Origin of the sequence: Vibrio sp. 2304, assembly GCF_033339475.1 — a bacterium.
Classification (GTDB): domain Bacteria; phylum Pseudomonadota; class Gammaproteobacteria; order Enterobacterales; family Vibrionaceae; genus Vibrio; species Vibrio alginolyticus.
The window spans coordinates 1-57,671 of the sequence record NZ_JAWOUQ010000017.1 but is presented as its reverse complement, the minus strand read 5'-3'; the positions used below and the strand labels follow the sequence as shown (position 1 = coordinate 57,671).

Here is a 57,671-nt window from a genome sequence, read left to right as displayed (position 1 = left end):
ACGACTACGCGATCGCATGTTGTGTATCTCCAATGGTTGTTGGTAAGCAAATGCAGTTCTTCGGTGCTCGTGCGAACCTTGCGAAAACAATGCTTTACACCATCAACGGTGGTGTGGATGAGAAGCTAAAAATCCAAGTTGGCCCGCAAATGCCTAAGATCGAAGGCGATGTTCTTAACTACGATGAACTGTGGGAGAAAATGGACCACTTCATGGATTGGCTAGCGAAACAATATGTGACTGCACTAAACGCTATCCACTTCATGCACGATAAGTACAGCTACGAAGCGGCACTAATGGCTCTACACGACCGTGACGTTAAACGTACTATGGCTTGTGGTATTGCTGGTCTATCTGTTGCGGCTGACTCACTATCTGCAATTAAATACGCAAAAGTTAAGCCAATTCGTGACGAAGACGGTCTAGCAATCGACTTCGAAATCGAAGGCGATTACCCTAAATTCGGTAACAACGACCCACGCGTTGATGACATTGCATGTGAACTTGTTTCTGTATTTATGGGCAAAATCCGTAAGCTTAAGACTTACCGTGATGCAATCCCTACTCAGTCAATTCTTACTATCACTTCAAACGTGGTTTACGGTAAGAAAACTGGTAACACGCCTGACGGTCGTCGTGCTGGTGCTCCATTTGCTCCAGGTGCAAACCCAATGCACGGTCGTGACGAGAAAGGTGCTGTAGCATCACTAACTTCAGTTGCTAAACTGCCGTTTGCTGACGCACAAGATGGTATCTCTTACACATTCTCTATCGTACCTAACGCACTAGGTAAAGATGAGGGCTCACAACGCGCTAACCTTGCTGGTCTGATGGATGGTTACTTCCACCACGAAGCGGGTATCGAAGGTGGTCAACACCTAAACGTGAACGTTCTTAACCGTGAAACTCTAGAAGACGCAGTTAAGCACCCAGAGAAATACCCTCAGCTAACAATCCGTGTATCTGGTTACGCTGTTCGCTTCAACTCTCTAACTGCAGAGCAACAAGCTGACGTAATCGCGCGTACATTCACTGAGTCTCTATAAGACTATAGCGAAATAACGTTCTAGTAATACAACAAAGGCTGATGCTAAGTAGCATCAGCCTTTTTTTATTTCTTGAATGAAAGTTGTGATATCGCGAAAGACTTTTGCCCGCATTCTTACGTATGATGCGAAAAAAGTTAGCAAATAAAGTCTATGAGATTTAGTAAATTAATTATTCTTACCCTTCTTTCTCCAGTTGCAATCGCATCCACTAAGTCTACGGTTTCTTTTACCATCGACAACGATGGTATTTTTGGCGTCGATCAAGACTATACGAATGGTGTTTTCCTTTCTTACGCGACAGGCCAACTGATACAAGAAAGCCAATGGAAATGGCTGAGTCTAGCTAACTCAGAGCACGCCAATATCGATAAAATAGAGTTGGTTCTTGGCCACAAAATGTGGACTCCAAGCGACATTGAAGCCGATTATCCACTAATCAATGATCGCCCATATGCCGGTTACCTACACACCGAAATCAACTACCTTTCCCTAACGAGTGACAAAGCTGTACGGTACAATTTCACCATAGGAGCTACGGGTGAAAGTTCGCTATCAGAAAAGGCGCAAGAAATCGTTCACGGCATAACAGGATCGACGGACCCTCAAGGTTGGGATTACCAGATTGAAGATAAAGTTGCGTTCAGCCTTGGTTACCGCGTATTTAACAAATTGATGCGCAGCGAAGAACAAAAAACACAATGGGAGATCACCAACATTAACGACATCAATGCGGGTAACTTCCGTAGTGATGTCTCTCAAGGCGTCATGTTTCGTTGGGGTACAAACCTAGCGAATAGCATCGGAGCCGCCAATATCAGTGTCGAAAGCCCTTTCTCAGCAAGTATGATCGCTCAGAACACGTCGAGTTGGTTCTTGTTCACCGGGTTTGAAGGTCGTTACCGCTTTAATGACATGACTATCGAAGGAGATCGTCCTGGCATTCCTGAACCGTCAGCGCCATACGATGTCACACTGCAAAATTGGCAAGCAAGTGCCGTCGCGGGGGTATCTTGGTACAACCAAAATTACGGTGCAAGCATCACCTTTACGATTAAAACACCGGATTATGAAGAAGCCCAAACCGATGTTTATGGGACAGGCTCGTTCTCCGTGTTCGCCTTTTTCTAAAAACTGGATTATCCCAGCATCGAAGTCAATCTAGATACACGGCAAGTTCTCGGGGTAGGTATTAACCACCTCGTGTTCAAGCGTTTATGTAGATTGGCTCCATCTATTTTCTTTCTTCAAATAACCTTGCCTTTAGTACCGACAAAGCTGTTTTAACCCTGCTTTTTGTAATAAAATAACAGCTAGAATTTACTAGTAATGAGAGCAAAAGATGTCAACAGCTGGTCGTATTCACTCATTTGAGTCATGTGGTACCGTAGACGGACCTGGTATTCGATTTATCGTCTTCTTGCAAGGTTGTTTAATGCGCTGTAAGTATTGCCATAACCGCGATACTTGGGACACGCATGATGGCAAAGAAGTCACGGTTGAAGAAATCATTTCCGAAGCGAAAAGTTACCGCCACTTCATGAATGCATCAGGCGGTGGCGTTACTTGTTCTGGCGGCGAAGCGATGCTTCAACCGGAATTCGTACGTGATTTTTTCCGCGCTGCTAAAGCCGAAGGCATTCATACATGTCTAGATACTAACGGTTATGTTCGTAAGCACACTGATGTTATCGATGAAGTACTGGATGCAACAGACTTAGTCATGCTTGACATCAAACACATGAAAGACGAAGTGCACCAAGATCTCATTGGTGTATCCAACCGACGCACATTGGACTTTGCTCGTTACTTGCAAAAAATCGGAAAGAAAACATGGATTCGCTATGTCGTCGTGCCTGGTTACACAGATGACCCAGAAGCAGCACACATGCTTGGTGAATTTATTAAAGACATGGATAACATCGAAAAGGTCGAGTTACTTCCTTACCACAAATTAGGGGCTCATAAGTGGGAAGCGTTAGGCTTAGAATACCCACTCGAAGGCGTAAACCCGCCACCGAAAGAAACCATGGATGAAATTCAATCCATTCTTGCTCAATACAACGATAACGTAAAATACTAAGTGAACCGCAAGACTAACCTCTTTAAAATACCAGCTTATTGCTGGTATTTTTTTGATTATATCTAAGCCTTATCAGTGAGTTTCTCTGCGGTCATTTAGGTATAAAAAGAACGATAGAAATGATTGCGTCATGTTCGCATAGGAAGGAAGTAACATGGATTTGTTTAACTTAGGCTCTCTTGTTGTCTCAATTTGGATAGTAGTAGTCTACTGCCTACCAGATTGGAAAAAAGTCGTTTGGCCCAAACTGGAAAAAGAAAAAGGATTTCAGCACCTCGTTTTTGCAACGCTCTTCTTTTTCAGTATTTTATGGACAGCTCAAGCAGGTGTAAAAGAAGGATTACAGATTCATTTTCTTGCACTAACAACGCTGACGATGATGTATGGTTGGCGCATGGCATTTCTACTCAGCATTCCCGCTATGTTGGTCAACCACCTACTACATGATGTGTCCTTGCTACTCTTACCCACGTCGTTAGTTCTATCTGCCCTAATTCCGATTTTCATTAGTTACTTAGTGTTTCTTCTGAGTTACCACTACTTGCCACGAAACATTTTTGTTTTCATCTTCGTTGCTGGATTTTTCAATGGCGCGATAACAGGAAGTCTGCACCTCATCATTAACTCTTTTTATCACCTATCAGTTGGTCACTACGATTGGGAAACCATTCAACATAACTACTTTGTTTTTGTGCCGTTGCTCGCCTTTCCAGAAGGTCTATTAAATGGTATGGCACTGGCGGTTTTAACCGTATTCAAGCCAGAGTGGCTGAGAGTATTTTCAGACCGAGACTACATATACAATCATTACCATAAATAAGTGTTTTCAAACTGGTCAAAAGTGACAGTTCTTGCCATTTTTTAGTATTAAATATGTGTTGAGATCATGTTTCACTCATGTCTTAAGCGTTAACCTAAGCACATTAAAAATGTATTAGATATCTAGTGAGGTCACCATGGAAATGTCAAACGCTCAACGTTTGATTCTATCAAACCAATACAACCTTATGTCTCAACTTGATCCAAGTAATGCGGCCAAATACAAATGCTTACAAACGATCGTTGAACGTGGTTATGAACTACAAATGCGAGAGTTGAACAAAGATTTCGGCTGCCTCTCAGAAGCAGAGTGTCGTGAGATCATCGACGTTATGGAGATGTATCATGCGATGCAAGAATCTTACAACATGCTAGACGATGAAGATCGCAGCAACGTAGATCAGCGCCGCTTGAAGTTCTTGGGATTTGATATTGCTTCAGAAGCGCAACAAGTACATTACGTACGTTTTCTCATCGATTCTGAAGGTTTGTACCCTCAGTTTGACAAGGCAGATCATCACTTTAACAGCCAAATGCCGATGCTAGATAAATACCGCCGTATGCTGCAAACTTGGCGTAACTGCCCTCGTCAGTATCATTTATGTGAAAACGAACTAGCGCAAATCTTCAGCGCATAAAATGGTCGTCTAAGAATGAGGAGAGCGCCCGCTCTCCTTGTTATTTACCCTGTCACAAACTTATCTAAGACTTTGCTCTCTTCCTACCTCTTTCACTTACCTTGCTCAATGTAGAACAACGAATCACTGAGACTCTTCTGTCTTTGCCAAATATTTGATTTCTATTGCACCTATTCACGACATAAATTCGTCCTTAATAAAAGAGTGATTCAAATGTCACTTTTACAATAAATTCATAATTGTTAAGCAAAATTGCAAATCCCCGACTAGGCTTAAGTAGAGAAAGGCTGTGATTGAAAAATTCATATCCACCGCTCACCGTTGTAACGAAAAAACCGTCCATAAAGCAAAGTCTTTGGTGTCGCCAATCTTACATTCTGTACGAACCAAATGTGATAACAGGACGTATATTCAAACAACAACGAGCATAACTGTTGGTGGAAAGCCTGAATCAACGTTCGTCGGTAGACTGACTATTAAAGGGGAAAGCGACATGAGTATTTTCGACCACTATCAATCAAGATATGAAGCTGCAAAAGATGAAGAGATGTCGTTACAGGAGTTTTTAGCCCTGTGTAAAGATGACAAAAGCGCTTATGCTAATGCAGCAGAACGCCTACTGATGGCGATTGGTGAACCAGAGATAATCGATACGGCAAAGGATCCGAGACTAAGCCGAATCTTCTCGAATCGTGTTATCTCTCGTTATGAAACCTTTAAAGACTTTTATGGCATGGAAGATGCCATAGAACAAATTGTGTCTTACCTAAAACATGCGGCGCAAGGCTTAGAAGAGCGTAAGCAGATTCTTTACTTACTCGGCCCTGTAGGTGGCGGTAAGTCTTCGCTTGCAGAAAAGCTTAAGGCTCTGATGGAACAGATGCCTATTTATGTTCTTACTGCTAACGGCGAACGCAGCCCAGTGAATGACCATCCGTTCTGCCTATTCAAAGCCACAGAAGATGGCGATATTTTGAAAAAAGAATATGGCATCGAGCACCGTTATCTTCGCTCGATAATGTCTCCTTGGGCCGCTAAACGTCTTCACGAGTTTGGTGGTGATATCACCAAATTTAAAGTAGTGAAAGTACGCCCTTCTATCCTTGACCAAATCGGTATTGCCAAAACTGAACCAGGCGATGAAAACAACCAAGATATCTCATCATTGGTTGGTAAAGTCGATATTCGTAAGCTTGAACACTATTCGCAAGACGATCCAGACGCTTACAGCTACTCCGGTGCGCTGTGTAAAGCAAACCAAGGTTTAATGGAATTCGTTGAGATGTTCAAAGCACCAATCAAAGTGCTTCACCCGCTGTTAACAGCAACGCAAGAAGGCAACTTCAACGGCACAGAAGGCCTTTCTGCGATTCCATTCGACGGTATGATTCTGGCTCACTCAAACGAATCTGAGTGGCAGACCTTCCGTAACAACAAGAACAATGAAGCGTTCTTGGACCGTGTTTATATTGTGAAAGTACCTTACTGTCTACGTGTTTCAGAAGAAGTCAAAATCTACCAAAAACTTCTTGAAAACAGTGAGTTGTCTCAAGCCCCTTGTTCACCAAGCACGCTCGAGACTCTGGCACAATTCAGTATTCTTTCTCGACTTAAAGAGCCTGAGAACTCGTCCATCTTCTCTAAGATGCGCGTATACGACGGTGAAACGCTGAAAGATACGGATCCAAAGGCAAAAAGCTATCAAGAGTATCGTGATTATGCTGGTGTCGATGAAGGCATGAACGGTCTCTCAACACGTTTTGCCTTTAAGATTTTGTCACGCGTATTTAACTTCGACCAAACCGAAGTGGCAGCCAACCCTGTACATCTATTCTATGTGATTGAACAACAGGTTGAGCGCGAACAGTTCCCTGCTGAAACAGCAGAGAAATATCTCGAGTTCTTGAAAGGCTACCTAGTACCTCGATACGTTGAATTTATCGGTAAAGAGATTCAGACCGCTTATCTTGAGTCTTACTCTGAATACGGCCAAAACATCTTCGATCGATATGTCACCTATGCAGACTTCTGGATTCAAGATCAAGAGTACCGAGATCCAGAAACTGGTCAGCTATTTGATCGCTCTTCACTGAATGCTGAGCTAGAGAAGATCGAAAAAACAGCTGGTATTTCTAACCCGAAAGATTTCCGAAACGAAATCGTTAACTTTGTGCTTCGTGCGAAAGCGAATAACAATGGTCAAAACCCGGTTTGGACCAGCTACGAAAAACTGCGCACAGTAATCGAGAAGAAAATGTTCTCCAATACCGAAGAGCTACTTCCGGTTATCTCATTTAATGCGAAAACCTCTTCTGAAGATCAGAAGAAGCACGACGACTTTGTCGCTCGCATGATGGAAAAAGGCTATACCGAGAAACAGGTTCGCCTACTTTCTGAGTGGTACCTACGAGTACGTAAGTCATCCTAACCCAGTATTGAGTTAGGTCGCTTGTGAAACATGAAGAGGGCTATTTCATGGCGCAATTTATAGACCGAAGGCTCAATGGCAAGAACAAGAGCGCTGTTAATCGACAGCGCTTCTTGAAGCGCCACAAAGAGCAAATAAAAGAGTCGGTAGCAGACGCAGTGAATCGACGCTCGATTACGAATACGGAAACGGGCGAAGACGTCTCTATCCCTCACAAAGACATCAATGAGCCTATATTTCATCAAGGCAAAGGTGGTGTTCGCGAACGAGTTCATCCCGGTAACGACCAATTCATTACTGGTGATAAGATTGAGCGTCCCAAAGGTGGCGGTCAAGGTAGCGGCTCTGGAGAAGGGAACGCCAGTCCAGATGGAGAAGGCCAAGACGAATTTGTATTCCAAATATCAAAAGATGAGTACCTCGATATTTTGTTCGAAGATCTCGAGCTGCCTAATCTAGAAAAAAACCAAATTGCCAAAATCACAGAATGGAAAACGCACCGTGCAGGCTTTCAAACTGCCGGTATCCCTTCCAATATCGCCGTAGTACGTTCTCTGCAACAATCTCTTGCGCGCCGTACTGCAATGACTGCTGGTAAGAAACGACTTCTTAAAGAGTTAGAAGACGAACTTGCTCGCATCAAAAATATTGAACCTGCTCAGCAGTTTGAAGAGAACCGCTTGAAGGCTGAAATTGAAGAACTGCGCAAGAAAATCGAAAGCGTGCCGTTCATCGATACCTTCGACTTACGCTTCAAGAACTATGAGAAACGCCCGGTACCATCAAGCCAAGCGGTCATGTTCTGTCTAATGGACGTATCCGGTTCGATGGACCAGGCAACGAAAGACATCGCAAAACGCTTCTATGTTCTTTTGTACTTGTTCTTAACTCGTACCTACGAGAATGTCGAAGTCGTCTTTATCCGCCACCATACCCAAGCGAAGGAAGTGGACGAGCACGAATTTTTCTATTCACAAGAAACCGGGGGTACCATTGTATCTAGCGCGCTCAAGTTAATGGATGAAATAGTAAAAGAGCGATACCCGATTGGTCAGTGGAACATATATGCAGCTCAAGCATCCGACGGTGACAACTGGGCAGATGATTCGCCAAGATGCCGGGATCTGTTAGTGAACAAATTACTTCCAAACTGTCAGTACTACTCTTACATAGAGATCACGCGGCGCTCGCACCAAACTCTATGGCATGAGTACGAAAAACTCACTGAAGAGTTTCCTAATTTCGCAATGAAAAACATTCGCTCTGTGGAGGATATTTTCCCAGTCTTTCGTGAACTATTCCAAAAAGAAACGGCGTAAGGAGGCTAGCGATGAATACCGCAACGAGAAACCTCTCAGGAGAGGCGCCTAAGAAGCGTAACAGTAAAGTGTTGCCAGATGGACCAGATTGGACATTTGAGCTGTTAGAGCGATACCACAAAGAAATTAAGCGTGTCGCGGAGCATTATCGCCTAGACACTTACCCTAACCAAATAGAAGTGATTACTTCAGAGCAGATGATGGATGCCTATTCAAGTATCGGCATGCCAATCAATTACAACCACTGGTCATTTGGTAAAAAATTCATTCAAACAGAGCAGAACTATAAACATGGTCAAATGGGGCTAGCCTACGAGATTGTGATTAACTCCGACCCTTGTATTGCTTATTTGATGGAAGAAAATACGGTAACAATGCAAGCACTCGTCATAGCGCACGCGTGTTACGGCCATAACTCTTTTTTCAAAGGTAATTACCTATTCCAAACGTGGACTGACGCCAGCTCTATTATCGACTATCTGCTGTTTGCCAAAAAGTACTTAGCCGAATGTGAAGAACGATATGGCGTAAAAGAAGTGGAAAAACTGCTCGACTCTTGTCACGCATTAATGAACTTTGGTGTAGACCGCTACAAGCGTCCAGAGAAAATCTCAATTACAGAGGAAAAAGCAAGACAAGAAGAACGCGAAGCATACCTACAGTCTCAAGTTAATGAGCTTTGGCGCACGGTACCAACAGCCAAGACGAAAGAGGAAGACATTAAAGAGCGATTCCCAAGCGAGCCTCAGGAAAATTTGCTCTACTTCTTCGAAAAACATGCGCCGTTGTTAGAGCCATGGCAGCGTGAAGTTGTTCGGATCGTCCGTAAGATCAGTCAGTATTTTTATCCGCAAAAACAAACGCAAGTCATGAATGAAGGCTGGGCAACGTTCTGGCACTACACCATACTCAACCATCTTTATGATGAGGGCTTGGTGTCTGAAAAATTCATTCTAGAGTTCTTACATAGCCACACCAGTGTCGTGGCTCAGCCACCTTATAACAGCCCTTACTTTAATGGCATTAACCCCTACGCGTTAGGCTTTGCCATGTTCCGAGATATTAAGCGTATCTGCGAAGAACCAACTGATGAGGACAAAGAGTGGTTTCCAGACTTGGCAGGAACCGACTGGTTAGATGCAGTGCATTTCGCGATGCATAATTTCAAAGATGAAAGCTTTATTAGCCAATACCTTTCTCCGAAATTAATGCGTGATTTCAAGCTGTTTGCGATAAACGATGATGATCATAAGAACTTTATTGAAGTCGCTGCGATACACGATGAGATGGGTTATAAACGCATTAGAGAAACCTTAGCTGCTCAGTATAACTTATCTAATCTTGAGCCAAACATTCAGGTGTTTAATGTCGATGTCCGTGGTGATCGCTCACTTACGTTGCAGTACGTTCCTCACAACCGCATCCCACTTGATGATAGTTACGAAGAAGTTCTAAAGCACGTGTACCGATTATGGGGCTTTGATGTCATTCTCCAAGAAGTGAAAGACACCGGTCACCGAGAGGTGTTAGCAACCTGCCCTAAACGGAACCAATACGACACTAACATTTAACTAATACCTCGATACAAGTAAAACAAAAAGGCTCCTAATTCAGGAGCCTTGTTTATTCTTAAATCTATCTGAGCATTTGTTACGCTTGCTTTGCAACAATCGCGCGCACGGCTTCTAGATCTTCGGGCGTATCAACGCCTGCTGCTGGTGCTTCTTTCGCTACCGCCACATGAATTTTTTCACCGTACCAAAGCACTCGCAGTTGCTCAAGACACTCAATCTGCTCTAATGCACTTGGTGCCCAGTTGACATACGTATTAATGAAACCAGCTCGATAAGCATAAATACCAATATGACGCATTAATGGGTTGGCAATGGTTTTGTCTTGTTTAGCAAAGTTATCGCGATCCCAAGGGATGGTTGCTCGACTAAAGTACATCGCATAGCCTTGCTCATCTGCGACAACTTTAACAGCGTTCGGGTTGAACACTTCCTCTTCCGAGTCTATTTCTACAGCTAACGTCGCCATCGGGGCTTCACACCCAGATAAGTTATCAGCAACCTGACGAATGATGGACGGCGGAATCAAAGGCTCATCCCCTTGCACATTAACAATAATGTGGTCTGACGGAATAGCCATTTTTTCAACAACTTCGGCAAGACGCTCCGTACCTGATTCGTGGTGGGGAGAGGTCATACAAACTTTACCACCAAATGACGAAACCGCTTTCGCAACACGCTCGTCATCAGTTGCAACGATGACATCTTCCGCACCCGCTTGTAGCGCTTGTTCATAAACCCACTGAACCATAGGCTTACCACCAATATCCGCTAGCGGTTTACCAGGCAAACGGCTCGATGCGTAGCGCGAAGGGATGACAACCGTAAAAGACATTAGCGTCCCTCATCCATGCTCATAGTGCGAGCTTCAGGCTCTAGCAGAACTGGAATACCCTCTTTGATCGGGTAAGCAAGGCGATCCAATTTGCAGATCAACTCTTGATTATCTTTATCGTACGTCAGCTTACCTTTGCAAACAGGGCAAGCTACAATCTCAAGTAGACGGTGATCCATAAGCCGCTTTAACCTCTTTTATTCTATTTAAAATTTGCTCTGCATCGTTTGATTCAAACTGGGCAGATACAGGCAGATACCACCAATTATCTTGCGCATAATGGCTGCACTTGACGGCATCTTTCTCGGTCATAATCACATTGGTCCCTTGTTGAGCCAATGCTTCTAATTCTTGTTGATCAAAGTCTTGATGGTCAGCAAAACCTTTTGTGACTTTAACATCTGCGTTCATCGAGTTTAGTGTATGAAAAAAACGCGGAGGATGCCCAATGCCCGCAAATGCGACGAGATCTTTCAACTCCGAAACATCCACATGTTGCTTAGTCTTAAGATTAATAGCTTTAGAGGGTGCTAAAGCCATTGCGATTTCGCCCGTATGCGCTTGACCGCCATTGGTGATGATAAAGTCGACTTCTTTAAGTCGCTCAATACCTTCACGTAAAGGACCTAATGGAATCAGGCTTTCATTCCCAAACCGGCGATTCCCATCCACAATCACTAACTCAATATCACGGCCTAACGCATAATGTTGTAATCCATCATCCGTAATTATGATATCCACATCCAAATCTAGCAGTGCTTTCACTGCATTTGAACGCACAGGATCTACCGCAACAGGTGCTCCTGTACGGCGATGAATCAATTTAGGTTCATCGCCACAATGCTTCGCTGGCGTATCTTCTTTTAGCACTAACGGATAGGCAGGAGCCTTTGCCCCATAACCACGAGAAACAACCCCCGGCTTAAAGCCCATTTTCTGTAGTTGCTCAACAAGCCACACAACAACTGGTGTTTTACCATTGCCACCAGCAGTGATATTGCCAACCACAACAACAGGTATTGGCGCATTATAGGCTTGCTTGCGGCCAGTTTGGTATTGCTTTCGCTTTGACTTGCTTATCGTTCCAAATAATAAACTCAGTGGCCACAAAAGCGGCCACAAGAGGTATTTTATTGGATGGTTTTCAAACCAGATTTTTTCAATCACCGCGCTTATTCACCAAACTGAATACGGTGCAATTGTGCATACGCACCATTTTTCTTAATAAGCTCAGCGTGGTTGCCACGTTCAATGATGGCACCATCATCAACCACAAGAATTTCATCGGCTTTCTCGATTGTGGATAAGCGGTGCGCTATTACAAGTACCGTTTTATCTTTTTGCAGCTCATCAAGTGCAGCTTGAATAGCTCGCTCGGATTCGGTATCCAAAGCCGAAGTTGCCTCATCAAGAATCAGCACTGGAGCATCACGCAATAGAGCTCGCGCAATCGCAACACGTTGGCGTTGACCACCAGACAAGCTAGCACCATTTTCACCAATCATAGTATCAAGTCCATCATCCATTTTGCCGATGAACTCCATCGCATGCGCGAGTGTTGCCGCTTTCTCGATATCACTGCGCTCGTATTGGCCATCCGTTGCGTACGCAATATTGTTTGCTATCGTGTCATTAAACAAATGAACATTTTGCGATACTAGTGCAAATTGCTGACGTAAATTCTTTAGCTCGTAATCACGAATATCATGCCCATCTAATGTGATAGATCCACTGTCAACATCATAGAAGCGGTTGAACAAGTTCGCGATGGTACTTTTACCTGAGCCAGAACGGCCAACTAGCGCCACCGTTTTTCCTCTTGGAATATCGAAGCTGACATTTTCCAATGCTGGTTTTTCTGCACCAGTGTAAGTAAAGCTTACGTTTTTAACTGAAACATCGCCATTTGCGCGTTTAACTGTCAACTTACCTTCGTTTTTCTCAGGCTCGAGGTCAATTAACGCGAAGAGCGTTTGGCTCGCGGCCATACCACGTTGGAACTGAGAAGTAACGTTAGTCAGCGCTTTAAGTGGGCGCATCAGACCAAACATTGCAGAGAAGACAACAGTAAATGTACCAGGAGTCAGTTGCTCTTTAATCGAATCAATACTTGCTAAATAAAGAACGGCAACAATTGCAAGTGATGCAATCATTTGGATGATAGGGTTAGCCGCCGCTTGAGCCGTCACCAACTTCATGCTTTGTTGACGCATTTGGTTGCTGACTTTTTCAAATCGTTGACGTTCGATGTCTTGGCCGCCATAGCTCAACACAACTTTATGGCCTTTCAGCATCTGCTCTGCTGATGCAGTTACGTTACCCATCATGGTCTGCATATTTTTGGATATTTTTCTAAAACGTTTAGAAACAACACCAATACCCCATGCCACAACGGGAGCAACAGCAAACAGCACTAGCGACAATTGCCAGCTGTTGTAAAACATCAAGACTAACAGACCAATGATACTTGCGCCTTCACGCACAATGCTCACCAACGCTTGGCTAGTTGCCGCTGATACTTGCTCTGAGTCGTAGGTTATACGCGACAATAAGTTGCCCGTCTTTTCCTTATCAAAGTATGACACTGGCATATGCATAAAGTGATTGAACACCATGCGACGGACTTGCATAACTACGTTGCCAGATACCCAGCTCAAACAGTAGGTGGAGACAAATCCACTTATGCCACGGATGAACATCATGGCAAAAATAATCAATGGAAGCGTGCGTAAAAAATCAGATTCAGCGTTCCCAAAACCTTCATCGAGTAGTGGTTTTAGCAGGGAAATCATATAGGTATCTGATATTGCATTAATAACTAATGCAATGACTGCAACGACAAGACCTGACTTATAAAGGCGAATAAATTGCCATAGACGCTTAAACGTCTGCCAAGTCGTTTCATCAGTATTTATCGACATAGAAGTGCTTTATTTTCTTACATTAAGACTCTCATTCTACTCCCTTACGCAGCATCTGCCTATACCAAGGCTCAAATGTATCGCTACGTTTGGTTTCTGAGCGCCAATTATCACGGTGAATAAAGAAGCTTACCTGACCACCCTCACCAGTATCAAGCCAAGTAATGCCAAGCTTTCGGTATGAAGCAACGACATTTTCCGCTGGCATTCCCCATCGATTGTTTTTTGCTAAAGAAGCAACTGCCACACTCGGGCTCACCGCCTCGATAAATCGAGGATTCGATGAACTTTTACTCCCGTGGTGAGGGACTAGCATCACATCGCTTTGTAACTTTCCGGGCTCTCTAAGCAATATCCACTCGCTAATGGCCTCAATATCACCAGTAAAAAGCATACTAAAGTTAGAAATAGGGTCAGTAAGTCGTAATACACAGGAGTGCGGATTATACGCACGTTGAACAAGTGCAGGAGGCCAGAGCACTTCCATGTTTAATCCTTGCCATTTCCATTGGTCGCCTCTAGTGCAAGGTTCATATCCGATAAAGAATTGACTACTAAATTTACGCTGTGGAGAAAAGGCATCTTCAATGAAAAAGCGGCCGCCTGCGTGATCATTATCGAAATGGCTTAGAATCAGTGTATCTATGCTTTCATAACCTCGTTGATGCAAAACCGGAGTGACGACCTGCTCTGCGATACTGCCGCTTTGCCATGCTTTACCAGTGTCATACAGCAACACCTTGTCGTCTTTTTCTACAACCACTGCAAGGCCATGACCTACATCTAATACATCGATACGCCAACGCGGTTCATACTTCGATGCAAGCTTGATACTAATAACGATGCCGAGTAACAAATACCACGCGTAATGAGACATGAACCGTTGAAATATTAAGCAAACCACTATCGCCATAACCAGCATTGTCATTTCCATGCTAATGGATTGCCAAGAACCTACTGCGTACTGTATTGACGTGCTCAATGGCTGTAATGACCAGTCCACCAAATGCCACAGAGGCTTCGCTATCATTTCAAGAAACAAAGATGAGAACAGGGCTAGAAACATCAAAGGTACAACGATAAATCCGAACCAAGGAATAAATACCAAGTTGTAGGCTATTGAGGACAAACTAAAACCGGAGAAGAAATGGCCACTAACAGGTACGATTAAAGCGCTCAACATCAATTGAGTAAGCAATAACGCTTTTAATCTCGCTTTCCAACCTCCCCTTTGATGTCGAATCAAATTAATTGCGAACAATACCGCACAAACGGATAGGTATGATAACCAAAAGCTCATACTGTAGGATGCAAAAGGTTGAACAAGCAGTTGTAGAGATACTGCAAGCAAAAGAACTCGCCAAGAAGTCCAGTGCACCAGAGTATACTTCAGGAGAACGTAAACAACGCATACCGACACTGCTCGCGTAGTAGGCAGAGAGAAATCCGCTAACCAAGCGTAGGCAACAGCGAAGATCAGCCCATATAAGCTAGGCAACAACTGGTATTGGGGTAATAGATAACGAACGGTACCGCCCACGACTAGCCCAAAAGTAAACGCCATACCAATATGTAAACCAGAAATGGAGACCAAATGCAGTAAACCACTGTCCCTGAGCGCTTGCCAATCTTCCTTAGACAACCAAGAACGGTCAGCAAAAACTAACGCACTTATTAACGAGAAATGATGAAGGGAAGACACATCATCAGCGACATCGGCAATAATGGATTGACGCAGAGATACATTAGAACGAACAATCCACTTAGCGTCTTTGTTGACAACCGCTCGGGCGATAATATTTTTACCCATCGCGTGCTTTTCAGCATCAAAGCCAGCTTCGTTGTGTAGACCTGTAATCGGCTTTAACGAGATGGATGTCGTAAACTCACTGTTAACATCGAGTGGAAAAGGCGTAATAAGACGGATTTTAGGTTTAAGAAAAGGTAACAGAGTTTGAGAATTTACCGCTTCTATAGCGACAATACCTTCATAACCGTGACTTATTTGCGTAAAAGGGCTGTCAACTTTACCAATTATGGTAATATTCTCCCCTGCTTGAAAAAGGGCTTGTCTCTGAGACTCCAATACATTGCCGTGGACGATGACAACCATAAAGCCCGCAATTGCGCCTATGCTAATTAAGCCACGACGTAATTTGATTATTGAGCCAGTGGTTATTATTCCCAGCAGCAACCAACGCCAATCTGGTATTGTCGGCCACCAAGCTGACGAGATTACGCTCGCTAAAAATAACGCCAAGGTCCAACTTTTTTCTGAGAGAGTCATGCTGTCCTATGCCTAGAAAGCTGATAAAACGCTTCATGCCAGATCATGAATTGATCAAACGCCAAAAAGCATTGAAGGTCTTCGGCAATGTGTTGTACAACCCGAACTTGTGGTGCTTAAACCGCCGCTCGGCATCAGGGGCTTTTGCTGTCGGGTTATTTATGGCTTTTGTTCCGCTGCCGAGCCAAATGATCATGGCCGCTGGCTTGGCCATTATGTTGGGTGTCAATCTGCCCCTCTCCGTCGCTTTGGTATGGATCAGCAACCCTATCACTATGCCTGTGCTATTTTACTTTGCGTACAAGCTAGGTGCTCTAGTGATGCGTCTTCCCCCGCAACCTTTTCACTTTGAACTATCGTGGGAATTCATCATGCAGCAAATGAGCACCATTGGACCTCCATTTCTATTGGGCTGCGCAATTTGTGGGGTTGTATCCGCGATTATTGGCTACTTCGGAATTCGAGGGCTTTGGCGCTACTCGGTGGTACGGAGCTGGCAAAAACGCAAAATAAGATAAGACCTTACTGCGTAAAAATCAGCATTTGAGCTATCAGTTGAGGGGCATCTAACAGTTAGAATGAAACGCGATGTTACTCAAGTCGGATAAATACAAAAAAGGACCGAATTCGGTCCTTTTTTTGTTTTTCGCATATTGTAAAACAATCCGCTATTTAGAACTCAGTACAGCCGCCGGATTCAACCTTGCGGCACGAGAAGCAGGATACCACGTCGCAAGTAAACTAAGCACTATCGCCGTCACTGACACCAATGCCACATCTGGCCAGTGTAGTTGTGATGGTAAGAAGTCGACGAAGTAAATATCGCCCGATAAAAACTGATGACCAATTAAGCTCTCTAACCCTTTAATTAACGGAGTCAGGTTTAACGCCACTAAGACACCGATAACACTGCCGACGAGACTGCCAAATACACCAGAGAATACACCTTGCCAAACAAAGATCCGTTTGATTAGGCTATCTTTTGCTCCCATTGTTCGCAAAATTGCGATTTCCGCCGCTCGGTCTTTCACTGCCATCATCAACGTAGACACAATATTAAAACATGCCACGCCAATCACCAGTACCATCACCAAGTACATAATGGTGCGCACGAGCTGAATATCGCGATACAAAAAACCAAACTTTTGCTGCCAGCTTTTCAAATACACATAAACATCAATCATGCTACCAACCTCGCGAACAATAGAAGGCGCATTGAGAACATCGTCAGTTTTTAGTGAAATGCCAGTGACCCCTTCCCCTAATCTCGCGTATTGCTGAGCATCCGCTAATGGTACTAACGCTAGAGAGTGGTCGATTTGGCCATTCAATGTTAAGAACCCTGACACCTTCACGCGCACTCGCTTAGGAGCCTGCACTTTATTTGCGCCGCCTGTTTGCGGAATCATCAACGTAACGTAATCCCCCACGGCGACATTTAGCTCGTTTGCTACACCTCGTCCTAAGATCACTTGCTGCTGACCGGCATAAAAGTTTTGCCAAGCTGCTTGGTCAATAAAATTCGATAAGCTCGACACCGCTTGCTCGAAAGTAGGCTCTACACCACGAACTTCTATCGCTTTTAGCTTACTGCCTTTTTCTGCCAAGCCCGTAAAACGAACGTACGGTGCTGCCGCAACAACATGTTCATGTTTTAGAGCTTGATTCATCGTTTTGGTGTAGTCATGAAGTGGTCCATTAACACCTTCTAACTCGCCGTGTGGGATCACAGACAACACACGCGATTGCAGCTCGCGCTCAAAGCCATTCATTGCAGACAAACCGATAATGATCACAGCAACGCCAACCGCAATACCAATAGTCGAAGAAAGCGATATGAAAGACACCATCTTGTTGCGCTTTTTCGCTCGACTGAAGCGACCACCAATCATCAAAGCTAAAGAGGTAAACAAAACTAGCCCTCCGCAGATGCTGTATCAGTCACAAAACGATCTACGAGCAAACCATCTTGCATGTGCATTTGACGATCCATTTTTGCTGCCAGCTCTTTGTCATGCGTGACAACCAAAAATGCAATGTTTGACTCTTTATTGAGCTCGCGCATCAAATCATAGATAGACAGTGCCGTATTGTGATCTAAGTTCCCCGTAGGTTCATCAGCCAAGACCAGATCAGGTTTATTCACCAATGCACGCGCAATCGCAACACGCTGACGCTCACCGCCCGATAACTCGGAGGGTCTATGTTGCATCCGATGACTCAAACCAACTTTATCTAACAGCGCTTTAGCCGCCTGTTTTGCATCCGCTACTTTAGCACCGCCAATCATCAGTGGCATCGCCACATTTTCAAGCGCAGTAAAGTCAGCCAATAAGTGATGAAACTGGTATACAAAACCAAGGTGCTTGTTGCGTAATGCCGCCTGTTTGTTCAAGCTCAAAGCTGATAAGTTTTGCCCTAGAAAATCAACTTCACCATGAGTTGCGTCATCTAACGCACCTAAAATATGCAATAAGGTACTTTTTCCCGAACCAGAAGAGCCAACAATAGAAACCAACTCCCCTTTGTCGATATCGAAACTTACGCCTTTCAACACTTCCGTATCTAACGAACCCTCTCGGTAGACTTTACGAATATCACGACATTCTAATAGCTTATTCATAGCGAAGTGCCTCAGCAGGTTTAACAGAAGATGCTCGATAAGAAGGATAAAGCGTAGCAGCAAGGCTAAGAGCAATCGCCAACACCACCACTAAAAGAATTTGCATTGAATCAATCAAGATGGGTAGATGACCACCAAAGCTGAATAGCGCCACACCAGCAGATTCAAGAATCGCATTTAGATTAAGTGACAAGATCACGCCCGCAGCGCCACCAACAATCGCGCCAATTACACCACTGCTTGCACCTTGCACCATGAAAATGGTCATCACTTGAGATTGAGTCATGCCTTGAGTTTTCAATATTGCGACTTCTGATTGCTTCTCCATTACTACCATGATTAAAGCGGAGATAATATTGAATGCAGCGACACCCACAATTAGACCTAGCATAAGTCCCATCATGTTCTTTTCCATTTTCACCGCTTGGAAAAGCTCACCACGCTGTTCGCGCCAATCACTCCATTGCCACCCATCAGGCATGGGTTGGTCAGCAAAATCCGTCACCATAAATGGGTCAGAGAAAAAGACACGCCAACCAGAAACCGTGTCTTTAGGGAAACGCATCAGCTTAGATGCATCCGTCATGTTCACAATCATTAATTGACCATCAACGTCCGATCCCGTATTGAAAATGCCTGAGACAGTAAAGTTTCGCTGGCTAGGAATACGACCAAGTGGGGTAAACTGCGTCGCGTTGGTCACCATCAAGCGTACTTTATCCCCGATTGAGACCTTTAGTGAACGTGCCAAACTGTGACCCAAAAATACATTGTAGTCACCTGCTTGAAGTGACGATAATCGTCCGGCAATCAAATGGTTGCTAATCGGATCGCCTTTCTTAGGTTCAATACCGATGAGGTAACCAGCCGTCAGCTGTGCAGAACTCTGAATAACAGCCTCTCCTCTAACGATAGGCTCCGGCTGAGATTCACTCGACATCGCTTGAACAAATGGAGGGGCAGACTCGGTCATAGGCGTTTTTCCATCGTGTTGCGAAACAACGGCATGAGGTAGCACACCTAAAATGCGTTCTTTTAACTGCGATTCAAACCCGTTCATCACAGAAAGAACCGTCACCAACGCCATTACACCGATCGTAATACCCGCCGTCGACATATAAGAAACAAATCGGCTGAACCTATCTCCAGAGCGTCCCCGAAGATACCTTAAGCCAATAAACAATGAGATAGGATGATACATATAAGACAAACCAACTGGTTGTTTTGATATAAAGCTTTAGCGGATTATCTTACCTTACTCTTCTCATTAAGAAGACAAGAGAATCGCTAAATTTGTCAACGACATGCAATAAGTCTGTATTTAAGGCAAAAAGTTCAAGGACAAATCGGCTAAACTTGATAACTTCATTCAGTTAGCGATAATCAGTGCCCTATTTCTCTTTGTTTGTTGAGTGAACAGGGAGCGCTCACTGGCAAAAGGATCGACTATATGACAGAGCAAGAATACTTTACCGTCCATCATAACCTCACCATCAACGTCGAAACGTTGAGTGCGGACTTTGCTTTGCCAGATGAAGAAACATTTGCCTCCGAAATTCCAGCACCATTTATTGTCGCCAGTGAATTTAGTCACTTAGATATGTTGGCAGACAACGCGCGTCTAGAGCTGAAAAACAAAGAGTTAAAGCATGTGATCAACTTGCTTGATACGCAAAACGCGAAACTTAACCTCTTGTTGAGCTTTATGCTTTCACAACAAGATGACGCCTCCATTCGATATCAAACGACGCAGTTTGGTGCTAGTCAACTCAGTTTCCGCTCAGATACAGCGTTAACTACTCAACAACTCGTTCGTGTTAAACTGTTCCTCGATCACCCTGCTGCGGCGATTTACTGTTACGCTCAAGTAGAAGAATGTGATGCTTCAGAGCAAGATTTCATTATCACGCTTAGATACAAGATGCTCCGAGAATCTGATCAAGATTTACTGATAAAGGCGGCACTGTATCAACAACAAAAACTTTTACGTCAGCGCTCGATGGAGCGAGATAAAAAATAATTCCTATGACAAAAGCAACGATTCTTTCCGTCACCAACCCTTCAGAGCGTGGCGACAAAAAACAGCTAGGTAATTTGCCGGGCGCAGCTCTACCTCTAGCCATTGCAGAGCTAGCCAAGCAGCATTCGAGTCACTCGCTACTCGTTGTGCCTGACCCGCAAATCGCTTTAAAGCTTCAGGCAGAGATTGAGCAATTCACCGACCAAACGGTAAGCCTGTTCCCCGACTGGGAAACGCTGCCTTACGATAACTTTTCTCCGCATCAAGAAATCATCTCTGAACGTATCGCACGCCTATACCAACTGCCAAGTCAACGTGATGGCATAACCATCGTTCCGGTCAGTACAGTATTGCAACGCCAATCGCCACGTGATTTTCTGTTGCAACACACTTTAATGGTGAAAACTGGTGATCGGCTCTCGCTAGAGAAGTTACGTGTACAACTTGAAAATTCAGGCTACCGCCATGTAGATCAAGTATTTGGACCAGGTGAATATGCAAGTCGTGGGTCTATTCTGGATCTCTTTCCTATGGGCAGCAATGACCCGTACCGCATCGACTTCTTTGATGATGAAATAGATACCATTCGCACGTTTGATCCAGAGAACCAACGCTCTATCGACGATATTCAGCAAATCCAACTGCTGCCTGCACATGAGTTCCCAACCACTAGAGAAGCGATTGAAGATTTCCGTACACGTTGGCGCACCCAGTTCGACGCACGCCGCGAGCCTGAATCAATCTACATGCAAGTGACCAAAGGCACGTGGCCCGCTGGTATTGAGTATTGGCAGCCGCTGTTTTTTGACCATACCGAGACTTTATTTGAATATTTGCCAGAAGACTCTCAAGTCATCACATATGGTGATATCGAATCTGCGGTCGATACTTTCTTAGCCGATGTCGAATATCGATTCGACCAGAAAAAAGTTGATCCGCTACGTCCTCTTTTGACTCCTGAACAGCTTTGGTTGAAAAAAGACGAACTTTTCAGTCAACTAAAACAGCTCCCTATCGCTCAATTGAGCCTAGATAAAGTGGTTAAGCGTGCCGGTCGTCAAAACCTACCCGTACAATCGTTAGCCGAGCTTGGCGTTCAGCAACAAAATAAAGAGCCGCTCTCGCGCCTTCGTCAGTTTAGTGAGCAATTCAGCGGAAAAATCGTTTTCTCGGTAGAGTCAGAAGGTCGTCGTGAAGCACTAACGGAGCTGTTGCAAGGCATCAAAGTTCGGCCAGTCGTACATGGCTCACTTTACCAAGCTCTAGACTCGGGTGATCGATTCAGCTTGATCTTAGGCGCAGCAGAGCATGGTTTCATTCACGAAGAGCTGAACTTCGCTCTGATCTGTGAAAGTGATCTACTCGGTGACCGTGTTATCCAGCGACGCCGCAAAGATAAAAAAGCCGTCAACAGTGACACCGTTATTCGCCATCTTGCGGAACTAAAACCCGGTCAACCTGTGGTTCATATTGATCACGGTATTGGCCGCTACATCGGTTTACAAACACTTGAAGCCGGTGGCATGAAAACGGAATACGTCACCCTTGAGTATCAAAACGATGCCAAGCTCTACGTGCCAGTTTCATCACTGAATCTTATCAGCCGTTATTCTGGCGGCGCTGAAGAGAGTGCGCCACTGCATAAATTAGGTGGTGAAGCGTGGGCAAAAGCACGTCGTAAAGCGGCAGAAAAAGTGCGTGATGTCGCAGCAGAATTGCTGGATGTGTATGCTAAACGAGAATTAAAACCTGGCTTCAAATTTGAGCTAGATCGTGGGCAATACGCAACATTTAAAGCAACATTCCCGTTTGAAGAAACAGATGACCAAGCGATGGCCATCAATGCCGTATTGTCAGACATGTGCCAGGCAAAAGCGATGGATCGCTTAGTGTGTGGTGACGTGGGCTTTGGTAAAACGGAAGTCGCTATGCGCGCAGCATTTGTCGCAACGGATAATAGTAAACAGGTCGCCGTACTCGTACCAACAACCTTGCTTGCTCAGCAGCATTTCGAAAACTTCCGTGACCGTTTTGCCAACTTACCAATCCGAGTTGAAGTACTGTCTCGTTTTAAATCTGCCAAAGAACAAAAAGTCATTTTGCAAGACGTTGCCGATGGTAAAGTCGATATTGTCGTTGGTACGCATAAGCTGCTTTCGAGCGACATTAAATTCAAAGATTTAGGTTTGTTGATCGTTGATGAGGAACACCGCTTTGGGGTTCGTCAAAAAGAAAAGGTCAAAGCAATGCGTGCGGATGTGGACATTCTTACCCTCACCGCAACACCAATTCCACGCACACTGAATATGGCAATGAGTGGCATGCGAGACCTGTCGATCATCGCGACACCTCCTGCACGCCGTTTAGCCATTAAAACCTTTGTTCGACAAAAAGAAGAGCCAGTGGTCCGTGAAGCGGTACTGCGTGAAATTATGCGTGGTGGTCAGGTTTACTTCCTGCACAATCAGGTTGAAACCATTGAAAAAACGGCAGAAGACTTACAGAAACTCATCCCAGAGGCACGTATTACCGTGGCTCATGGTCAAATGCGCGAGCGCGAACTTGAGCGAATCATGAATGACTTCTACCATCAGCGCTTTAATGTGTTGGTGTGTACAACCATCATCGAAACCGGTATCGACGTACCAACGGCGAATACCATAATCATGGATCGTGCGGACAATCTTGGCTTGGCGCAGTTGCATCAATTACGTGGCCGTGTTGGACGTTCGCACCATCAAGCCTATGCTTACTTATTAACGCCACATCCAAAAGCCATGACCAAAGATGCCATCAAGCGTCTTGATGCGATTGCTTCACTGGAAGACTTAGGTGCTGGCTTTACGTTAGCAACCCACGATTTAGAAATCCGTGGTGCTGGTGAGCTGCTTGGTGATGAGCAAAGTGGGCAAATTCAATCCGTTGGTTTTACACTTTATATGGAAATGCTGGAACAAGCAGTGCAAGCATTAAAAGAAGGCAAGGAGCCATCTTTGGATGAGCTGCTTCGTGAGCAAACTGAAGTGGAAATGCGAATCCCAGCGCTCTTACCAGATGATTACATTCCGGATGTAAACACACGACTGTCGATGTACAAACGCATTGCGAGTGTCACAAGCAGTGATGAACTATCAGAGCTAAAAGTGGAACTGATTGATCGCTTTGGTTTGCTTCCAGACGCAACAAAGAACTTACTTGCCGTCTCAGAATTGAAAATTTCGGCTGGTAGTTTAAAAGCGAAAAAGATAGAAGCCCATGATAAAGGTGGATTTATCGAGTTTTACCCTGATGCTGACATAAATCCAGCGTATTTAGTTAAACTGCTGCAATCACAGCCGCAAAAATTTGCAATGGAAGGTCCAACTAAGTTCAAGTTTAGCGTACCATTGGTGGACCGACGTAAACGCATTCAGTTTGTTCAAGACTTACTGAATGATTTTAAACAGAATTTATTACCAACGAGCTAATAGTCGAATGAGAATACTGATCCCGTTATTGCTTCTATGTGTCTCAATGCCCTCTTGGGCACAGCGCCAATTTGATATTGAAGTGATCATTTTCAAGCGAGCAGTCGACGCTGAAAGCACAACAGAATCTTGGCCGAATCAACTGCCAAAAATCGATATGGAAAATGTCGGTAGCCTAGAGAGTGAATCCTACCGCCGCTCTAAAGGCGTGACACTTTTGCCAAGTTCTTCTTTCCGTCTCAACGCGCAAGAAGCGGCACTAAATAATCATGCCGGCTTTAAAGTGCTTAAACACGTAGCCTGGCGTCAAGGTGACCGAGGTAAATCTAGCGCCCCAATTTTCCGCATCGTTGGCGGGCGAGATTTCTCTGATTCTTATCAAGCAGATGGCCGCCCAATCAATGGCAATCAAACATTTTCCAGCGACGGTTACAGTGAAGAGACGGTCAATGGCCCTTTATATGAACTAGATGGTCGATTCCAAATATACGTACAGCATTACCTCTTCGCCGAAACAACACTAGATCTGCGCGAACCAAGTGTTAGAGAGGTGCGTTTTGAACCAACCTCAACAGAGCAATTGGCGGATGACTTAGGTGAAGTAGATGGTAACGTCCAAGTCGGTAACTTGGCAGAAATATCGCCGACAGTAACCGAAGAGAAATTCCTGAAGAGTTATCGAATGGATCAAAAACGTCGTATGCGTAGCAGCGAGACTCATTACCTAGATAACCCGTTGATGGGTATGATCATTCAAGTTCGTCGGGTTCGATAAGCACGAGCAGTTCGACAAAGCGCAGCAAAGCTGCGCTTTGTTTTTATCTGCTATACCTCAGTTATTCCTAACCAACGCAGAGCAAGGAAAATAGCTGCGTTCAAGTATAAATAGACAGCTTTCAATTTACTTACACTCAACATGGAAGTAGTATTAGTTCATGAGTCCAGACTTTGAAATCATTGCGCCCCGCTTAGCGCTCAAGCTCATCCCTGCTGAAGAAGCACATTCACTACAACGATTACTTGCAGAATCCCCTTCGCTGCACCAATGGCTTGACTGGTGTGATAAAAACGTCACATTGAAAACCGCGCAGGACTTTCTGTTGGCAACCCGTCTTAACTGGGTCAAAACTGAGGCTTTTGGTTTCGGTATCTATGAGCGGCAAAGTAACACTTTGGTTGGAATGGCAGCGGTTAATGAGTTATATCATACGTTTAATATGGCGAGTATTGGTTACTGGGTTGCCGACCGCTATCAACGGCAAGGCTATGCCCAAGAAGCCGTTAAAGCCTTAGCAGAATTCTGCTTCGCAAAGCTAAGTTTAACTCGACTAGAGATTGTTTGTGACCCCGACAACGAAGCTAGCCAAGCCTTAATTGAGTCCGTCGGTGCACAAAAAGAAGCCATCGCCAGAAACCGGTTTATTTTTCAGGGTAAGCCTAAAGATGGCGTTGTGTTCTCACTTTTACCGACAGATCTAACATAAACAAAAAGCCACCGACTTGCGGTGGCTTCTGCATTTTTTAAGATACAACACATCCACACAGAGTGGATTTAAAACCTTAGTGCAGCTTAAGGTTTGGACGCAGCACGCGATTAATGCGGCCGACGAGCATCATCAGACCGGTTTTGAATACACCGTGCAACGCCATTAGGTGCATGCGATACAACGAGATGTAAACGACACGAGCAATACGGCCTTCTACCATCATCGACCCTTTAGTTAGGTTCCCCATCAGACTACCAACGGTTGAGAAGCGACTTAGAGACACTAATGAACCGTGATCTTTATATACGTAGTCTTTCAACTCGCGCCCGTTGATCTTCGCGACGATGTTACTAAATGCCTGGCTTGCCATTTGGTGTGCAGCTTGAGCGCGTGGCGGCACGAACGAACCGTCAGACTGGGTACATTGTGCTAAGTCACCAATAACAAAGATGTCATCATCTCGTGTTGTCTGTAGTGTGTTTTTCACTACAAGCTGATTGATACGGTTCGTTTCTAAGCCAGCGATATCTTTAATAAAGTCTGGAGCTTTGATACCTGCAGCCCAAACCATGATTTGAGCTGGGATCTTCTCACCATCTTTTGTAGTAAGGCCATCTTTTTCAGCTTTAGTCACCATAGTGGCGGTGCGCACGTTTACGCCCAACTTCACCAACTCTTGATGAGCAGCAGAAGAAATACGTGGAGGTAACGCTGGTAAAATACGCTCACCTGCTTCAATCAGATTGACGTTCAACTTGCTAGAGTCAAGATCACCGAAGCCATAAGTGCGCAGCTCTTTAACAGCATTATGTAACTCCGCTGATAGTTCAACGCCAGTTGCACCAGCACCAACAATCGCAATATCGACCGTACCGTTACCGTTTTTCGCGTGCAGCTTTAGGAACTCGTTGTTCATTTCTGTACGGAAACGGTGTGCTTGCTCAGGGCTGTCTAGGAAAATACAGTTTTCACGAACGCCAGGCGTGTTGAAGTCGTTTGATGTCGAGCCAATCGCCATCACTAGAATGTCGTATTCTAGCTCACGGCTTGGCATAAGAAGTTCACCGTGTTCGTCTTTAAGCTCACTTAAGATGATCACTTTACGTTCACGGTCGATGTCTTGAAGACTACCCATTTGGAAGTCGAAGCTGTGGTTTTTTGCATGAGCTCGATAGCTCAGTGCATCTACTCCTTCGTCCAAAGAACCTGTAGCAACCTCATGCAATAATGGCTTCCACAAGTGGCTCGCTTTTCGATCGACTAGCGTAATTTGCGCACGGTTTTTGCGACCTAGAGTTCGACCAAGCTTAGTTGCCAACTCAAGACCACCTGCACCGCCGCCTACAACGATAATGCGTGTCACAATGATTTTCCTCTACAAAAATGAATATATGGGGTTCAGCTCGATGCATGACTCACAAACATTTGTGGCATCCATCCAACCGATGAATTCTTGGTTCTTAGAGGTGTCTCAATTACTTGGATTAAAAAACTGCCACTCACCTTGAATCTTTATCTATCAATGACTTGTCAGGGTTTGGCATGTTTATCTGGTACGCATACGACGCCAGAATTTTTTGGGCAAGTTTATTACTCGCTCTCAATTTTTTTTGATATTTATCAAATTATTTTAGTCCGGTTCATTATATAGAGACCAACTTTGAAGGCAACCAAAATCCGTGTAACGAGTACGGATTGACTACTTTTCGACTACTCTACAACAAGGTGTTCGTGCTACATAGGAGGGAAGTAAGAAAACGGTAAGGAGAACACAATATTCAAAGCGTTAAACCAAGAAAATGTGCCTTTCAAAGAGACAGTGGCTCGGCATACTCAAGAGAAGGAATCGCAGCAAAGCAGCCGATAAAAACGCCGCTTTACTGTCTACACTCAACATTAATAAGTATTTTTAAATGCCTTTATCGCTTGTAAATGATGAGAGATTTTTTTGAACTTATGAGACTGAGTTTGATCCCAAATGATTTGATAGTGTTTTTCTAGCTCAGCTGCCGTTTTCGAATTGTCATGCACTTCATCATCTTTAGAGAGAATCACTAAGCAGTGAGCTTGATTTTTCGCTCGGAACTGATCAACACATTTTGTTGCGATATCTTCGTACTCTTCTGGGCGATCGATTCGACCAGCCATCGTTTTTTCTGGATGCAAGTTCGGGTTGAACATCACTTGCTTGATACCGCATAGAAAACCAATTCGCTCAGACCAGTAACCACCTAAACCAACCCCACAGATTAACGGGTTTGGGTCATCAGATTGATCGATAACTTTAGACACTTCTTTTAACAAGTGTTGCATGTCGTGCTTTGGGTGAAGGGTGCTGTAATTGATAAAACGAACGTCGTCGTCGATAAATTGCAGTTGAAGAACTTTTTCGTGGTTACCCGGGCTTGTACTGTCAAAGCCGTGTAAGTAAATAATCATGTGTACCTCTCCCTGTGTGTATCTGGTACTTTTATTAAAACTACCACTATTTCCTTACTGTTAAAGGGGAAAATATCACGAGTTCTCAAAACAGTGATCTTCCATACACAATGAGCCTTTCAACTCATACGCACTGTTTAAGTATTGTTCATCTCCCCACAATTTATAGGCAAGTAGATACCAGAGCATCGCCATCACCAAGGTTCTTGGTTGCCAAGCGTGTACACCTCTCAGCCAAAGAGACACATCTTCGATACCTCGAATTTGGCAATACTGCTTTACCGCTTCTTCCACAGGCGCATTCGCGACCTGAATAGTTAAGGTCAAATCAAGCCTAGGGTCAGCAATCCCGGCATACTCCCAATCAATGACTTTCACCCCATTCTCTCCTCGCACTAGGTTATAACACCCCAGATCGAAGTGACATAGGGCAAGCGGAACAGGTGCAACGTTCGGTTCCGTGCGCCACTTCATGTACAAAGCCTCAAACTCCGTACCCACATACTGACCATCAAGCTCAAGCCAATAATGATCGATGCGAGAAATATATGAAAATGGAACCAAAGGAATTGCGCTTATCGGATATTGATGAATCTTCGCCGCAATGGATAATAAATTGCTTAGTGCTAAGCCTGACTCCGTCAGAGCCTCTCCTTCTATCCATTCCACCAGCAACCCTTGCTCATGAATAAAAACTGGCTTGGGGCCAATTTCCAATGAAGAGACTGCATTCAGCACTTGATATTCACTGTGACGAGAAATTGAAAAAGCCTTGCAGACATGACTGGTCGGTCGCCAGATGTATGCAAGGCCTTGAGAAGATTCCAACCGCCAACAACGGTTGGTGAGCCCCCCGGTAACAGTTTGTACTTTTACCGGAGGCTCCGTAAAGAAGCCATCGAGAGCGTTAAGACTCGGATCTAACTGTTTTGCTTGTTGCCAAGAAAACCATGCCATTGATGACTTCTCCACCCTGTTCGATTAAAGACCGAATAGGCTCTTAGATTGCGCTTTACGAATTTCAGTTTCATCCGCCCACTCAATCAAACCTGTTTCTAGGTCCATTAGGCGCATGGTCATCTTGTAGTATACATCTTTATCGCTACCTGCATTTTTCACAATGCTAGATAGGTTGCCGTAAAGCATGTATTGAGCACCAACCATTTTACCAAATTGGATCGCTGTGCTTTGGTTAACAAGCTCATCCGTGTTTTGGAAGTTAAGTTGTTCACGCACAGACTCAACACGATCCATATCAACAAAGCGGAACTTACCTGAGTTCAACATCTTAGTAGAGATCGTGTCGGTAATGGATTCAGTGTCAATATGTTCACTGGTTTTGTTCTTAATTCGCTCAACAAAAACGATAGGACGTTGGTCACGAGTAATTGCTGCTACAGAGCCCGACATCATCATGCTATCCACCATTTCAGCCGCAATTTTTTGTAAATCTGTTGAGCCAAAATCGATAGTCGTGGTTTCTGTTGCTTGCGCATCGCCGTAAGAGACTTTGTTAGAACAGCCACCTAAAATGACGGCAAGACCTAAAAGAGCAATAATACTTTTTTTCATGAGAGTTCCTTAGTTTTTCAATACCAGCGCATCGTTAGCGCGGCAGCTTCGGCAGAGCCGTTAAGATTAATCGTCTTGTGCTTCTCTAATTTGCACACGGAATTTTGTGCCATTTGGATTCACAGTAACTTCAGATAACGTGACTTGCTCAAATCCTCGCACAATCATTTTTCGCCACGGACCAGGTTTGGTATTCACTTCTAAACCATTGTTGTCATACCAATAAAATCGGTAAAGAATGTGCTGATCACCTTTGTAATTGCTACTCAACTGCACGACTCCTCGTGGGCGATCATCAACGTAAGTGGTGGTGATGTTGTCAACTAATAAGCGACTACCTAAAACGTTATCATTAAAGAATACTTTTTGCGTTTGGCCATCAATTCGAATACCAGCCGTGTTTTCGGCGCATCCAACTAAACCAATAGCCATTGCTAAACAAACAAGCCATGCTTTCATTACAGTCTCCCTAGCTGTTTATGCCACACGGTTGAGTGTGCTCCCTGACGAGATACCCATACCAATGTAGTCTGCTGTGCAGGCACTTCAAACTGGTAGGTTTGATCACCCAAGTTTAAACTTTGTGTTCCCGGTTTCACGATTTTTGAAGCCGTTTTCACTTGCGCTGGCAATGTTTGCCAACTTCTTGTATCTGGCTGTTCGGTCAATGTGTTCCATACATTGAAAAGTATGTTTCCCACATCATCGCCCTTTTTCGCCGCCTCTTTTCGGATTCGATCTTTTGCCCAAACACGAAGAGCTTGACGGATCACTATTGTAGTAAGACGTTCATTAAGATCGTTTTGCGCCATCGCATTAACATCAACCAGCGTACTGGAAGATAATACCTGACCATTTAAAACAACATCGCTAAAACGTTGAGCACCTCGGTTCTGATAATAAGGAAGCGCCAACGAATAAATCGCGCCATTATCGCGACTGTCGTAAATTGGTAAATCAATACGCCACCCTTTCATCGCCTCAACAACACCCTGCTCATCGATAACGATGACTCTCCCTTGTGACTGAGTTAATCCAGAAGGTGCTTTACCATACCGCTTCTCTAGCATGCGCAAGTCTTCACGCATGCCCAGCTTCTTAGCAGCGTATAAGGTGCTTTCCACAACTTGCTTGTTGTCTGGCATTACAGCGAGTGCTCGTCGGTAATCAACATAAGCACTGTTTAAGTCTCGCGACGCTTCATATAACAAGCCAGAAAGATAGAACAGATAACCATTTTGTACCGCGCTTAGTTTTTTACCAGCATCAGGGTAGTTCGCTAACACACTGCCTAAATTGGCAGACATGCCTTGCTTGTTAAGGTCTTTCTCTGCTGCTTTTAGCTCTTTTTCACGCGCCTTTCTTGCCGCTTCCTGAACTTGATTAGCTCGACGCACTTCAACTAGTGCTCCTTCTAAATCGTTTTTCTGTAAGTAATTTAGTCCTAGATACAGGTGCAAAAAGCCAAGTTCGTAATCGGCGGGATGATAGTCTTGGAGATTGTCGTTCACTGCGAGAGAGCCGACGCTCGTTGCCGTGTCTGACACAGATATCGTCGCACGATCTTGTTGAACACGTACAGCACGATCGCTGCTTTCTAGCGCATTTAAACTTGTTGGGTAATCTTCAGCAAGAAAAGAGATACGACCTTTTTCAAAATTGCCAAGTATCTCGCCACCCACTTCACTTGATTGAAGTTGTTTTGCTTTGGCATATTCCCCTGCAACAACGGCTTGATAAACTTCTTGATTCTGGTTGCTGTAATGGCTAAACAGATTGCCCGCAGATAAATTCGCGCAGCCAGAGGCCATTAAAGCCCAGCTCATCAGCCCTAACAGCTTTACACCTAGTTTCACATTTATCTCCACAAATGTGTCATTCGACAGGAAAAAGAAGTGGGTGAATCGCCACCCACTTTTAAAAGCTTAGCTCAATACCATTGGACCTAGAGGGCGGCCGCCTAGTAGGTGCATGTGAATATGGTAAACCTCTTGGCCACCATGTGGATTACAATTAACGATTAGGCGATAGCCGTCTTCAGCAATACCTTCTTCTTTCGCTAACTTTCTAGCAACAGTGAACAAACGCCCCATCATTGCTTCATCTTCAGCTTCTACATCATTCGTTGTTGGGATCAGTTTATTCGGAATAATGAGAATATGGCTTGGTGTGCGAGGGTTAATGTCGCGAAACGCAGTCACCAAATCATCTTGATAAAGGATATCGGCAGGGATTTCCTTGCGAATAATTTTACTAAAGATCGTTTCTTCCGCCATGAGGACTCCATTTTATAAACGTAATTAGACCCCAATTAGTATGCGCCAACCAAAAGCGGAGCTCAATAAAAACAGTGTTCACTTAACATTATTAATCAAATGCTAATTAACGAGGCTTTTTTTGTCGTGTGCGTCATAAAATGCGCGTCACAAACTGAATACAATCCAATGAATTTTGTTACTTTTTTAAGACAATTATTATTTTTATACCCAAGTAAATTCAAAAAATACTTGGGTAGCTTGTCTATTTTTGGGAGAGGAAACTCACTTATGCGAGGTTCAGTTATTAAAAGGATGTATGCCGGCTTTGCACTGATCATCATCCTATTTGCCGTCACAATTGCCATTATGATGGGAGGAATGAGTGATATTCACGGAAAATTTGGCACGGTATCTAAATCATCCCTACCGTTGGTATCGTTATCTAATCAAACCAGTGTTGAGCTGCTTTCTGCCGACAAATCATTTAAAGACTTCCTGACGACAGAGAATAAACAACGCATGGATGAAATGCGTCAGGAATTTGCTAGATCTCAACAGCGCTTCGAATCCACATTGGCTCAACTGAAAACCGCAAGCCAAATCTACCCTTCTCTTGCCGAACCGTTTTCAGAGTTAAAAACGTTAGAGCAGAGCTATTTTACAGAAGCTCTAGAGGCCATGGACAACTACGAAGCAATGTTCGCGGCTCAAGAAGAAGTGCAAAAATCCTCACGCCGCTTCCAAAAACTGAATACCGAACTTTCGGTTGGTCTTAAAGAATATGTGGCAGATCAAACCAGCATTTCTGTCAAAGTCATGGCAAAGAGCTACTTTATCAAGTTAAAAGATGCCGAAGTAATTACCTCTGATGCCCTCGCCAGTTCCAACCCTGAGTTTGTTACGCAAGCCGTAGCTAAAAACCGCAAAGCAGTAACGCACTTGAATTACGCATTCCGCGGGTTGGTGACTCAGCTTCCTGAGCTAGAAAAAGCATTTGGCGAATCTGTAGAGCAATTTACTCGTGACGTCGGTATGCGTGGCGGTGTGCTAGACCAACATAATAATTACCTCAATGCTCGCGCCGCTTTGTATAACAATATCGCCAACCTAGCAAATAAAGTGGATTCAACCATGGCGATTCTTGAGCAATTTACGACAACCGCAACAGATAAGCTCAATGAATCATTGGCAGATGCAGGTGACATATATTCGGCCGGTGTAACGAAAGCCATCATCATTGGCGTTATTGTCGTTTTACTCGCGACAGCGATTGGCTACCACATCGCACAAAGCGTTCGCGAGCCGTTGACTCGTATTCTAAAAGTGTTAGAAGGCCTGACTGAAGGTGATATGACACAGCGTATCGATATTCGCTATAACAACGAATTCAGCCGTGTGAGTGGACACATTAACTCACTCGCCGACAACCTTCACGAGATCTTGGTGAAACTCAACGAAGCGTCAGAAAACCTATCGTCAACCGCGACAACCAACGAACGCACCTCTTCGCAAGCACAAATTAAATTGAGCTCTCAACGCGAACAAACGGCAAACGTCGCTACCGCGATGACAGAAATGTCTCATTCAGTGCAGGAAGTCGCGCAAAGTGCGCAAGGCTCGCTAGAAATGGTGCAACGCGTCGAATCTGCCTCTGAAGAAGGCAGAAATGTTATGAGCAGTAACATCTCAACCATTAATCAACTAGAAACACGTTTGAACGAATCGGTCTCCGCAGTTTCTGAGCTACAAAAGATGAGTGGCCAAATTGGGTCTATCCTTGATGTGATCCGCAACATTGCGGAGCAAACCAACCTACTGGCATTGAACGCGGCAATTGAAGCGGCTCGCGCTGGTGAACAAGGTCGCGGCTTCGCGGTAGTGGCAGATGAAGTACGAGTACTCGCATCAAGAACGACTCAATCAACCACTGAAATTGAATCCATGATCAGTAATCTGCAATCTAGCTCACAATCAGCAAACCAAGTCATACAAAGCTGTATGAGCGATATGGAGATGTCGGTTGAGCAAGCGTCAAAAGCGAACAGCTCAATGGAAGAGATCCAGGCGCTAATCATTGAGATCAGCCAAATGAGTACGCACATTTCACAAGCAGCAGCAGAGCAAAGTGAAACATCAACAGACATTGCTCGCAGTATTGAAGATATCAACAGCATCGCCGATGAAAGTTTCCAAGCCATGTCGAGTATCGCACAAACCAGTGAGTCACTGACCCACTTGGCTCATCAGCAAAATGAATTGGTCCACCGCTTTAAGTTATAAATACTTTATAATTAAGAGCATTAATTAGTGCAATCAACTGTATAAGGGCGACTTTTTGTTAAGTCGCCCTTGTTTTTTGTCGGCCATGTCTACATATGATTAATAAGGCCAGCTCATCCCCTTGCACAACTCTTTTCGAGCGGCCTCATAAAAAGGAAAATCTATGGCTGTTCATGTTGGTATTATCGACCAAGACCCAGTGAGATTGGTCACTCCTCTATTAGATAATCGTACGCTAAGCACACATATCGTCTTCATCGGAGACAAGAGCCAGTTAGATATATTTGACCGACTGAGTGCCGTTTTAGATCAACGAGAAATTACTTCTGAATTTTTTGAAATTCCATCCGCTGTTAATACATCTCTGATCAAACAAGCAATTCAAAAACTGGCAAAAGACCTCCATGAACGCGGCGAAGATGTAAAATTGAACGCGAGCTGTGGTCTTCGTCATCGCTTGTTGTCGGTGTACGAAGTTTTCCGTACCTATCGCTGGCCAATTTTTGTGGTAGAGCCTAGTAGCGATAAGCTTTGTTGGTTATACCCTGATGGCAAAGAAGATACCCAAGTCGAAGATCACATTACGATTGCAGATTACCTCACTATCTTTGGTGCACGCGGCGAGTTTCACCACGTTGATTTACCACCTCTTCTTGATAAAAAATTGTATGAACTTGGTGAACGATGGGCCTCAAATGCGCTTGAGCTTGGGCCAGGTCTAGCAACACTTAACTACCTTGCAACCACATGCCGCAAAGAACAAAAGCTTGATGTCGAGCTCTCCGAAAAACAGCAGGGCTACCGTGAGCTCAACATGTTGCTTTCAGATTTAGTAGAAGCAGAAATCGCCACCTACGAGAATGGCGTTTTAACGTTTGCAGATGAAGATGCTCGACGCTTTTCAAACGGTGAGTGGTTAGAGACTTTGGTTCACAGCACCGTGAAGCAAATCCAAGACACCATGCCGACGATCCAAGATCGATCGTTAAATGTTCAGGTTTATCGCAAACTTGGTGAAAGTGAAGTACGCAATGAGTTAGATGTCGCAACAGTTGTAAACAACAAGCTGCACATCATCGAGTGCAAAACCAAAGGCATGAGAGATGACGGCGACGATACTTTATATAAGTTAGAATCGCTTCGCGATCTATTAGGTGGCTTACAAGCGCGCGCAATGTTGGTGAGCTTCCGTCCTCTTCGTCACAATGACATTACTCGTGCTGAAGACTTAGGGCTAGCCCTGATTGGCCCTGATGAGCTTAAAGATTTAAGAACGCACTTAACGGCTTGGTTTAAAGACGCGGGCGGTTCAGACGAGATCTAGTGCCATTAAGAAAGCTAAAATTCACAACGATAAAAAGCAGCATTAATGCTGCTTTTTCATACCTAAATTTTAGCAGTACGCATTTCTATAAGTAGAAAAAAACCAGAGGTTAGCCTCTGGTTTTTTCTGTTTGTTTAAATGCCAACTATAGCGGCTTAAAGCATTTTACGCGCTGCTTCTACAACCACTTTAATTGAACGCGCTTCCGTTTCTTTCAGAGTTGAATGATCTGGAATCTCTTTTTGTGTACGGTTGATGATAACACCAGCCACACAACCCGCTTTTAAACCAGAGCTCGCACACATTGTTAGCAGTGTTGCAGACTCCATCTCGAAGTTAAGTACGCCCATGTCTTGCCATTCTTGCATAGAGCCTTGGAAACGCTTAACAACACGACCAGAGAACGTGTCGTAACGTTCTTGACCAGGGTAGAACGTGTCGCTTGATGCAGTCACACCCATGTGAACTGTAGCGCCAGACTCTTCTACCGCTGCTTTCATTGCGGTTGCTACTTCAAAGTCAGCAACTGCTGGGAATTCCATAGGAGCAAAGTGTAGGCTCGCACCGTCAAGACGAACTGACCCCGTCGTTACGATCATGTCACCCACGTTTACATGCGGTTGAATTGCACCCGTTGTACCAACACGTAGGAAAGTGCGAACACCAAGCTGTGCCAATTCCTCAACTGCGATAGAGGTAGAAGGACCACCAATACCTGTAGAACAAACCACAACAGGTTTACCGTCTAGCTCTGCACGGTATAGCGTGTATTCACGATGGCTTGCTAGAAATACTGGATTTTCCATTTGTTCTGCGATTTTTTGAACACGCGCTGGGTCACCAGGAATGATCGCTAGAGTCGCACCATTAAGATCAGCTTCAGTAACACCTAAATGGAATACAGCTTGAGACATAAGTCGCTCCTTATTGTGGCTTATTTTATGAACAATAAGCTCATTAATCAGTTATTGGGTACAGATGCACTGTAGCGAACCTTTCACCAACATAGAGTGATCACAATCACAATGACAAAATGTAATGAAAATGAAATTTCAAACAAAACTGGTATTGATCACACTTTAAGGGGCGTTAGATCATTTTGTTGCATAGCAATGCGTGATTTCAAGGACGAGAAAAACGTCCGATCGCATCAGGTTAATACGGTTAAAAAAAGCCCGATACACGAATGCCTCGGGCTATTAATGAGTGGGATCAATGGTTAGGTCAGTTATTTGATCTGCTTGGACTCAAAACGAAGTAATCTCAACGCATTCAATGTCACCAGTGCTGTTGCACCACTGTCAGCTAATACTGCAACCCACAACCCAGTAACCCCAAGTAAACTTGTCACTAAGAATACACCTTTCAAACCTAGCGCTAACGCGACATTCTGACGAATGTTACTTAGCGTCGCACGCGACAGTTCTATCATGGCAGGTAGCTCAATCAACCGGTTGTGTGTTAACGCCGCATCAGCAGTCTCGAGCGCAACATCCGTACCGCCTCCCATCGCAATACCAATGCTCGAAGCTTTCATGGCTGGAGCATCATTGATACCGTCTCCCACCATCGCAACGGTATGTTGTTGTGATAGTTTCTCGACGTAATGCACCTTGTCTGCAGGTAACAAACTCGCTTTATAATCCAAGCCTATTCTATTTGCCATTGCTTCTGCACTTCTCGGGTTGTCACCCGTTAGCATCACCGACGTGACCCCAAGTTCCTTCAACATTGCGATGGCTTGCTGGGCATCTGAGCGCAATGTATCTTGCCATGCGATCACGCCAATGACCTCGTCATCGAAACGCACAATGACAACCGTTTTACCTTGTTGTTCCAACGTAACCACTTGCTCTTTGGCTTGTTGAGAAAGTGGAAAGTCTGCCTTTGAAGGCGTGACCACTTGGACCATTTTTCCATCGACGTAACCTGTGACACCAGAGCCTACTTGCGCGGTTTTATCCAACGCTTCAGGAATAGTAAGCCCCTGCTCTTGCACTTTGGTAACTAAAGAAACCGCTAGAGGATGACTTGAACCAACCTCGATTGACGCAGTTAGGCTAAGTAACTTGTCTTCATCCATATCAAAAGCAAAGACGTCGGTCACTTCTGGTTTACCTTGCGTCAGTGTCCCAGTTTTATCAAATGCGACAGACTCAACCTTGCCAAGCAACTCAAGCGCCGCTCCACCTTTGATCAATGCGCCCCGCTTAGCCGCTGCCGCCAAGCCAGAAGTGATCGCCGCAGGCGTTGAAATGACTAATGCACATGGACAAGCAATCAACAGCAGGGCGAGTCCTCGATAGATCCACGTTTCCCACGGTTGGGCAAATAGTAATGGCGGCGTAACGATAACCATCAGAGACACCAACATCATTAGTGGCGTATACCAACGGCTAAATTTATCAAGAAAGCGTTCTAATGGTGCCTTACGAGATTCGGCTTCTTCAATCAAATGAAGAATTCGGTCTATCGCATTCTCGCCCTGACGGGAAGTCACCTGTAAGCGAACCACTTTATCGACAACCACAGCCCCGGCCATCACTTTGCCACCGGTTTGATGTTCAACGGGAACAGATTCTCCCGTTAACGCACTTTCGTCAAAACTCGCAAGCGCATCTTGCAAAACACCGTCGGCAGGCAAACGACCTCCGGGTGCGACTTCTATGGTATCACCTGGTTTAAGCTGAGCAGCTGGTACTTCTTTACGCTCTCCATCAATAATTAAAATTGAATTTTCTGGGACTAAGTCCATTAACGCCTGGACACCGCTTCGCGCGCGAGATGATGCATATGCTTCTAACTTTTCACCAATAAGGAAAAGCAATAACACCATTGCGGCTTCGGCGGTTTCACCTAAATATAAAGCGCCGAGCGCCGCTACACTCATTAACGTTTCAATCGCAAAAGGCGTACCGCTACGCGCCAACTTAAATGCTTTGAGCGCGATTGGGTATAAACCAAGTAAACACGTCAAAGTGAATAACCAAGCGCTTATTTGAGGGTCGATCTTAGAAATTACTGCCGCAGTAGCCATTGCACCAGCAATCGAGAGAATTTGGATGTTGTCTCTTATGACGCCAAGCCAGCCTTTCTTTGTAGTGCTTGGTTTTGGAGCATCCAGTGAAGAGAGCGGGAAACCCGTTTTTTGGGCTGTCTGCTCTATCGTAGCTATCAGCTCTCGACCATCAAAATCGACGACCAGTTTTTCTGTTGCAAACAAAACCTTGGCTTGGCTGACGCCTTGTAAAGACGTAATGGCTTTCTCAAGCTTTTGCGCACAAGATGGGCAATCCATACCTGACACAAGCCAAGCGTTCCGAACGGAGGAATTACTCTCCCTTGTGGGATCGTCTTCCTCGCCTGTGTCAACGCTGCAGCCTCCTCCACTACAGCAAGAGCTTTCAGAAACATCAACACTGGCCTGAGAGATATTGAGCGAAGATTTTACTGGCGCACAGCATGACTCGCTTGCACCAAGCGGCACCGCAGTTTTGATTTTGCTAGATTGGCAACCTTGATGTTTTGTACACATAATTTTTTCCTTATTGGTATCGGTGATTTACCTATTGCTAAGGGTAAACCTTAGAGTAAGCTCCAAGGTCAAGATAAATTTGTACAGTTCGGCGATAGAAAATAAAAAAGACGCCGAAGCGTCTTTCCAAACCAGTTTAAAAGCAATATTCCGTAAAATTTAAACAGAGAGGTTAAACGGGATGCTTAAAACACTCATTTAATGTCATTCCGATGGCACGCAGCACGTCTCTTCTTGTGATAACACCAACCAACTTACCTTTGCCATCCACCACTGGATACATTTTCGGCTTTCCAACTTTCATCATGTCAGCCAGTTCAATTACTGACATTTCTGGAGAAACAGATAAGACATCATCATGCATACACTCTTGTACCGTATGTGTATCTTGGCAGTGATAACTTGCTTTCACCAACTTATCTAATAAGTCTTGCTCCGATAAAAACCCAACCACTTTTTCATTTTCATCAATGACAGGGCCACCTAGTGTGACACTTTGCATTACTTTGTTTAAAGCTGCCGAAAGTGACATATCTTTCGTGAAAGTCACCGCTTGCAACGTCATGTAATCTTTTACTTTTAATGAATGCATTCTTATCTCCTTAAGGGCATTTTATTGCGGCCTTTAGATAAGTGTCGCCTAATTTCCTGATTTTACTAAATGGAAAGGAGTAATTTTATTTATAGGCACAGCCTATTGAACTAAAACAAAATTAACTCACCGAACAACATTCACTGTATTTCGTTAAACGCAAGATTCAGCCAGGCTGATTTTTCTAGGCAAAATACAACAAAGCCAGTCAATTGACTGGCTTTGTTATTATGTAATTGTTGCGTTAGCTATGTTGGCGGCGCATGTTGTCTAGAATAATGCCAGTCGCCATCGCGACATTCAGTGATTCGGCACCGCCAAACGCTGGAATCGTGATCTTATCTGTCACGAATTTTGCTGCGGCTTCGCGCACACCATGAGATTCGCTGCCCATCAACAAAATACCTTCAGCAGCGAAATCCGTTTTATGAACGCTCTTTCCTTCCAAAAACGCGCCATATACTGGCAATTTGGCGTGTTCCAAGTAACTTGGCAAATCCACCAAACTCACTTGTACGCGGCCAAAGCTGCCCATGGTCGCACTGATCGTTTTAGGATTATAAGGATCAGCACAATCTGTACTCGCAATAATGTGCTTGATGCCATACCAGTCTGCTACACGAATAATCGTACCTAGATTACCAGGGTCGGATACACCATCTAGCGCAATCATCAAGCCTTTCGCTTGAGGCTCTTTTACACTCGGAATTTCAACCACAGCAATGGCCGCATTATTGCTCACAAGCGTGCTCGCTTTGGTCAATTCATCAAGCGATGCTTCAACACAATCAAAACGATTTAGCGTACCAGCATTTTGTTCGAGAAATGCTGCTGTTGCAAAAACCTGCTTCACCTTCAATGAACTACTTGCTAGCTCTAGTACGTTCTTTTCACCCTGAACTAGGAATAAGCCATGCGCTTTACGCTGTTTCTTTTGACCTAAAGCACGAAGCAGTTTTAATTGGTTTTTTGAAATCATTAAAGTATCCCAGGTGAAAATGGTTATTCGACGAGCGTACCCTAAACAATCTTCACGAAAGTTCGGTATCGAGCGGATGAGATTATAAATTATACCTAAATAACCTCAAGAAGCTTGATCATCAGAAGACGTTGAACACCAAGCGTAGCCAAAATAAAAGAAGGCTCAAAAACGAAAAAAGCCCTGCGATAACGCAGGGCTTTCAAAGGGTGGGACCCCAGCCACATCCCGGCACACAAGTCACACGCTGCGGCTGCTTCCTTCCGGACCTGACCGAGTTCACGAGCTATTGTTGCGAGAGGACCAGAGCCCCATAATTCTTTTCGAGAGGTCTTGCCTCAATCGATGGGGCGATTATTCAGTATCAGCTCTCACAATGCAAGAGCAAAAACCTTGAATTTCATCATTTCATTACCGTTTGAACAAAACTCGATCAATTCATTCCTTTATGATGAAACCGTACAGTCACGATAAGAGGAGTCGTGCCGTGAGGACTGCTTACTCATGTACATGTCTTCATCAGCCAAATGCATCGCTTGCTCTAAGCTCATGTGCCGTTCCCTTTTTGCAGAGAAACCAATAGAGATACTTATAGACTCCAAATCACTACATAATTTGCCTTTCACGTCGATTCTACTGAGCTCTCTCATTGCTCTAGTTAACTCGGCTTGCGTTGGATAACCCAGCAATATGAACTCATCCCCTCCAATTCGATAACATCTTCCCGACCAGACATAATGAATTTTTAGTGCCAGTAGTTGTAAAACTTCGTCCCCAGCGCGATGCCCATAAGTGTCATTGATTCGTTTGAAATGATTAATGTCTAAGTAAAGTATGGATAGATCTTTGTTTACTCCTTTTCGATACTTTACTTGCAACGCACGACGGTTCCTTAACCCTGTTAAGTTGTCAGTGTTCGATTGACGGTAAAGATAAAGCGAAACACAAATAGCAAACAATAACACAAAGATAAACACAGCTTGTGTTTGCGTCGCTAATCGAATCTCATATTCAAGTGCGGTACGCCAATCTGGGCGTACATCGTACTGAGCAATGATCTTATCAACTTCTAACATCGCTATCGCTCGACTGAAGAAAGGCGCAAGCATGGCTCCTTTTTCATTCGCGACCAATCCAACAGAGAGTTGTGACTCATAAAACTCGCCAATAGCGGTATCCTGCTCTATCGGAACCAATTCACTGAGACGTAAAAAATGATTGAGCATCGCCGTATCCATCGGAATGTAATCGACTTCTTCATTTAGTAGCCCCTGAATGAGCTCTTGTTGGGTACGATAACGTTTGAGTTCTTTTAGCGGTAACAGTTGCGTCATCATTTGATCGAAAAAGTCATCCTTAACTACGCCAATCCGCTCAGATATCAACTGTGAAACATGAGAGTATGTGCTCGGTTTGTAACCTAAACGCTTGACCATCACCGATGCTGGCGCGTAATGGGACTTTGGAAAGTAGCTAAATGCGCGCCGCTCACGGCTGACCGTTAATGGCGCCAAAATTTCGAAATTACCTTGGATAAACTCATGGTACATAGAACCCCAGCTTTCACCAGGCTCACTAATGATCAAGCAGTTTAAAGCCAAGATCTCACAGCTTCTCAGGACTACATCAGCCGTCATCCCTTCGACACTACCATCTGCGTTGTATACAACATATGGAAAGATAGATTCGAGCTTAATCCGTATTGGTTCATTAAAATCAAGGGGCAATAAACGAATAGAATCACGCAACGCTGCTCGCCTTAATTCAAATTGATACTGGGAAATTTCTTCGCGAAGCTGCTTTTGCACCGCTTCCCCGTGAATAAACGTAGCGAACGTGTCCAACTCTTCAAGATGATGATCTTTTTTACTGATGATGGATACGGGCTTTATCGAAATCTGATCATTGAGCATCTTGGCGTCAAACCCCTCCATCAGCATCGGCTTGAGCTGGTTAATGGCATCGACAACGCCGTCCACAGCACCTGAACGTAGCAGTGTTACTGCTTGTTCGTGACCTTGATAAGAGATCTGTTCTAGCTCAGGGTAGTGTTGTTTAAGTAATTGGGCATAAACTGTATCTTTGGGGACGCCAACACGCGAAATATCACTCAACGTCGAATCTTTTAAGCCAAAGAGGTAGGTATATTCGATATTTGTTGGGCGGGAATAACTAAAACGTTGAGCACGTTCTTGTGTGTAAGTGATATTCGCAGCAAAGTCCGCTTCCCCATTCGCTACTGAATTTAGAATGGCATCAAAGCTGGAGTAGTTCACGTATTGAACGGTAAAGCCAAACTCCTCTGAAGCAGCATTGAAAAGAACACGAGTGACGACATCATCCGCTTCAGTCGCGACTTTATAATGAGCAATTAAAGGGGCTTCGGCTTTTACATTCAAACTCAAGTGGCAACATGCAAAAAGCAACAGTGTTCGAGCAAAAGTTGTCATGACAAACTTATCTTAAATCAACCACTTATATTGTGGTTATTATTATTGGAAGTGTAGTAAATATGAAATGAAGAACATATACTAATCTCCATTTTGTTCCACAACCAATTCGATACTCTGCCGCACATGTCACTTTTTACCTGACTAAAAATTCATAATTCAGCCTGTTCATCGCTACTACGTAAAATATAGTCAGTCATCCAAGCCGTCCCTAACAAACAGATCCAAACCACGAAAACAGGGTTTGGCACATCCGTGGTCGGGCTGACGACTAAAGCGGCAAAACCCACAGTCGGCAATGTCCAACATAATAATTTGCTCCAACGAATGGTATGTTGAAGTTTCGCAAGTGCTTCCATTGACGCTAACATTCCCGTCAAACTTAACGCCATAAGAACGGCGTACGGTAGGCCTGCAATCCACAATGGGAGCAACAAAAACAACGGCCACCAGCTGTGTTTATTGGATGGCGTCCAATGCGCAGCCGACCACCACATCGCCATAACCGCAATGGTTTGAACCACTGTAACCCAAGCAGACCCATCCAGCTTACCTCCTTGCTGTGTGACCATAAGACCAACTTGCAGTGTAAGTACAATAAGACCAGCGGTGAGCAACACGCCTAAAGAGCTTCTACGAGAAAACACCACCATTAAAAGTGGGAAAAGGATCAAAACACCAACCGACAAAGCAATTGGCTGCATTGAGAGTGTCGCACCAAAAGCCATCATCGCGCCCAGCAATACTAAGCCAGCGAACCCACCTTGTGGCAGAACCCACAGCGCGGGGATCATAAGTGCAAGAACGGGAATGTCACCCTCGCTCAAACTCATCGCCCGAACGCAGACAACAGCGAGTAAGGTCGTAACGAAAAATTGAAGTGTCGATAAAATCATAGCGCCTCCTGGCTTCCCCACCTACTTGGTAACTCAACGGCAAAAACTGGGATTGAAAGTCGTTGAGAGGGTCTAGATTCAAGCTTAGCTTGCGTTTGCTTCATGCTGTTTAAGGCTCATCAACCAACGACACTAAAGAACAGAAAATGTAATTCTTCAAAGTGAGTCGCTGGCAACACAAGGGTTAAGAACCGTTAGCAATATACAAGTCCAATGGTTTACCATTCCTTAGTAATCCAAAATAGACACTTTTGAGTATGGACCAATTTTTAGCGCAAATCTTTGCTGTAATTCACCAAATTCCAAAAGGAAAAGTCTCCACCTATGGGGAAATTGCAAAAATGGCCGGTTATCCGGGCTATGCGAGACATGTTGGTAAAGCACTGGGTAACCTACCAGAAGGCAGCAAACTCCCTTGGTTTAGAGTGGTAAATAGCCAAGGAAAAATATCTTTAAAAGGCAGAGACTTAGAGCGACAAAAAAAGAAATTAGAAGCAGAAGGGATTGAAGTATCGGAAGTTGGCAAAACTTCACTTAAAAAATACAAATGGCAGCCTTAAGCTGCCATTTTTTGTTCTCAGTACGTCGTATTAACGTGTTCCAACTAGACGAATATCTAATTGGTGAGTTTGTGCTTCATCTGTAATAACACCGTTATGTGTGTCGCTGATAAAACGCAGCTTTCCATCTACCTCAATGCGAGCACGAACGCTGTAACGATGGTTTGGTTTGATTTCATTGCTGTCGTAACTCAACTCAAAAGAAAGAGGAACTTGCTTACCTTCTGTTTCGAATGTCTGTTTCGCCAACACTTTTGCTGGCGCATCCGCCAAGGACACATCTTCTAACGCAATAGTAACCACTGCGTTTGGTGGCAAGGCAATCCGCTCGCGATAAGCCACTGTACCTGTAATCGTCTTCATTGACGCCTCTGTAGATTCCATTTCTGTATTTTGAGAAGTTTGGCAACCCACTAACGCAGCCCCAAAGAGTAGAGAAGTAACAAGTAGTAGTGTTTTTTTCATATATTCCTCGAAAAGAGCATTAAACCGAAGCAATTATAGGTGTGGAATATAAAACTGTCTGCTTCCTGTCACTTTATTTGACAATAGTTTGACTGAGTTAGAATTTATCAAACAATTGATTTTGTTTCATAATTGGAACAATACTATTTCTAAGTTACTCAATAGTTCTTAACTATGCCACTTCACAAGAGTGAGGCTGTTGAGGTAACTTGGAATGAAAGACAACGGTGAGGAGACACAATGAGTAAACCACTACGAGAATTGCTCAGCCTACTACAACTCGAAAAATTAGAAGAAGGCTTGTTTCGTGGCCAAAGTGAAAACCTAGGTTTGCCTCAAGTTTATGGCGGTCAAGTAATTGGGCAAGCACTTTCTGCTGCGCGCTACACCGTTGAAGAAACACGCACGGTACACTCCTTCCATAGCTATTTTTTGTACCCTGGCGATCCAGAAAAACCTATTATTTATGATGTAGAAAATCTGAGAGATGGCCGTAGCTTTAGCACTAGACGCGTAAAGGCAATTCAAAATGGACGCCCTATTTTTTACCTAACCGCATCCTACCATGGCGATCAACCTGGGTTTGATCATCAAAAAGAAATGCCAGATATCCCTGGTCCAGAAAACTTTGCCTCAGAGAGTGAGCTCGCAAGCCATATTGCAGAATTTCTACCCAAACGCTTACGCAAAACATTTTGCGGGGAAAAGCCAATCGAAACTCGCCCCGTTACGGTTATCAACCCTTTGAAGCCCAAAAAAGCAGAACCCAAACAGTACCTTTGGATTCGTGCTAATGGTGAAATGCCAGAGAATCAGCTAATTCACCAGTACCTTCTGGCCTACGCATCCGATTGGGGATTCCTTGTAACAGCAATGCATCCACATGAAGTCTCATTAATGACGCCTAACTTTCAAGTGGCCACCATTGACCACTCTATCTGGTTCCATCGCCCGTTTAAGATGGATGAATGGCTTCTATATGCGATAGAGAGCCCAACGGCGAGCAATACTCGTGGGTTGGTCCGTGGCGAAATATACAACCAGCAAGGTCACTTAGTGGCGACAGCCGTGCAAGAAGGGGTGATGCGCTACACGAAATAGCTCGTGTTCGCCAGACGAAAAAAGGAGTGCTGTTCCGCACTCCTTTTTTAATGGGTATCAAACGATGATTAATTTGGTTGATACTTCATGTTAACAACCGACCATTCGTAAAGTGATTTCGGGTAACCATATTCACCTTTCCCGTAAATGACATTTGGGTCGGCATAGAATCCACCTTTATTCGTTGCTAAAAATTCACGAACCCCACGACGGTAAGTAATCACAGGTGCAACTAACTCATACTCTACCTTTTCCATCTTCGAGTCATCAATTATTAAGAACCGAGTCATACGAATCGTGCTGCCGCTGGTGCAGTACCCTGGGTCATCATAGTCAATTGCTTCAAAAGGCTTGAGATCATCTTCGAACAGCTCTGATGTACATCCATCAAATCGAGCTAAGTGTACCCACGCTCCTTTTATTAGAGTTTGGTCATCGTTACCCACCGGCTTGAATGCAAGTAGTGCAATCTTACCTTTGCCGTATAATTTCAATTCTTCGTCCGTTGGCTCACGCACTGAACGAACGTTCATCAAACCAAACTCACTTTCTTCTAAGTTAGAAAACTCACGTGCATTTAGCGTGCTAAACAATACTGTTTGTTCAGTTTCAAGCAATGTATATTGATCCGCAACACCTTCATCTGCAAAGCTTAGATACAGCTGGACTTTCTTACTTTCCAACGCTTTGTAATCTCGAGATTCTCCTTCCGAAACGTCGAGAGAAATCCAACGTCTTTTTACTGGTGGGAGGTCAAGTAACGTCAGCTCTTCCTTATCAACATCTAATGAAGCGACTCCTTTAATTGTTGAGCTGGATATTTGATAGCTGCGGTTTCCTATTGGTGTACCAAAGTCTAGCTTAACCTTTTTAAATGGTTCAAATTCCACCTTCATTGTAGAAGTACTTAAACCAGGGTGATTCGCTTTGTTAATAGTGCCATTTACGACGATTGTTTTAGCTTTGTAGTTGCGCCCAGTAAGGGTAACCTCTAATTGGTACGTGCCTGCATGCAGGATTTTCAAACGCCCTGTATCAGGAGAAACTAGCTCGACCACAGGGTCTTTTTGGTTAATAAGACGGTAACTTGCCTTCGCAGTCCCACCACTCATCACTGGTGAGATAACACTACCAGCGGAGAATTCTACCGTTGGGTAAGTAACCGATACAGGGTTTGTGCCTTGTTTAATCGTGACCGAGAAACTACTTTCACCCGGATCCACTTTGTCGTCCCCCGCATCCGAAACAATAATTTTTGTGCTACCCGCGTTAAGAATTTGCATGGCACCCGTTTGGCTGTTTAAGGAAACCACATCTGTTGCTGCGTTGTCTGCAAATCGGTACGTAACTTCCCCAACCGTACCAGAGATTTTCGGCGCAACAAATGTTTGGCCAACCTTCCAAATCTCTTCCACATCGGATTGAACTTCAATTCGGCTCGGCGCACTCAAAATTGTCACGTAGACTTTTTGATCAGGACCAACGGTATAATTCGCGCTCTCTTTTCTGCGCACAGTTAGCGTCGCTTTACCCGCTTTATACACATGGAGACGTCCTTCACTAAAACCACCGACAACATCTGGTGCGGTGTTATCTACAATCTCAATTTGCTCGTCAGCACTCAAACCAAAATCACGGTGAAGATCAAAACTGTATTTGTTGCTGTATACAACGTCATAATCGTGTGTTGCCATCGGTTGGCCTTCAGCCTTTGCAACTTTGATGACGACATTAAATTGAATAGGTTGGTAGAACTCCCCACCATCGTCTTCAAACTTAAGGTCGTACTCACCCGCAGTCACTACCTCCAACTTGCCGTCAGTCATTCGTAAGCCATTAGGTAAGCTGCTAACTAGATTTACGTTACCTTTTTGCCCTTTAAACGCCAGAGGGATTGAAAGATTTGGTTGATAGGTAAGCGGCATTTCAATGTCTTTTATAACGGGATGAGGCGCGCGATTAACTTCAAGATCAAAACGAGTTTTGCTTGCAGGATAATTACGCATGTCATGCTCGTAAATTTCCACTTCAGCAGCACCAACACCTTTGATCAGTAATGCTTCACCATTTTCAGTTTTAGCGACAACGTCTTCACCACGAATGATTCTCAGCTCATAGTCACCGTAGGCGTTCGTCACCTTAGGGAAAATTCGTCCACCTTCCTCATAAGTTGTGACGATATCCGCTGCGCTGATTTCTTGACGCTTGCCTTGTTTTATATCCACAAAAAATTGCGCTGTTTGCTGTTTATCCAGAAACGCGTCGCTGTAAGTTGCAGTCGCTTCAACCGTTAATCGACCAACATTATGAACAAGAAGCAAACCCGTTTCAGGATCTAGCAACTCGGCCACCTTGCTGTCTGGTACGCTATTTATAATTTTGTAAGAAATACGTTGCGTTTGAGCTTTATCTAGACGCACTGGTTCTAACGTCAACCCTTCTCGATACTCGTCTTCAAGCAAAGCGAACTGTAATTGCCCCGGAGCTACTGCATGCAGTTTAACCGTAGCGCGAACTTGTTTCGGCAAGTAAAAGTCGTTACCTGAATCAGTAATCAGCACCGATGCCTGACCAACTGAACCTAATGAATATACCGAACCGTTCTCATCAACACGAATCAAGTTATGACCACTTTCTACCTCATAACTCAGTTCGCCTTTTTGGCCACGGACGATCAACGCTTTTCCTTCTGACTCAATCGCATTGAAATTCAGATCACTCACTGAAAGTTCAGTATTGATGCCTCGCTCTACAGTGACAGAAAATCTTGCTTCAGAAGATTCATAAGCAGAGCTACTATCTGTAGCAAGAATAGTCGCCGTTCCTGGGCGCAGAATTTGTAGTATTCCTGAGTCATTAATTTTCACGACATTTGGCGGATTAGAGTCAATGACTTGGTAAGATACCGACCCATGTACATTGCTCAGTTTTGCTTCAGTAACCGTTCCCACTCCTTCAAACTTCAATACCGTGTCTTCAACTTTTAATTGCGGACGGTTCTGCTTTGTTATCGTAGTTGGTGTCTTCGTATTGTTCGGCTTAGAGTCTCCCCCACCGCCACAGCCAGCGAGTAAAGCTGCGAGAAAAAGCAAATAGTAATTTCTGTTCATTTTTAGTAATACTTTGTTACATACAAGATGGGGCGATAATAATACGATGTTTTATTAATCACTATCCCCATTTTTGAGTACTTTATTACTTAAGTAATTGCTACTGTATTAATCCTAAAAATAAATACTCAAAAATAGCGACCAAATTACATGAAAACACAAAAAGCAAACGTTTAAATCAAACTCTTCCATTAATTTAGTAAAAATTAATATTCAATAAAATAAAACATGAAAAATAAAGAGAAAAAATTGCGTTATTTTTTCTTTCATTATGATGTATAGGATTAATGGACTGCAAAAACAAATGGTTAATGAAAAATAGAAGAGAGAATAAATATCGTTTATATTTATAAAAATCTGGTAGGAAATAGTTTTAAAAGCATAATCAAACTACCTTTTAACATTTAAAATACTAAAAGGTAGAATTAACATTAGATAGAATTCTTATAGGGCGAGTTATTTTAGGATTGGTAACTCTGTTGTGTATTTAATGGACTCCATAGCAAATGTTGAAGTCACATTAGATAGCCCTTTTACGCTATTAACTAACCGCTTATAGAATTCGTCAAAACACTTCATATCTTTGACTAGTACTTTCATCATGTAGTCATACTCGCCAGCCATACGATAAAACTCCATTACCTCAGGAAAGTCACTCACAGTTGTAACAAAATGGTGATACCAACCTTCGGAATGATCAATCGTTTTTAACTGAACAAATGCAATGAAAGATAGCTCGAGCTTTTCTGCACTTAACAACGCCACGCGTTTTTCGATGTAGCCCTCTTCTTCCAACCTTTTCAAACGCTTCCAACATGGCGTCGTTGTCAGATTTACCTGCTCTGCTAACTCATTTAATGACAAGGTGCTGTCGGTTTGTAACAACGCAAGCAGCTGTTTATCGACCCGATCCAAACTCATCCTATAAAACCCACGAAGTGTAGAAAACTTTTCTATCAAAATAGTCATTACCGGCAACTATAGCAAAGTTTTTCTCTCGTATTATAGGTAAATTATTCCCATCTAATGCTTATCTATCGATTTCCAAGGAGAGACGCCATGTGTACTGACCACAACTGGATCAACAATGCAGTGCGTAAAATTGAAGCAGACTTTCAACGTTCTGCTGATACTCATTTATTTAAACTTGAACTGCCTTCTCTTGATGGTATCGATATCTACCTAAAAGATGAGAGCACGCATCCAACAGGCTCTCTGAAACACCGATTGGCACGCTCGTTGTTTCTTTATGCGATTTGTAACGGATGGATTGGTCCTGAAACCACAGTGATTGAAGCGTCCTCAGGCAGCACTGCCGTTTCAGAAGCGTATTTTGCTCGCTTGCTTGGCTTACCGTTCATTGCTGTTATGCCGAAAACCACCGCACGTAAAAAGATTGAACAAATTGAGTTTTACGGTGGTAAAGCGCATCTTGTAGAGCGCTCAGATCAGATTTATGACGAGTCTCGACGCTTGGCTCAAGAGTTAAATGGTCACTACATGGATCAGTTTACTTATGCTGAACGTGCGACTGACTGGCGCGGTAACAACAACATCGCGAACTCTATCTTTAGCCAAATGGAGTTAGAGGATCACCCGATTCCTAGCTGGGTAGTGATGAGTCCTGGAACAGGCGGCACATCAGCAACCATTGGCCGTTTTATTCGTTACCAAAAATACGACACCAAGCTTTGCGTGGTAGACCCTGAAAACTCAGTGTTTTACGATGCTTTCCAGTCAGGAAATCACTCATTGAAAGGCGATACTGGCAGCAAAATTGAAGGTATCGGGCGACCACGTGTCGAACCAAGCTTTATTGCTGGTGTCATTGATGAAATGCGCAAAATTCCAGACGCAGCCAGTGTGGCAACCGCCCATTGGGTATCTCAGCTGATTGGGCGTAAAGTCGGCGCATCAACAGGCACCAATCTTTACGGTGTGCTGCAATTGGCTTGTGAGATGAAACAACGCGGTGAGAAGGGTTCTATCGTGACGCTTCTATGTGATTCTGGAGAGCGTTACCTAGATACGTATTATGACTTAACATGGGTAAAAGAGAACATCGGCGATATTCAACCTTACTTAGCTCAACTCGAAGTCATTCAAGCAAAAGGTTGCGTTGAGCCAGCTTGTTGCGGCTCAACTAACGCTTAACGTGCAAACTGGACTTTAAAAAAACAGCCCAACTTCATGCGGGCTGTTTTTATCGCTGGGTTTTACTTTTTCTGGCGCGCTTCAAACGCAGCCAATTGTTCTGGCGTTGCCGCTGGTTGATGATTTTGTTTCCATTCATCGTAAGTCATGCCGTAAACACGTTCGCGAGCGTCATCAATATCTAAATCCAAACCGAGATTTTCAGCCTCAGATTTATACCATTTGCTAAAGCAGTTGCGACAGAAGCCCGCAAGGATCATCAGGTCGATGTTTTGTACGTCTTTGTTGGCATCTAAATGCGCCAATAAACGGCGAAATGTCGCCGCGTCTAACTTATCTTGTTCTTCTTGAGTCAAGTTTTTGTATTTGAATTCAGCCACTTTCCTTTCCTTCTCTCTTATTTAACTAGCTTTCGTCACCATATCTAGTTAGTCGGTAGTCATGAGTAAGAAGTATGCTTTAGCGCAACAATTCCCATTCTAAAATCACTACCTTTGATAAAAGCTGATATGATAATTACCATCCATCCTATTGATTAAATTAACATTTAAACAAATCATTACAACGGTCTTTTACCAAGGTTATCGTCTAGTTATGAAAAACGCCATTCTATTATTGTCTGCCTTGACCATTAGCGTGCCAACTTTAGCTGCTCAAGAACAAGCTCATCAATCTTATTTTTATCTGGGTACTGGTAACGTTGGTTTTGATACACCGTACTTCGGCTCGGATAGAGACAATGAGTGGTCAACACCACATATCACAGTTGGCTGGGGTTACCATGTAAACCAATACCTCGCGTTTGAAGGGGTTCTGCGCTATTCACAAAATGAACTTAAGAACGATGCTCTAAAAACTGACTTAGATCTTCACTATTACCAAGCAGGTATGTCTGCTGTTGTAACAAGTGATAACTTAGGCGATACGCCGCTGTCACTGTTTGGTCGCGTAACTGCGCTTGGCACTCAAGCTGAAATGTACGTACCAAACGAACAAAAAGTCACAGATGACTCAGGCGCACTATTCAACATCGGTGCTGGCGTCCATTGGGATATGAGTACAGATATCTGGTTACGCGCAGAGTACATTTATAATGTCGCAGATATGGGTTTTGAAGATTTTTACGACAGCTACGAAGGTGTACAAATCAGCCTAGGGAAACGCTTCTAACATTAGATAGCACCAAGTTTCCATAATTGAAAAACAAAGAAGCCGAGAGTTTTGCCTCGGCTTCTTTTAGATTCTATAGTATGTCGTCACTTACTGAACAGAGAACGTTTCTGTTGCCTCTTTGTTCACATGGTTGCTTGGTTGACCAGCATCGAGAGAATGTAAAATACCATCTTGACGATCTTTTAATGCATTCGTCAACGTTGGAAGTGCGGTAGTTGCTAGCAACGCCATAACACCTGCAACTAAAACCATTTCGACCATGTAACTACCACGTACTTTTTTCAAGGAAACACCTCAATAATAATAGGCATAGGCTGCTTTCCTAGCATTAAACCTAACAAGACCCAACATTCAGTCAAAACGATGAGCGAGTCCTGTGCCCCTCGAAGAAGTGACGAAATAATAAACAAAAATAATCATTAAATCTATAAGTAATCACTATCTATATAAAAAAACACCGAACAAAAATTGCCCGGCGTTTTCAATCAAAGCTTTACGTGCTACTGCTAGGGGTGGGCAACACGGCCCTTCGTATCATGGCTAATTGCTTTGTTTAACTCTGCTTCTACATGACCTGGTGCTTGTGTTTTCGCCGAAATCAATCGGTACATTGCCGGGATAACAAACAAGGTCACCAATGTCGCAAACCCCATCCCGAAAAAGATAACCGTACCCACGGCAATACGGCTCTCATAACCCGCCCCTGTCGATACGATCAACGGAATTGCGCCAGCAAGTGTGGTAAACGCAGTCATCAAGATTGGACGTAGACGTCGCGCAGCTGCATCAATGATCGCTTTTTCAAACCCAACGCCACGATCACGTAGCTGATTGGCAAATTCTACGATCAAAATACCGTTTTTCGTCACCATACCAATCAACATGATCATGCCAATCTGGCTATAAATGTTCATACCTTGGCCCATAATAACCAAACCAAGGAAGCCACCAAATACACCCATCGGCACCGTAAACATGACCACTAACGGGTTTACGAAGCTTTCAAACTGAGCCGCCAACACGAGATACGCCACTAGTAGTGCCAATGCAAACACAACAGCAACACTCGCTTGGTTCTCTTTAAAGTCTTTCGACTCCCCCGAATAACTCACCGAAATGTCACCCGGTAAGTTGTCGATGGCTTCCTGGTCTAGGTAATTCAGCGCATCTCCTAATGTATAACCTTCCGACAGGTTGGCAGTAATAGTGATGGACTTCTGTTTGTTGTAGTGAGAAAGACGAATAGAGGCCGCCACTTCTTCAATTTTTGTGACCGCATCTAACGTCACTAGCTGACCGCTATTCGTGCGCAGATAAATCTGACTTAAATCTGCAGCATTATTAAAGCTATTTTCATCACCGCGAAGATACACATCGTACTCTTCGCCACGCTCAACATAAGTCGTTTCGCTTTTACCACCGAGCATGATTTCTAGGGTGTCAGAAATGTCTTGAACACTGACTCCTAGCTCTGCGGCACGCTGTCGGTCAACTGTAACCAATAACTCAGGCGTTTTTTCCGAGTAATCTATCTCTGCTCCTTCCATCATTGGTGATTCTTCTGCTTTGTTCTTTAGCATTTCAGCCCAAACAACGAGCTCATCGTAATCAGAGCCGCCTAATACGAACTGAACTGGCTCACTCGAACCACCTTGGAAACCTGGCATAAATGGGAACACTCGAACATCTGGGATACCTGCCAATTCTTTACGTACTTTGTTAAGGGCTTGCTGAGCCGTGATATCACGTTCGTTCCAATCTTCTAGAATCATGATCACAAAGCCTGTCTGGTCTCCTGCCTGGCCACCAAACGCTGGCGTTTGGATGCTGAATGACTTCAGATAACCTTGCCCTAGTAATGGCATCAATCGGTCTTCGACAATATCCATATTGGCTGACATACGATTGTATGACGTAGCATCTGCACCGCGCACAAACGCGAATATCACACCGCGGTCTTCTTGTGGGGTCAGTTGGGCCGGTACCTGATTCATCAAGAAATAGCTACCGCCCAAACAAGCTAGAATCACCAGCGGAGCAGCCCAACGTACTTTCAATGCGCCTTTCAATAATGCGCGATAGCCACTCTCAAGCTTGCTAAACAAGCGATCAACCGCTTCATTGAATCGATTTGGTTTTACATTCGCTTTCAAAATCTGACTCCCTAATACAGGCGTCAGCGTCAGGGCAATCAAAGAGGAGAATATGACCGACATAGCCAGCAATACAGAAAACTCTGTAAATAGTAGACCTACCATGCCATCCATAAAGGAGATCGGTAAGAACACCATCACCAGCACTAATGTTGTTGCTACAACAGCAAAACCAACCTCTCTGGTGCCTTTATATGCGGCGAGTAATGGCGATTCACCGCGTTCAATATGGTGGAAGATATTCTCTACAACCACAATTGCGTCATCCACCACCAAACCAATCGATAATATCAACGCCATCAAGGTGATCAAGTTGATAGAAAACCCAAAGTAGTACGCGGCAATGAACGAAGAAATCAGAGAAACAGGTACCGTAACCGCAGGAATTAAGGTTGCACGAGCTTGGCCGATGAAAATGTACAATACCAAAATCACCAAGCCGCCCGTGATAAATAGCGTGCTGTACACCTCTTCGATTGAACGCTCGATAAACACTGTCGCGTCGTAATCTATCGCAAGACGTGTACCTTCTGGTAAGAACTTCTGGATGTTATCGACTTCAGACCTAACCAGCTTCGCTACTTCTAACGGGTTTGCGTCTGACTGCGGTACCACACCAAGACTGATGTTTACTACACCATCACTTTTGAAGGTTGAGTTTTCGTTTTCTGCACCAATGAAGACATCTGCTACATCTTTTAAATAGATAGGTGTATTGTCGCTTGCGCGTTTAATGACAAGATATTGAAAATCTTCAGGCGTGTTATAAGTACGAGCCGTACGCACGGACATTACTGTTGAGTCGTTGCGAACTTCACCACCTGGGCTTTCTAGGTTCTCACTTCGCAAAGCTGATGTAATATCCGAAGCTGTAACTGAACGTCCAGCCATTAGTTCTGGCTTAAGCTTCACGTACATGACCTTGTACAAACCACCGGATAGATCAATGGAGCTAACCCCAGAGATCAGGCTAAAGCGGTCCATCAATACACGTTCGGCATAATCGGTTAATTGAGTACGGTCCATCTCTGCAGAACTGAGATTGATGTAGAGCGACGCCTCTCCCGAGCCATTGTTCTTATAAACAATAGGGTCATCCGCTTCATCAGGTAGCGAGCGCTGAGCACGAGCTACGGCATCACGCACGTCGCTCACACCTGTGTTGAGATCGTAACCTAACTCAAACGTGATCGTGATACGCGACATGCTGTTACGAGTAGTGGAGCTAATTTCATCAACTCCACTGATCCCAGAAAGCTGGTCTTCCAAAACGGAGGTAATTTGGCTTTCAATAATAGTCGCCGATGCACCCTCATAACGCGTACTGATAGAAACGACTGGGCTTTCTATATCAGGCATTTCACGAACGGCTAATTTGGTGAATGACACAAAGCCAAACACACACAACAGCATGCTCAGAACCAACGCCGCGACAGGGCGTTTAACTGAAACGTCGGACAGTAACATTAGTTTTCTTCCTCATCCGATTCACTGTCATTGCGTGTCACATCCGTGGTGTTCGCTTTTAGTGGCGCGACAATTTCTTTCACTTCGACACCATCACGCATGTTAACAATGCCTTGAACCACAATCTTGTCACCAATCTCAACACCAGATTCGATCACCACCTCGTTACCAACACGAGCACCTAGCGACACTTCTTGACGAGTAGCTTTGTTGTTTTCATCAATTACATATACAAAACGTTTAGTTCCGGAGTATTCAAGCGCTTGAACAGGAATGATTGGCGCCTTAATAGCAGGAAATGCTAGTGAAGCGTTCATCAACATGCCCGGCTTCAATTGATTTTCTGGGTTATCAAACTCAATACGCACGCGAAGATTCAGTGTTTCGGCGCTGATACGCGTATCAATACCTGTGACTTGACCAGTAAAGATCTGGCTACCCCATGCACTGGTTTTAGCGATGACTTCCATACCAATAGAAAGCATCGATAAATAGCGCTCCGGTACTTGTAAATCCAGTTCCATGACGGAAAGATCATCCAACGTCAAAAGTTCAGTACCCGCACTGACCATTTTGCCGCGGCTAAAATCGATAAAACCAACAGTGCCAGAAAATGGGGCAGTAATATGGAGATCAGCTAAATTGGCTTGAGCAGCATCAAGCCTCGCTTGTGCTATTTCAACACTGGCTTTTTGTGCATCGATTTCAGTTTGAGTAATCGCATTCCGCTTAACCAAACGTTGGAACTCTTTTAACTTACGCTGTTCATCTTTTAGATACGCCTTTGCCTCAATCAAAGCGGCTTGAGCCTTATCGTCATCTAACTTAATTAATAGCTGGTCTTGCTGGACATTTTGATTCGCTTTAACAGCGATTTGATTCACTTTGCCGGCGACTTCCGATGCGACAACCACAGACTCCGCTGCCTTTAATTTGCCGATAAGAGTTAAGGATTGATTGATCTCGTGCGTTTCTACTTGTTCAGTCACAACGGTAACCGCTGAGCCTCCTCGCATCGCAGCGGAAACCGATGGAGAACTCAGTAATATAGAAAGCGTTAAAACAGATAACGATAACGTGGCTTTCATGCTCATGATATTGACTTCTAAACGAATAAACTTATGTCATTAAACTGCTTACAGTTTATCAGTAGATACGGTGTTTAACGTCAAGTAGTGTAAATTCAAGTAAAAAGCGCGCCTCTCTTCTGTTCAAAGGACAAACAAAACGCTGACTTTCTACCATCTTTGCCCAAAAAGACAGCATTCAACGTAAAAACGTAAGAAAAACGCTTTACAGCCTGAGCGAGTTTGCTATGATTCGCTCCGCACTTGGGAGATGAGTTGGGAAAACATCTTACTAAGTATAAAAATCCTCTGGAGGGGTTCCCGAGTGGCCAAAGGGAGCAGACTGTAAATCTGCCGGCACTGCCTTCGATGGTTCGAATCCGTCCCCCTCCACCATATTCTTTCTTATGTTTTTCCTTTAAACGTGAGAACAACTTGAAAGCTAGGTTGGGAAACTAGCTTTTAAGTATAAAACACCCTGGAGGGGTTCCCGAGTGGCCAAAGGGAGCAGACTGTAAATCTGCCGGCACTGCCTTCGATGGTTCGAATCCG

At 44.1% G+C, this 57,671-nt stretch carries 47 protein-coding genes, 1 tRNA gene and 1 other RNA gene (1 of these 49 running past the window's edge); 20 read left to right on the top strand and 29 right to left on the bottom strand.

The window, feature by feature from the left end; all coding sequences use genetic code 11:
- The 8 genes from pflB to R7P64_RS21990 all read left to right on the top strand — a co-directional run.
- Positions 1–1,046 carry the 3' portion of a formate C-acetyltransferase gene (pflB, locus tag R7P64_RS22025; RefSeq protein ID WP_005378442.1) on the top strand. It extends 1,231 nt beyond the left edge of the window, so only the last 1,046 of its 2,277 coding nucleotides appear in the window; its start codon lies beyond the left edge, outside the window; its stop codon occupies positions 1,044–1,046.
- 153 nt (positions 1,047–1,199) lie between these two features.
- Entirely contained in the window at positions 1,200–2,177 is a 978-nt protein-coding gene (locus R7P64_RS22020; protein ID WP_167415101.1) for a lipid A deacylase LpxR family protein, read from the top strand.
- A 211-nt stretch (positions 2,178–2,388) separates the two neighbouring features.
- Entirely contained in the window at positions 2,389–3,129 is a 741-nt protein-coding gene (gene pflA, locus R7P64_RS22015) for a pyruvate formate lyase 1-activating protein (protein WP_005378444.1), read from the top strand.
- Between the two features lie 154 nt (positions 3,130–3,283).
- Positions 3,284–3,949, top strand: coding sequence for an energy-coupling factor ABC transporter permease (locus R7P64_RS22010; RefSeq protein ID WP_005378445.1), 666 nt, complete (start codon positions 3,284–3,286; stop codon positions 3,947–3,949).
- A 136-nt stretch (positions 3,950–4,085) separates the two neighbouring features.
- Positions 4,086–4,586: a YfbU family protein gene (locus R7P64_RS22005; protein WP_318123974.1), complete on the top strand. Its 501-nt coding sequence runs from the start codon at positions 4,086–4,088 to the stop codon at positions 4,584–4,586.
- Positions 4,587–5,079: 493 nt separating this feature from the next.
- Positions 5,080–7,014, top strand: a complete 1,935-nt coding sequence (locus tag R7P64_RS22000) for a PrkA family serine protein kinase (RefSeq protein WP_005378447.1) — start codon at positions 5,080–5,082, stop codon at positions 7,012–7,014.
- 47 nt (positions 7,015–7,061) lie between these two features.
- Positions 7,062–8,333 carry a YeaH/YhbH family protein gene (locus R7P64_RS21995; protein WP_005378448.1) on the top strand — a complete coding sequence of 424 codons (1,272 nt, stop codon included), beginning with the start codon at positions 7,062–7,064 and terminating at the stop codon, positions 8,331–8,333.
- 11 nt (positions 8,334–8,344) lie between these two features.
- Positions 8,345–9,904 (top strand): SpoVR family protein, encoded by a 1,560-nt coding sequence (locus R7P64_RS21990; protein ID WP_005378449.1) that lies wholly within the window; start codon positions 8,345–8,347, stop codon positions 9,902–9,904.
- Positions 9,905–9,983: 79 nt separating this feature from the next.
- Here the strand turns inward: R7P64_RS21990 and kdsB are convergent, their stop codons facing one another.
- The 5 genes from kdsB to R7P64_RS21965 are packed head-to-tail and all read right to left on the bottom strand — an operon-like array spanning position 9,984 to position 15,947.
- Positions 9,984–10,739, bottom strand: coding sequence for a 3-deoxy-manno-octulosonate cytidylyltransferase (gene kdsB / locus R7P64_RS21985; RefSeq protein WP_053349434.1), 756 nt, complete (start codon positions 10,737–10,739; stop codon positions 9,984–9,986).
- Positions 10,739–10,918, bottom strand: coding sequence for a Trm112 family protein (locus tag R7P64_RS21980; protein WP_005378451.1), 180 nt, complete (start codon positions 10,916–10,918; stop codon positions 10,739–10,741). Before R7P64_RS21980 ends, kdsB begins: the two co-directional genes overlap by 1 nt.
- Complete coding sequence (gene lpxK, locus R7P64_RS21975) at positions 10,899–11,906, bottom strand: tetraacyldisaccharide 4'-kinase (protein ID WP_213868317.1); 1,008 nt, start codon at positions 11,904–11,906, stop codon at positions 10,899–10,901. The genes R7P64_RS21980 and lpxK overlap by 20 nt, the downstream gene beginning before the upstream one ends.
- 5 nt (positions 11,907–11,911) lie before the next feature.
- Positions 11,912–13,660 carry a lipid A ABC transporter ATP-binding protein/permease MsbA gene (msbA, locus tag R7P64_RS21970; protein ID WP_169628364.1) on the bottom strand — a complete coding sequence of 583 codons (1,749 nt, stop codon included), beginning with the start codon at positions 13,658–13,660 and terminating at the stop codon, positions 11,912–11,914.
- Between the two features lie 31 nt (positions 13,661–13,691).
- The gene (locus R7P64_RS21965; RefSeq protein WP_318123972.1) at positions 13,692–15,947 is read right to left on the bottom strand and encodes a DNA internalization-related competence protein ComEC/Rec2; all 2,256 of its coding nucleotides are present in this window, start codon (positions 15,945–15,947) and stop codon (positions 13,692–13,694) included.
- A gap of 8 nt (positions 15,948–15,955) precedes the next feature.
- Between R7P64_RS21965 and R7P64_RS21960 the strand changes: the two genes are divergently transcribed.
- Positions 15,956–16,465, top strand: coding sequence for a DUF2062 domain-containing protein (locus R7P64_RS21960; RefSeq protein ID WP_005387834.1), 510 nt, complete (start codon positions 15,956–15,958; stop codon positions 16,463–16,465).
- A gap of 150 nt (positions 16,466–16,615) precedes the next feature.
- Here R7P64_RS21960 and lolE read toward each other — a convergent pair whose 3' ends face one another.
- The 3 genes from lolE to lolC are packed head-to-tail and all read right to left on the bottom strand — an operon-like array spanning position 16,616 to position 19,771.
- A complete protein-coding gene (lolE, locus tag R7P64_RS21955; RefSeq protein WP_318123970.1) occupies positions 16,616–17,860 on the bottom strand; it encodes a lipoprotein-releasing ABC transporter permease subunit LolE in 1,245 nt (414 codons plus the stop codon).
- A 2-nt stretch (positions 17,861–17,862) separates the two neighbouring features.
- Entirely contained in the window at positions 17,863–18,570 is a 708-nt protein-coding gene (gene lolD / locus R7P64_RS21950; RefSeq protein ID WP_053349431.1) for a lipoprotein-releasing ABC transporter ATP-binding protein LolD, read from the bottom strand.
- The gene (gene lolC, locus R7P64_RS21945; protein ID WP_318123967.1) at positions 18,563–19,771 is read right to left on the bottom strand and encodes a lipoprotein-releasing ABC transporter permease subunit LolC; all 1,209 of its coding nucleotides are present in this window, start codon (positions 19,769–19,771) and stop codon (positions 18,563–18,565) included. Before lolC ends, lolD begins: the two co-directional genes overlap by 8 nt.
- 249 nt (positions 19,772–20,020) lie before the next feature.
- On the opposite strand from lolC, the gene R7P64_RS21940 reads away from it, so the two are divergent.
- The 4 genes from R7P64_RS21940 (at position 20,021) to R7P64_RS21925 (ending at position 25,541) form a co-directional block, all read left to right on the top strand.
- On the top strand, positions 20,021–20,590 hold the full coding sequence (locus R7P64_RS21940) for a hypothetical protein (RefSeq protein WP_017634743.1): 570 nt from the start codon (positions 20,021–20,023) through the stop codon (positions 20,588–20,590).
- 5 nt (positions 20,591–20,595) lie between these two features.
- Positions 20,596–24,057 (top strand): transcription-repair coupling factor, encoded by a 3,462-nt coding sequence (mfd, locus tag R7P64_RS21935; RefSeq protein ID WP_053349429.1) that lies wholly within the window; start codon positions 20,596–20,598, stop codon positions 24,055–24,057.
- A 7-nt stretch (positions 24,058–24,064) separates the two neighbouring features.
- Positions 24,065–24,832 (top strand): peptidoglycan binding protein CsiV, encoded by a 768-nt coding sequence (locus R7P64_RS21930; protein ID WP_021707672.1) that lies wholly within the window; start codon positions 24,065–24,067, stop codon positions 24,830–24,832.
- A 160-nt stretch (positions 24,833–24,992) separates the two neighbouring features.
- On the top strand, positions 24,993–25,541 hold the full coding sequence (locus R7P64_RS21925; protein ID WP_005387823.1) for a GNAT family N-acetyltransferase: 549 nt from the start codon (positions 24,993–24,995) through the stop codon (positions 25,539–25,541).
- Positions 25,542–25,617: 76 nt separating this feature from the next.
- On the opposite strand, the gene R7P64_RS21920 is transcribed toward R7P64_RS21925, so the two are convergent.
- The 7 genes from R7P64_RS21920 to hinT all read right to left on the bottom strand — a co-directional run bounded on the left by R7P64_RS21920 (position 25,618) and on the right by hinT (position 31,831).
- A complete protein-coding gene (locus R7P64_RS21920; protein ID WP_005378463.1) occupies positions 25,618–26,907 on the bottom strand; it encodes an NAD(P)/FAD-dependent oxidoreductase in 1,290 nt (429 codons plus the stop codon).
- Positions 26,908–27,440: 533 nt separating this feature from the next.
- Positions 27,441–27,983, bottom strand: a complete 543-nt coding sequence (gene ycfP, locus R7P64_RS21915; protein ID WP_213871527.1) for an alpha/beta hydrolase YcfP — start codon at positions 27,981–27,983, stop codon at positions 27,441–27,443.
- A 75-nt stretch (positions 27,984–28,058) separates the two neighbouring features.
- Entirely contained in the window at positions 28,059–28,940 is an 882-nt protein-coding gene (thiK, locus tag R7P64_RS21910) for a thiamine kinase (protein WP_005378465.1), read from the bottom strand.
- Between the two features lie 24 nt (positions 28,941–28,964).
- Positions 28,965–29,555, bottom strand: a complete 591-nt coding sequence (lpoB, locus tag R7P64_RS21905) for a penicillin-binding protein activator LpoB (RefSeq protein WP_005378467.1) — start codon at positions 29,553–29,555, stop codon at positions 28,965–28,967.
- A 66-nt stretch (positions 29,556–29,621) separates the two neighbouring features.
- The gene (locus R7P64_RS21900; RefSeq protein WP_005378469.1) at positions 29,622–30,014 is read right to left on the bottom strand and encodes a YcfL family protein; all 393 of its coding nucleotides are present in this window, start codon (positions 30,012–30,014) and stop codon (positions 29,622–29,624) included.
- Positions 30,014–31,411: a COG3014 family protein gene (locus tag R7P64_RS21895; RefSeq protein WP_054576369.1), complete on the bottom strand. Its 1,398-nt coding sequence runs from the start codon at positions 31,409–31,411 to the stop codon at positions 30,014–30,016. The genes R7P64_RS21900 and R7P64_RS21895 overlap by 1 nt, the downstream gene beginning before the upstream one ends.
- Before the next feature lie 69 nt (positions 31,412–31,480).
- Positions 31,481–31,831: a purine nucleoside phosphoramidase gene (hinT, locus tag R7P64_RS21890; RefSeq protein ID WP_005378473.1), complete on the bottom strand. Its 351-nt coding sequence runs from the start codon at positions 31,829–31,831 to the stop codon at positions 31,481–31,483.
- A 270-nt stretch (positions 31,832–32,101) separates the two neighbouring features.
- Here hinT and R7P64_RS21885 point away from each other — a divergent pair, with 270 nt between their 5' ends.
- Positions 32,102–34,093 carry a methyl-accepting chemotaxis protein gene (locus R7P64_RS21885; protein ID WP_258475615.1) on the top strand — a complete coding sequence of 664 codons (1,992 nt, stop codon included), beginning with the start codon at positions 32,102–32,104 and terminating at the stop codon, positions 34,091–34,093.
- Between the two features lie 163 nt (positions 34,094–34,256).
- Positions 34,257–35,417, top strand: a complete 1,161-nt coding sequence (locus tag R7P64_RS21880; protein ID WP_005378476.1) for a DUF1887 family protein — start codon at positions 34,257–34,259, stop codon at positions 35,415–35,417.
- Between the two features lie 155 nt (positions 35,418–35,572).
- On the opposite strand, the gene udp is transcribed toward R7P64_RS21880, so the two are convergent.
- The 7 genes from udp to R7P64_RS21845 form a co-directional block, all read right to left on the bottom strand.
- A complete protein-coding gene (gene udp, locus R7P64_RS21875) occupies positions 35,573–36,331 on the bottom strand; it encodes a uridine phosphorylase (RefSeq protein WP_005378479.1) in 759 nt (252 codons plus the stop codon).
- Positions 36,332–36,645: 314 nt separating this feature from the next.
- A complete protein-coding gene (locus tag R7P64_RS21870) occupies positions 36,646–38,952 on the bottom strand; it encodes a zinc/cadmium/mercury/lead-transporting ATPase (protein ID WP_318123962.1) in 2,307 nt (768 codons plus the stop codon).
- A 172-nt stretch (positions 38,953–39,124) separates the two neighbouring features.
- Positions 39,125–39,544: a CBS domain-containing protein gene (locus R7P64_RS21865; RefSeq protein ID WP_005378483.1), complete on the bottom strand. Its 420-nt coding sequence runs from the start codon at positions 39,542–39,544 to the stop codon at positions 39,125–39,127.
- A gap of 244 nt (positions 39,545–39,788) precedes the next feature.
- Complete coding sequence (locus R7P64_RS21860; protein WP_318119228.1) at positions 39,789–40,523, bottom strand: RNA methyltransferase; 735 nt, start codon at positions 40,521–40,523, stop codon at positions 39,789–39,791.
- Between the two features lie 212 nt (positions 40,524–40,735).
- An RNA gene (gene ffs / locus R7P64_RS21855) (signal recognition particle sRNA small type) lies at positions 40,736–40,832 on the bottom strand.
- A gap of 137 nt (positions 40,833–40,969) precedes the next feature.
- The gene (locus R7P64_RS21850; protein WP_213866970.1) at positions 40,970–42,973 is read right to left on the bottom strand and encodes a GGDEF domain-containing protein; all 2,004 of its coding nucleotides are present in this window, start codon (positions 42,971–42,973) and stop codon (positions 40,970–40,972) included.
- 152 nt (positions 42,974–43,125) lie between these two features.
- Positions 43,126–43,869 carry a hypothetical protein gene (locus tag R7P64_RS21845; protein ID WP_005389942.1) on the bottom strand — a complete coding sequence of 248 codons (744 nt, stop codon included), beginning with the start codon at positions 43,867–43,869 and terminating at the stop codon, positions 43,126–43,128.
- A 257-nt stretch (positions 43,870–44,126) separates the two neighbouring features.
- Here R7P64_RS21845 and R7P64_RS21840 point away from each other — a divergent pair, with 257 nt between their 5' ends.
- Entirely contained in the window at positions 44,127–44,429 is a 303-nt protein-coding gene (locus tag R7P64_RS21840; RefSeq protein ID WP_005378570.1) for a DNA base-flipping protein, read from the top strand.
- A gap of 30 nt (positions 44,430–44,459) precedes the next feature.
- Here the strand turns inward: R7P64_RS21840 and R7P64_RS21835 are convergent, their stop codons facing one another.
- Positions 44,460–44,894 (bottom strand): YbaY family lipoprotein, encoded by a 435-nt coding sequence (locus R7P64_RS21835; protein ID WP_005378572.1) that lies wholly within the window; start codon positions 44,892–44,894, stop codon positions 44,460–44,462.
- A 240-nt stretch (positions 44,895–45,134) separates the two neighbouring features.
- Here R7P64_RS21835 and tesB point away from each other — a divergent pair, with 240 nt between their 5' ends.
- Positions 45,135–45,995: an acyl-CoA thioesterase II gene (gene tesB, locus R7P64_RS21830; RefSeq protein WP_005378575.1), complete on the top strand. Its 861-nt coding sequence runs from the start codon at positions 45,135–45,137 to the stop codon at positions 45,993–45,995.
- Positions 45,996–46,063: 68 nt separating this feature from the next.
- Here the strand turns inward: tesB and R7P64_RS21825 are convergent, their stop codons facing one another.
- Together R7P64_RS21825 and R7P64_RS21820 are read right to left on the bottom strand one after the other, a co-directional pair.
- Positions 46,064–49,105 (bottom strand): cadherin repeat domain-containing protein, encoded by a 3,042-nt coding sequence (locus tag R7P64_RS21825; RefSeq protein WP_213866971.1) that lies wholly within the window; start codon positions 49,103–49,105, stop codon positions 46,064–46,066.
- A 456-nt stretch (positions 49,106–49,561) separates the two neighbouring features.
- Positions 49,562–50,026 carry an Lrp/AsnC family transcriptional regulator gene (locus R7P64_RS21820; RefSeq protein ID WP_053307491.1) on the bottom strand — a complete coding sequence of 155 codons (465 nt, stop codon included), beginning with the start codon at positions 50,024–50,026 and terminating at the stop codon, positions 49,562–49,564.
- Between the two features lie 138 nt (positions 50,027–50,164).
- Between R7P64_RS21820 and R7P64_RS21815 the strand changes: the two genes are divergently transcribed.
- Positions 50,165–51,259: a PLP-dependent cysteine synthase family protein gene (locus R7P64_RS21815; RefSeq protein ID WP_005389952.1), complete on the top strand. Its 1,095-nt coding sequence runs from the start codon at positions 50,165–50,167 to the stop codon at positions 51,257–51,259.
- A gap of 62 nt (positions 51,260–51,321) precedes the next feature.
- Here the strand turns inward: R7P64_RS21815 and R7P64_RS21810 are convergent, their stop codons facing one another.
- Complete coding sequence (locus R7P64_RS21810; RefSeq protein WP_005378586.1) at positions 51,322–51,639, bottom strand: DUF1244 domain-containing protein; 318 nt, start codon at positions 51,637–51,639, stop codon at positions 51,322–51,324.
- A gap of 214 nt (positions 51,640–51,853) precedes the next feature.
- On the opposite strand from R7P64_RS21810, the gene R7P64_RS21805 reads away from it, so the two are divergent.
- Positions 51,854–52,429, top strand: coding sequence for a porin family protein (locus R7P64_RS21805; RefSeq protein ID WP_137281816.1), 576 nt, complete (start codon positions 51,854–51,856; stop codon positions 52,427–52,429).
- Positions 52,430–52,519: 90 nt separating this feature from the next.
- On the opposite strand, the gene R7P64_RS21800 is transcribed toward R7P64_RS21805, so the two are convergent.
- From R7P64_RS21800 to R7P64_RS21790, 3 genes are all read right to left on the bottom strand, one after another.
- Positions 52,520–52,717, bottom strand: a complete 198-nt coding sequence (locus tag R7P64_RS21800) for a type II secretion system protein (protein WP_031781369.1) — start codon at positions 52,715–52,717, stop codon at positions 52,520–52,522.
- A gap of 221 nt (positions 52,718–52,938) precedes the next feature.
- Positions 52,939–56,052 (bottom strand): multidrug efflux RND transporter permease subunit VmeF, encoded by a 3,114-nt coding sequence (gene vmeF / locus R7P64_RS21795; RefSeq protein ID WP_151514631.1) that lies wholly within the window; start codon positions 56,050–56,052, stop codon positions 52,939–52,941.
- Positions 56,052–57,146, bottom strand: a complete 1,095-nt coding sequence (locus R7P64_RS21790) for an efflux RND transporter periplasmic adaptor subunit (protein ID WP_154204730.1) — start codon at positions 57,144–57,146, stop codon at positions 56,052–56,054. Before R7P64_RS21790 ends, vmeF begins: the two co-directional genes overlap by 1 nt.
- Before the next feature lie 284 nt (positions 57,147–57,430).
- Between R7P64_RS21790 and R7P64_RS21785 the strand changes: the two genes are divergently transcribed.
- Positions 57,431–57,515 (top strand) — tRNA-Tyr (locus R7P64_RS21785).
- Positions 57,516–57,671 lie beyond the last annotated feature (156 nt).

Bases quoted from the DNA above. Each gene is read 5' to 3' on its own strand.
- R7P64_RS22020 (WP_167415101.1), top strand. From the start codon at position 1,200: ATGAGATTTAGTAAATTAATTATTCTTACCCTTCTTTCTCCAGTTGCA.
- pflA (WP_005378444.1), top strand. From the start codon at position 2,389: ATGTCAACAGCTGGTCGTATTCACTCATTTGAGTCATGTGGTACCGTA.
- R7P64_RS22010 (WP_005378445.1), top strand. From the start codon at position 3,284: ATGGATTTGTTTAACTTAGGCTCTCTTGTTGTCTCAATTTGGATAGTA.
- R7P64_RS22005 (WP_318123974.1), top strand. From the start codon at position 4,086: ATGGAAATGTCAAACGCTCAACGTTTGATTCTATCAAACCAATACAAC.
- R7P64_RS22000 (WP_005378447.1), top strand. From the start codon at position 5,080: ATGAGTATTTTCGACCACTATCAATCAAGATATGAAGCTGCAAAAGAT.
- R7P64_RS21995 (WP_005378448.1), top strand. From the start codon at position 7,062: ATGGCGCAATTTATAGACCGAAGGCTCAATGGCAAGAACAAGAGCGCT.
- R7P64_RS21990 (WP_005378449.1), top strand. From the start codon at position 8,345: ATGAATACCGCAACGAGAAACCTCTCAGGAGAGGCGCCTAAGAAGCGT.
- kdsB (WP_053349434.1), bottom strand. From the start codon at position 10,739: ATGTCTTTTACGGTTGTCATCCCTTCGCGCTACGCATCGAGCCGTTTG.
- R7P64_RS21980 (WP_005378451.1), bottom strand. From the start codon at position 10,918: ATGGATCACCGTCTACTTGAGATTGTAGCTTGCCCTGTTTGCAAAGGT.
- msbA (WP_169628364.1), bottom strand. From the start codon at position 13,660: ATGTCGATAAATACTGATGAAACGACTTGGCAGACGTTTAAGCGTCTA.
- R7P64_RS21965 (WP_318123972.1), bottom strand. From the start codon at position 15,947: ATGACTCTCTCAGAAAAAAGTTGGACCTTGGCGTTATTTTTAGCGAGC.
- R7P64_RS21960 (WP_005387834.1), top strand. From the start codon at position 15,956: ATGCCTAGAAAGCTGATAAAACGCTTCATGCCAGATCATGAATTGATC.
- lolD (WP_053349431.1), bottom strand. From the start codon at position 18,570: ATGAATAAGCTATTAGAATGTCGTGATATTCGTAAAGTCTACCGAGAG.
- lolC (WP_318123967.1), bottom strand. From the start codon at position 19,771: ATGTATCATCCTATCTCATTGTTTATTGGCTTAAGGTATCTTCGGGGA.
- R7P64_RS21940 (WP_017634743.1), top strand. From the start codon at position 20,021: ATGACAGAGCAAGAATACTTTACCGTCCATCATAACCTCACCATCAAC.
- mfd (WP_053349429.1), top strand. From the start codon at position 20,596: ATGACAAAAGCAACGATTCTTTCCGTCACCAACCCTTCAGAGCGTGGC.
- R7P64_RS21930 (WP_021707672.1), top strand. From the start codon at position 24,065: ATGAGAATACTGATCCCGTTATTGCTTCTATGTGTCTCAATGCCCTCT.
- R7P64_RS21925 (WP_005387823.1), top strand. From the start codon at position 24,993: ATGAGTCCAGACTTTGAAATCATTGCGCCCCGCTTAGCGCTCAAGCTC.
- ycfP (WP_213871527.1), bottom strand. From the start codon at position 27,983: ATGATTATTTACTTACACGGCTTTGACAGTACAAGCCCGGGTAACCAC.
- thiK (WP_005378465.1), bottom strand. From the start codon at position 28,940: ATGGCATGGTTTTCTTGGCAACAAGCAAAACAGTTAGATCCGAGTCTT.
- lpoB (WP_005378467.1), bottom strand. From the start codon at position 29,555: ATGAAAAAAAGTATTATTGCTCTTTTAGGTCTTGCCGTCATTTTAGGT.
- R7P64_RS21900 (WP_005378469.1), bottom strand. From the start codon at position 30,014: ATGAAAGCATGGCTTGTTTGTTTAGCAATGGCTATTGGTTTAGTTGGA.
- hinT (WP_005378473.1), bottom strand. From the start codon at position 31,831: ATGGCGGAAGAAACGATCTTTAGTAAAATTATTCGCAAGGAAATCCCT.
- R7P64_RS21885 (WP_258475615.1), top strand. From the start codon at position 32,102: ATGCGAGGTTCAGTTATTAAAAGGATGTATGCCGGCTTTGCACTGATC.
- R7P64_RS21880 (WP_005378476.1), top strand. From the start codon at position 34,257: ATGGCTGTTCATGTTGGTATTATCGACCAAGACCCAGTGAGATTGGTC.
- udp (WP_005378479.1), bottom strand. From the start codon at position 36,331: ATGTCTCAAGCTGTATTCCATTTAGGTGTTACTGAAGCTGATCTTAAT.
- R7P64_RS21870 (WP_318123962.1), bottom strand. From the start codon at position 38,952: ATGTGTACAAAACATCAAGGTTGCCAATCTAGCAAAATCAAAACTGCG.
- R7P64_RS21865 (WP_005378483.1), bottom strand. From the start codon at position 39,544: ATGCATTCATTAAAAGTAAAAGATTACATGACGTTGCAAGCGGTGACT.
- R7P64_RS21860 (WP_318119228.1), bottom strand. From the start codon at position 40,523: ATGATTTCAAAAAACCAATTAAAACTGCTTCGTGCTTTAGGTCAAAAG.
- R7P64_RS21850 (WP_213866970.1), bottom strand. From the start codon at position 42,973: ATGACAACTTTTGCTCGAACACTGTTGCTTTTTGCATGTTGCCACTTG.
- R7P64_RS21845 (WP_005389942.1), bottom strand. From the start codon at position 43,869: ATGATTTTATCGACACTTCAATTTTTCGTTACGACCTTACTCGCTGTT.
- R7P64_RS21840 (WP_005378570.1), top strand. From the start codon at position 44,127: ATGGACCAATTTTTAGCGCAAATCTTTGCTGTAATTCACCAAATTCCA.
- R7P64_RS21835 (WP_005378572.1), bottom strand. From the start codon at position 44,894: ATGAAAAAAACACTACTACTTGTTACTTCTCTACTCTTTGGGGCTGCG.
- tesB (WP_005378575.1), top strand. From the start codon at position 45,135: ATGAGTAAACCACTACGAGAATTGCTCAGCCTACTACAACTCGAAAAA.
- R7P64_RS21825 (WP_213866971.1), bottom strand. From the start codon at position 49,105: ATGAACAGAAATTACTATTTGCTTTTTCTCGCAGCTTTACTCGCTGGC.
- R7P64_RS21820 (WP_053307491.1), bottom strand. From the start codon at position 50,026: ATGAGTTTGGATCGGGTCGATAAACAGCTGCTTGCGTTGTTACAAACC.
- R7P64_RS21815 (WP_005389952.1), top strand. From the start codon at position 50,165: ATGTGTACTGACCACAACTGGATCAACAATGCAGTGCGTAAAATTGAA.
- R7P64_RS21805 (WP_137281816.1), top strand. From the start codon at position 51,854: ATGAAAAACGCCATTCTATTATTGTCTGCCTTGACCATTAGCGTGCCA.
- vmeF (WP_151514631.1), bottom strand. From the start codon at position 56,052: ATGTTACTGTCCGACGTTTCAGTTAAACGCCCTGTCGCGGCGTTGGTT.
- R7P64_RS21790 (WP_154204730.1), bottom strand. From the start codon at position 57,146: ATGAGCATGAAAGCCACGTTATCGTTATCTGTTTTAACGCTTTCTATA.